Source organism: Arthrobacter sp. StoSoilB5 (assembly GCF_019977235.1).
GTDB lineage: Bacteria > Actinomycetota > Actinomycetes > Actinomycetales > Micrococcaceae > Arthrobacter.
This window is the reverse complement of sequence record NZ_AP024646.1, coordinates 112,436-170,106: the sequence shown is the minus strand read 5'-3', so window position 1 is coordinate 170,106 and position 57,671 is coordinate 112,436. Positions and strand designations below refer to the sequence as shown.

At 60.7% G+C, this 57,671-nt stretch carries 38 protein-coding genes and 9 rRNA genes (1 of these 47 cut by a window edge); 12 read left to right on the top strand and 35 right to left on the bottom strand.

Annotation, left to right across the window (positions count from 1 at the left end; genetic code table 11):
- The 10 genes from dhaM to lysS form a co-directional block, all read right to left on the bottom strand.
- Window positions 1–46 carry the 5' end (the start) of a dihydroxyacetone kinase phosphoryl donor subunit DhaM gene (gene dhaM, locus LDN75_RS00800; protein WP_223935308.1) on the bottom strand. It extends 644 nt beyond the left edge of the window, so only the first 46 of its 690 coding nucleotides appear in the window; its start codon is at window positions 44–46; its stop codon lies beyond the left edge, outside the window.
- Complete coding sequence (gene dhaL / locus LDN75_RS00795; protein WP_223935307.1) at window positions 43–702, bottom strand: dihydroxyacetone kinase subunit DhaL; 660 nt, start codon at window positions 700–702, stop codon at window positions 43–45. Before dhaL ends, dhaM begins: the two co-directional genes overlap by 4 nt.
- A 2-nt stretch (window positions 703–704) precedes the next feature.
- Window positions 705–1,706, bottom strand: coding sequence for a dihydroxyacetone kinase subunit DhaK (gene dhaK / locus LDN75_RS00790; protein WP_223935306.1), 1,002 nt, complete (start codon window positions 1,704–1,706; stop codon window positions 705–707).
- A 370-nt stretch (window positions 1,707–2,076) separates the two neighbouring features.
- Complete coding sequence (locus tag LDN75_RS00785; protein WP_223935305.1) at window positions 2,077–3,552, bottom strand: FAD-binding oxidoreductase; 1,476 nt, start codon at window positions 3,550–3,552, stop codon at window positions 2,077–2,079.
- A gap of 150 nt (window positions 3,553–3,702) precedes the next feature.
- On the bottom strand, window positions 3,703–4,212 hold the full coding sequence (locus LDN75_RS00780) for an amino-acid N-acetyltransferase (protein WP_223935304.1): 510 nt from the start codon (window positions 4,210–4,212) through the stop codon (window positions 3,703–3,705).
- 143 nt (window positions 4,213–4,355) lie between these two features.
- Window positions 4,356–6,464, bottom strand: a complete 2,109-nt coding sequence (locus tag LDN75_RS00775; RefSeq protein WP_223935303.1) for an alpha/beta fold hydrolase — start codon at window positions 6,462–6,464, stop codon at window positions 4,356–4,358.
- 154 nt (window positions 6,465–6,618) lie between these two features.
- Window positions 6,619–9,111: an ATP-dependent Clp protease ATP-binding subunit gene (locus LDN75_RS00770; protein WP_216922749.1), complete on the bottom strand. Its 2,493-nt coding sequence runs from the start codon at window positions 9,109–9,111 to the stop codon at window positions 6,619–6,621.
- A gap of 409 nt (window positions 9,112–9,520) precedes the next feature.
- Window positions 9,521–9,847, bottom strand: coding sequence for an Lsr2 family protein (locus LDN75_RS00765; RefSeq protein ID WP_223935302.1), 327 nt, complete (start codon window positions 9,845–9,847; stop codon window positions 9,521–9,523).
- 128 nt (window positions 9,848–9,975) lie between these two features.
- Window positions 9,976–10,149 (bottom strand): hypothetical protein, encoded by a 174-nt coding sequence (locus tag LDN75_RS00760; RefSeq protein WP_223935301.1) that lies wholly within the window; start codon window positions 10,147–10,149, stop codon window positions 9,976–9,978.
- 2 nt (window positions 10,150–10,151) lie between these two features.
- A complete protein-coding gene (lysS, locus tag LDN75_RS00755; protein ID WP_223935300.1) occupies window positions 10,152–11,681 on the bottom strand; it encodes a lysine--tRNA ligase in 1,530 nt (509 codons plus the stop codon).
- A 56-nt stretch (window positions 11,682–11,737) separates the two neighbouring features.
- Here lysS and LDN75_RS00750 point away from each other — a divergent pair, with 56 nt between their 5' ends.
- The 3 genes from LDN75_RS00750 to LDN75_RS00740 all read left to right on the top strand — a co-directional run bounded on the left by LDN75_RS00750 (window position 11,738) and on the right by LDN75_RS00740 (window position 14,400).
- Window positions 11,738–12,628, top strand: a complete 891-nt coding sequence (locus tag LDN75_RS00750) for an alpha/beta hydrolase (protein ID WP_223935299.1) — start codon at window positions 11,738–11,740, stop codon at window positions 12,626–12,628.
- Window positions 12,629–12,637: 9 nt separating this feature from the next.
- Window positions 12,638–13,492: an alpha/beta hydrolase gene (locus tag LDN75_RS00745; protein WP_223935298.1), complete on the top strand. Its 855-nt coding sequence runs from the start codon at window positions 12,638–12,640 to the stop codon at window positions 13,490–13,492.
- Window positions 13,493–13,566: 74 nt separating this feature from the next.
- Window positions 13,567–14,400 carry an alpha/beta hydrolase gene (locus LDN75_RS00740; protein WP_223935297.1) on the top strand — a complete coding sequence of 278 codons (834 nt, stop codon included), beginning with the start codon at window positions 13,567–13,569 and terminating at the stop codon, window positions 14,398–14,400.
- A gap of 113 nt (window positions 14,401–14,513) precedes the next feature.
- Here LDN75_RS00740 and rrf (LDN75_RS00735) read toward each other — a convergent pair.
- From rrf (LDN75_RS00735) to LDN75_RS00725, 3 genes are all read right to left on the bottom strand, one after another.
- Window positions 14,514–14,630: ribosomal RNA gene (rrf, locus tag LDN75_RS00735) — 5S ribosomal RNA — on the bottom strand.
- Window positions 14,631–14,793: 163 nt separating this feature from the next.
- Window positions 14,794–17,939 (bottom strand): 23S ribosomal RNA (locus LDN75_RS00730).
- 543 nt (window positions 17,940–18,482) lie between these two features.
- A 16S ribosomal RNA gene (locus tag LDN75_RS00725) occupies window positions 18,483–20,003 on the bottom strand.
- The 16S, 23S and 5S rRNA genes sit together here, the layout of an rRNA operon.
- Before the next feature lie 494 nt (window positions 20,004–20,497).
- Between LDN75_RS00725 and LDN75_RS00720 the strand changes: the two genes are divergently transcribed.
- Together LDN75_RS00720 and LDN75_RS00715 are read left to right on the top strand one after the other, a co-directional pair.
- Window positions 20,498–21,091, top strand: coding sequence for an HhH-GPD-type base excision DNA repair protein (locus LDN75_RS00720; RefSeq protein ID WP_223935296.1), 594 nt, complete (start codon window positions 20,498–20,500; stop codon window positions 21,089–21,091).
- A gap of 180 nt (window positions 21,092–21,271) precedes the next feature.
- Window positions 21,272–22,726: an HNH endonuclease signature motif containing protein gene (locus LDN75_RS00715; protein WP_223937447.1), complete on the top strand. Its 1,455-nt coding sequence runs from the start codon at window positions 21,272–21,274 to the stop codon at window positions 22,724–22,726.
- A gap of 214 nt (window positions 22,727–22,940) precedes the next feature.
- Here LDN75_RS00715 and rrf (LDN75_RS00710) read toward each other — a convergent pair.
- The 3 genes from rrf (LDN75_RS00710) to LDN75_RS00700 all read right to left on the bottom strand — a co-directional run bounded on the left by rrf (LDN75_RS00710) (window position 22,941) and on the right by LDN75_RS00700 (window position 28,431).
- Window positions 22,941–23,057, bottom strand: a 5S ribosomal RNA gene (gene rrf / locus LDN75_RS00710).
- A gap of 163 nt (window positions 23,058–23,220) precedes the next feature.
- Window positions 23,221–26,367 (bottom strand): 23S ribosomal RNA (locus LDN75_RS00705).
- 543 nt (window positions 26,368–26,910) lie between these two features.
- Window positions 26,911–28,431 (bottom strand): 16S ribosomal RNA (locus LDN75_RS00700).
- A 494-nt stretch (window positions 28,432–28,925) separates the two neighbouring features.
- On the opposite strand from LDN75_RS00700, the gene LDN75_RS00695 reads away from it, so the two are divergent.
- Together LDN75_RS00695 and LDN75_RS00690 are read left to right on the top strand one after the other, a co-directional pair.
- Window positions 28,926–29,519, top strand: coding sequence for an HhH-GPD-type base excision DNA repair protein (locus LDN75_RS00695; protein WP_223935296.1), 594 nt, complete (start codon window positions 28,926–28,928; stop codon window positions 29,517–29,519).
- 180 nt (window positions 29,520–29,699) lie between these two features.
- Entirely contained in the window at window positions 29,700–31,154 is a 1,455-nt protein-coding gene (locus tag LDN75_RS00690; protein ID WP_223937447.1) for an HNH endonuclease signature motif containing protein, read from the top strand.
- Window positions 31,155–31,368: 214 nt separating this feature from the next.
- On the opposite strand, the gene rrf (LDN75_RS00685) is transcribed toward LDN75_RS00690, so the two are convergent.
- The 19 genes from rrf (LDN75_RS00685) to dacB form a co-directional block, all read right to left on the bottom strand.
- Window positions 31,369–31,485: ribosomal RNA gene (gene rrf, locus LDN75_RS00685) — 5S ribosomal RNA — on the bottom strand.
- Window positions 31,486–31,648: 163 nt separating this feature from the next.
- Window positions 31,649–34,794, bottom strand: a 23S ribosomal RNA gene (locus LDN75_RS00680).
- Window positions 34,795–35,336: 542 nt separating this feature from the next.
- Window positions 35,337–36,857, bottom strand: a 16S ribosomal RNA gene (locus tag LDN75_RS00675).
- A 699-nt stretch (window positions 36,858–37,556) separates the two neighbouring features.
- Entirely contained in the window at window positions 37,557–39,041 is a 1,485-nt protein-coding gene (locus tag LDN75_RS00670; protein WP_223935295.1) for a DHA2 family efflux MFS transporter permease subunit, read from the bottom strand.
- Window positions 39,042–39,157: 116 nt separating this feature from the next.
- A complete protein-coding gene (gene panC / locus LDN75_RS00665; protein ID WP_223935294.1) occupies window positions 39,158–40,060 on the bottom strand; it encodes a pantoate--beta-alanine ligase in 903 nt (300 codons plus the stop codon).
- A 5-nt stretch (window positions 40,061–40,065) separates the two neighbouring features.
- Complete coding sequence (locus LDN75_RS00660; RefSeq protein ID WP_223935293.1) at window positions 40,066–40,974, bottom strand: DUF2520 domain-containing protein; 909 nt, start codon at window positions 40,972–40,974, stop codon at window positions 40,066–40,068.
- Complete coding sequence (locus LDN75_RS00655) at window positions 40,967–42,514, bottom strand: PH domain-containing protein (protein ID WP_223935292.1); 1,548 nt, start codon at window positions 42,512–42,514, stop codon at window positions 40,967–40,969. The genes LDN75_RS00660 and LDN75_RS00655 overlap by 8 nt, the downstream gene beginning before the upstream one ends.
- Entirely contained in the window at window positions 42,511–43,023 is a 513-nt protein-coding gene (locus LDN75_RS00650; RefSeq protein WP_223935291.1) for a PH domain-containing protein, read from the bottom strand. The genes LDN75_RS00655 and LDN75_RS00650 overlap by 4 nt, the downstream gene beginning before the upstream one ends.
- Complete coding sequence (locus LDN75_RS00645) at window positions 43,004–43,525, bottom strand: DUF3180 domain-containing protein (protein ID WP_223935290.1); 522 nt, start codon at window positions 43,523–43,525, stop codon at window positions 43,004–43,006. The genes LDN75_RS00650 and LDN75_RS00645 overlap by 20 nt, the downstream gene beginning before the upstream one ends.
- Window positions 43,522–44,067: a 2-amino-4-hydroxy-6-hydroxymethyldihydropteridine diphosphokinase gene (folK, locus tag LDN75_RS00640; protein WP_223935289.1), complete on the bottom strand. Its 546-nt coding sequence runs from the start codon at window positions 44,065–44,067 to the stop codon at window positions 43,522–43,524. The genes LDN75_RS00645 and folK overlap by 4 nt, the downstream gene beginning before the upstream one ends.
- Complete coding sequence (gene folB, locus LDN75_RS00635) at window positions 44,064–44,423, bottom strand: dihydroneopterin aldolase (protein WP_223935288.1); 360 nt, start codon at window positions 44,421–44,423, stop codon at window positions 44,064–44,066. The genes folK and folB overlap by 4 nt, the downstream gene beginning before the upstream one ends.
- Before the next feature lie 12 nt (window positions 44,424–44,435).
- On the bottom strand, window positions 44,436–45,341 hold the full coding sequence (gene folP / locus LDN75_RS00630; RefSeq protein WP_223935287.1) for a dihydropteroate synthase: 906 nt from the start codon (window positions 45,339–45,341) through the stop codon (window positions 44,436–44,438).
- Between the two features lie 7 nt (window positions 45,342–45,348).
- The gene (gene folE, locus LDN75_RS00625; RefSeq protein ID WP_223935286.1) at window positions 45,349–45,981 is read right to left on the bottom strand and encodes a GTP cyclohydrolase I FolE; all 633 of its coding nucleotides are present in this window, start codon (window positions 45,979–45,981) and stop codon (window positions 45,349–45,351) included.
- A 10-nt stretch (window positions 45,982–45,991) separates the two neighbouring features.
- Window positions 45,992–48,061 carry an ATP-dependent zinc metalloprotease FtsH gene (gene ftsH, locus LDN75_RS00620; RefSeq protein WP_223935285.1) on the bottom strand — a complete coding sequence of 690 codons (2,070 nt, stop codon included), beginning with the start codon at window positions 48,059–48,061 and terminating at the stop codon, window positions 45,992–45,994.
- 166 nt (window positions 48,062–48,227) lie between these two features.
- A complete protein-coding gene (locus LDN75_RS00615) occupies window positions 48,228–49,280 on the bottom strand; it encodes a LacI family DNA-binding transcriptional regulator (protein ID WP_223935284.1) in 1,053 nt (350 codons plus the stop codon).
- A gap of 51 nt (window positions 49,281–49,331) precedes the next feature.
- Window positions 49,332–49,883 carry a hypoxanthine phosphoribosyltransferase gene (gene hpt, locus LDN75_RS00610; RefSeq protein ID WP_216924216.1) on the bottom strand — a complete coding sequence of 184 codons (552 nt, stop codon included), beginning with the start codon at window positions 49,881–49,883 and terminating at the stop codon, window positions 49,332–49,334.
- A 31-nt stretch (window positions 49,884–49,914) separates the two neighbouring features.
- Window positions 49,915–50,985, bottom strand: a complete 1,071-nt coding sequence (gene tilS, locus LDN75_RS00605) for a tRNA lysidine(34) synthetase TilS (RefSeq protein ID WP_346347181.1) — start codon at window positions 50,983–50,985, stop codon at window positions 49,915–49,917.
- Window positions 50,986–51,110: 125 nt separating this feature from the next.
- On the bottom strand, window positions 51,111–52,232 hold the full coding sequence (locus tag LDN75_RS00600; RefSeq protein ID WP_223935283.1) for a zinc-dependent metalloprotease: 1,122 nt from the start codon (window positions 52,230–52,232) through the stop codon (window positions 51,111–51,113).
- A gap of 74 nt (window positions 52,233–52,306) precedes the next feature.
- Window positions 52,307–53,752: a D-alanyl-D-alanine carboxypeptidase/D-alanyl-D-alanine-endopeptidase gene (gene dacB / locus LDN75_RS00595; RefSeq protein ID WP_223935282.1), complete on the bottom strand. Its 1,446-nt coding sequence runs from the start codon at window positions 53,750–53,752 to the stop codon at window positions 52,307–52,309.
- Window positions 53,753–53,895: 143 nt separating this feature from the next.
- Here dacB and LDN75_RS00590 point away from each other — a divergent pair, with 143 nt between their 5' ends.
- The 5 genes from LDN75_RS00590 (at window position 53,896) to LDN75_RS00570 (ending at window position 57,599) form a co-directional block, all read left to right on the top strand.
- A complete protein-coding gene (locus LDN75_RS00590; protein ID WP_144663396.1) occupies window positions 53,896–54,384 on the top strand; it encodes an inorganic diphosphatase in 489 nt (162 codons plus the stop codon).
- A gap of 199 nt (window positions 54,385–54,583) precedes the next feature.
- Entirely contained in the window at window positions 54,584–55,564 is a 981-nt protein-coding gene (locus LDN75_RS00585; RefSeq protein ID WP_223935281.1) for a hypothetical protein, read from the top strand.
- Window positions 55,561–56,337, top strand: coding sequence for a hypothetical protein (locus tag LDN75_RS00580; protein ID WP_223935280.1), 777 nt, complete (start codon window positions 55,561–55,563; stop codon window positions 56,335–56,337). Before LDN75_RS00585 ends, LDN75_RS00580 begins: the two co-directional genes overlap by 4 nt.
- 4 nt (window positions 56,338–56,341) lie before the next feature.
- The gene (locus LDN75_RS00575; RefSeq protein ID WP_223935279.1) at window positions 56,342–56,977 is read left to right on the top strand and encodes an RDD family protein; all 636 of its coding nucleotides are present in this window, start codon (window positions 56,342–56,344) and stop codon (window positions 56,975–56,977) included.
- Window positions 56,922–57,599, top strand: coding sequence for a hypothetical protein (locus tag LDN75_RS00570; protein ID WP_223935278.1), 678 nt, complete (start codon window positions 56,922–56,924; stop codon window positions 57,597–57,599). Before LDN75_RS00575 ends, LDN75_RS00570 begins: the two co-directional genes overlap by 56 nt.
- Window positions 57,600–57,671 lie beyond the last annotated feature (72 nt).

The following is a 57,671-nucleotide window of genomic DNA, read 5'->3' as shown; positions in this document are numbered from 1 at the left end:
CAGCGATTTTGCTGCTGTGCGAGACAACCACAATCCCAACCGTCATGCGGCGTCGGTTCCCGTGTTTCCTGCGGAGCCGGCTGCAGCTGCTGCGGCGCGCATGAGCAAAGCCGTGGAAGCCGCACCTGGATCGCGATGCCCCGCGCTTCGCTCCCCCAGGTAGCTGGCGCGGCCTTTGCGGGCCACCAGCGGGTCAGTGGCCACGGCCCCCACTTCGGCCGCTTCGGCAGCAGCTTCCAGGACGGCGAGCACATCGCTGCCATTGGACGCGGCGTTCTGCGCCGCCTCCACTGCCGGCGTCCACGCGTCAATCATGGTCTTGTCGCCTGTCTCGGCTTTGCCGCGGGCCACCACGCCATCCCGGGCAGCCGCGAGCGCGGAAGCCAACGCATCGCCTTCGATGTCAGTCGAGTCGCCCAATGAAGTGGCGGCACGCAGATATGCCGTTCCATACAGCGGCCCGGCAGCTCCACCCACCTTGGACATCAGCGCCATCGCAGCAGCCTTCAGCGCAGCTCCCGGCGTCTCCGGTGGCGTCTCATCCAGCTTCTGCAGCACGGCTTGGAATCCACGGTCCATGTTCTCGCCGTGGTCCGAATCGCCGATTGCCCGGTCCAGCTCAATCAGCTCCGTTCGGTGTTCGGCCATGGCTTTCGCCGAGAGCTTCAGCCAGTCCACCGCCCAATCAACGCCCAGGCCCATGCTCACGCTCCCCAACGCAGGGCAGCCGTGTGGACTGGAGCATCCCACAACCGCACCATTTCGTCGTCGAGGCGCAGAACGGACACCGAGCAACCCTGCATTTCAAGGGACGTTACGTAGTTTCCCACCAGTGAGCGCTCCACAGATGCCCCACGCTCCGCGAGTACCTGGGCAGCCCTTCGGTAGACGATGTAGAGCTCGCTCTGCGGCGTGCCGCCCATGCCGTTGACGAACAGCAGCACCCTGTCTCCGGACGAGATGGCGAGATCTTCGAGCACTGGTTCCAGCAGACGGTCGGTAATCGCGTCAGCGCCTTCCATGGCCATCCTGTGGCGTCCGGGCTCGCCATGGATACCGATGCCGATCTCGATCTCGTCATCCGCCAGCTCGAAGCTCGGTGTACCCGCGTGCGGAACCGTGCAGCCAGAAAGCGCGACTCCCATGGTGCGCACGTTGGCCACCACCCGCTCGGCGATGGCGGCAACAGCCTCAAGACCGTCACCCCGCTCGGCGGCAGCACCCGCAATCTTCTCCACGAGGACAGTCCCAGCTACTCCACGGCGGCCCGCCGTGTACAACGAGTCCTCCACGGCGACATCGTCGTTTACCAGCACCGAACGTACGTGGACGCCTTCGGCCTGCGCCATCTCCGCCGCAGTCTCAAAGTTTAGGACGTCGCCTGTGTAGTTCTTGACGATATGCACGACGCCGGCCCCTGAGTCGACAGCGACCGTCGCCGGTATGATCTGGTCTGGCGTGGGCGAAGTAAAGACGGCACCGGGCACAGCGGCGTCGAGCATGCCGAGGCCGACGAAACCCGCGTGGAGTGGCTCGTGGCCGCTGCCGCCGCCGGATACCAAGGCAACCTTGCCCGCTATAGGTGCGCCTTTCCGGATAACGTATTTTGGCTCGGGATGGACGACCACGATGTCGGCATGGGCCATGCCGAAACCTTCAACGGACTCGTCCACAACGGCGCGTGGATCATTGATGAGCTTTTTCATGACGTGCTCCTGGGCGTGCGCTGGCTGGTGCTCTGACCCTACTACCGGGGCCCGGGCACACGGTAGGGGCCAGAGGGACAGGCCCAGGCGCCAAGGCCGTTAAAGGCCGGCAGGGACGGTCCCAAAGACCTGTCCCCGCCGGAATGACAACGCTATTTGTCGGGAAGCCCGGGCTCCGCGGCGGTGGCTGCAGGACTGATCTCCGCCTCGCTCCGGGCGTGGAAATCGAGCCAAAATGCTGAGTACAGGTCCGGGTTTGAGTGGGCTGTCCCCGGCCAGAAAGATTCGTTCGGCCAGGATCCGTGTGGGATGTCTATCTGGAAAGCTGAAAAGTCCGGAAACGTGACACGATCTTGCACGGTCCGCCCCCTCAACTGTTCAGCACTGCGTCGCCGCCGGAGGTGACGACGCCTTCGAGCAGCACGGTCTGATCCATAACCACCGGCTGTTCCGTGACGGGGAGCCCGACTACATGCCCAAAGCTGAACATGTTCTTCGGATCCAGCTCCGCCTTCGCCTTCTTGAGCCGCTCCCGCGCGCTGGGACCCCATGGCCGCTCTCTGTCTTCGGCATCCACAAAGTGCCCGTGAAGGTTTACAAATGTGCCTGCATTGGCAGCCGGCCGAAGGTCTGTGTGCACGGCCTCGAAGACTTTCGGCAGCATCTCAACAACAGGGGGCACAGCCATGGCACCCATGAAGAAGCTGAACGCCGCGTCACGGCCACCCACAATGTCCTCGCCCTCCGCGCTCTTGGCGAGGGCGCCGCCCAGCAGCCGAAGTTCGGCCAACAACACCGGGCTCTCGACGCCCGGACCAAAATGCCGCAGGATTGCCTCGGCGGCCTCCTCATCCAAGCGGTCGAGCAGGAAGCCATGCTCACGGACCGGGACCGGCTGGTCCGGATCCTGGTGGATGGTGTCGAACTGGCTTGCCTCCAGGGGCCCGGTGGCATCCATCATGAACGGTGCGCTCCGGCGCATGGGCTCAAGGAGATCCGCCGCAGTTGCCAGGTCGCCTTGGTAGGCGTAGCGGAGGTGGATTACAAACTTTCCCCGAAGCGGCTCCGGAATCATGTCCATCTCAGGAAGGCGCAAAAACGCCAACGACGCCGATGCCTCAACGGGGAGGGACGGCACCCATTCCCTGAACGCCCCCAAAACTTCCGGGGCGTGTTCGCCGTCGAAGTAAACGCCCCCGGCATAGAGATCGGCGGCGGGGAAGAGATGGAATTCCATGGCGGTCACAATGCCCAGGTTGCCCTTGCCGCCTCGAAGGAGGAAGAACAGCTCGGGGTTCTCGTCCTTGGTCACCCTTTGCTGGGTGCCGTCGGCTGTGACCAGCTCGAAAGCGATGGCATGATCCGAGGCGAAGCCATACTTACGGCCAAGGATCGGCAGGCCACCGCCCAGCGTGTAACCCACCACGCCTACGTCGGTGGTTGAACCACAGAGGCCCATCAAACCGAAGGTCGAAGCAAGTTCAACCACGGCCTTCCAGCGGACACCTGCCCCGACGCGGGCAGTCTTCTCAAGGGGGTCGATGCTGAGCTCAAGCATGCGGCGGGTACTGATGAGCAGCCCGCCTTCTATCGCGTTTGTTGCACCATGCCCCGTGGACTGGACGGCTACGGGCATTCCCCGTTCCGCCGCCCATCTGACCGCCGCCGAAACGTCCTCTGCATCGAGGGCCCCGAAGGCAAGGTCCGGCTGGTGTTGAGTAGAGAGGTTGAAGGCCGCTACCTCGGTTGCGAAGCCGGGATCGGCAGGCGTGAACACGGGACCGCGCACGCTGAGTTGGAGTTCTGAAACGCTTGAATTACCTGAAAACGACGCGTGGGACTGCATGATCTTCTCTCGATTGACCGATTGGCGGAAGCTCCCCAGCAAGCCTCCATCAGTTTATCCATCAACTTTAGATAAGAGAAGAGCGTTTAAATCACGCATAATCCGGGCAGGGTTAGTCTCCGTATCCGTCAGCTCTTGTTGCGGGTCTTCCTAGAGGTGCCGGATCATGCGGGTATTGCCCAGGGTATTCGGCTTTACCCGCGCCAGATCCAGGAACTCCGCCACGCCTTCATCATGCGAGCGCAGCAACTCCGAGTACACCTGCGGGTCCACGGCTGACTGATCCTCCATGACCTCGAAGCCGTGACGTTTGAAGAAGTCCACCTCAAACGTCAAGCAGAAGACGCGGCTGACACCGAGCTCCTTGGCTTTTTCCAAGAGATCCTCCACCAGCACGTGTCCCACGCCCCGGCCACGCCACGCGTCCGCTGCCGCCAAGGTGCGGATCTCTGCAAGGTCTTCCCACATGACGTGCAGGGCGCCGCAGCCAATCACGTCGCCGTCAAGGGATTCGGCAATCCGGAATTCCTGGAGGCTCTCGTAGTACGCCACAGTTTCCTTGGCCATCAGAATCCGCTGCTCCGCCAGTGGCGCCACCAACCTCTTAATCGCCGCCACATCGCTAGTGCGGGCAGGACGAAGGCTAAAGGTCGAATTCACTCCCCCATACTACGAGGCAAAGAGGTGCTGGGCGGCGCATGACGGACGCCACTGTCACGAGCGAAATGTCTGGGACATTTACGTAGCGTGCGTCTAAGCGAGGAACGAGCGAGCACGCGGTAAATGTCCCAGACATTTCGCGCTTAGAGCCCCAGCTCCTCCGGCAGGCCCACCTCCTCGCCCAGCACCTGCTTTGCCAGGAAGTGCTCCACCACTCCGTACCAAACCTTGGCGTGCTGCGGCTGCAGTACCCAGTGATTCTCGTCGGGGAAGTACAGGAACCGGTGCGGGCTCTGGCCGTTTTCATCCGCTGGCAGCTGCGACGAGGACAATAGTTCGTACCAAAGCCGCAGGCCTTCACCTATCGGGACGCGGTAGTCCTTGTCGCCATGGATCACCAGCATGGGCGTCTTGATGTTGCGTACATTCAGGTGCGGCGAGTTCTCCATCGCCATTTCCACGGTCATTTCCTTCAGCCAGTACTGTGCGGCATCCGTCGTGGGACCGAACTGGTCCAGCGCCCACAAACTGGCGTGGGTCACGATCGCCTTGAAGCGGTCAGTCTGGCCGGCCACCCAGTTGGCCATGTAGCCGCCGAAGGATCCGCCCATTGCCGCTGTACGCGACTCGTCGATATCCGCCCGCTCAACTACGGCATCGGTGATAGCCATGAGGTCCGAGAAGGGCTTCTTGCCCCATTCACCCCACCCACGCTGGATAAACTCCTGCCCGTAACCTGTGGAGAGCGCAGGGTCAGGCAGCAGCACGGCATAGCCTTTGGCAACCAGCAGCCACGGGTTCCAACGCCAGGTCCACGCGTTCCATGAGCCCAGCGGTCCACCGTGGATCCAGAGCAGGAGTGGAGCAGGGTTGTCACCGGATGCAGCTTCCGGGAGTGCCAGGTATGCCGGCACTCGAGAGCCGTCCTCCGCGGTCGTTTCCACGCGTTCGAGGTGCCCCTTGAATACAGGCCGTTCCGCCGGCGCGTTCAATCTGACCACATCCCCGGTGGAGAGCTCGATCCGCACAGCCTCAGCGGGAAACTCGTATGAGCTCCGGAGTGCGTACGCTGTGGTTCCGTCCGGCGAAACTACGACGTCGGAATATGCGGCGGCATCTTTCGTCACCCGCGTCATGCCACCGTCGGCGACGTCGATCCGGAAAACCGGCGACGCGCCGTCGTCGTCCGCTTTCACCAGGATGGCACTGCCATCCGGGAGCCAGGCCAAGGCAGTAGCCCAGCGGTCCCACTGGTGGGCGAGCGGCTCCAGGTCCGTTGTTTCGCTTCCTGATACGTCGAGCAGGTGCAACTTGACCTGCGGAGCCTGGGTTGGCGTGGTGTCACTCTCGCTCTCCACCACCAGAGTGCGGTTGTCCGGGCTGACAGGGCCCGGGAAATAGCTCATGCCTTCGCGGTCCAGAAGCACCTTGAGGGTCCCAGTGGCGACGTCGACGGCGGCAAGTACCTCACGGCTATCGGCTTTGGCGAGTGCTTTGGTGAGGCTCGTGTAAATGGTCTTCCCATCGGGGCTCACGACAGATTTGGCTTCCCGCAGGGATCCTCCGACGCCGGACGTCAGGTTCCGCAGCTTAAGACGGGCCGGGGCGTCAACGGTGGTTGGCTTGCCGGCTTCTTCCTCCTCGCCCGGCTCCACTACGAACAGGCGCGGCTCTGAAGGACCCAGGTCCGCATCCCAATAGCGGACAGGATAGCCACTATGCAGGATGGCGGATACTTTGATGTCTTTGCGGGCCTTGCGGCGTTTTTCGTCGTCCTCCTCATTGCTGGAGCCTGCCAAAACCTCGGCGTTGACGAAGATGGCGTCCGCATTCCTAGCGGCCATGACGGACCCGATACCTCCGGCGCGCGAGTGCACAACACGGGCCTCTCCCCCATCGGCGGGGAGCTGCCACAGCGCATTCACGGGATCGGCGTCAGGATCTGAATTGTCGGGATCGGGGCGGGAAGACGTGAAGTACAGATCGCCGTTGGCCGCAAAGGCGGCGCCAGCCTCTCCTTTGGAGCTCCGCGTAATCCGTCGGGCATGGCTTTGGCCGGTGGGATCGATTTCCCACAGCGCGTTGACGAACTCAGTGCCCTTGCCGTTCAGGGTTGAAACGGTTGTGACCAGGCGTTTGCCGTCGGGGCTCAGCGCCAGACCACTGACCCTGGGAATGCAGAGGTAGTGGTCGATGTCGTGAAAAGGGGTTTCAGGTCGCGTGCCCGGGGTTGGGGTCTCAGTCGAATCCATGCTCCGATTCAACACGTATTGTGCGCTTGATCACAGAGTAGTTCACTCACAGTGAAACACTACTTTCAGATATTCGCATTCGATTCGCTGGGCTTGGAAACGCCGAGGCCCCGCTCATTCCTTGCGGAATGGCGGGGCCTCAATGCTTGACACCTTACGCGGTAGGAGCAATCTCCGGGATTCGCGGCTTGGCGTTGCCTGCAAACGTGAACTTCGCGTCGTCGCCTTCGCCATCCACATCCACCACAACGATGTCACCGGAGTGCAACTCGCCGAAGAGGATCTTCTCGGAGAGTTGGTCCTCGATCTCCCGCTGGATGGTGCGGCGGAGGGGCCGGGCACCCATTGCTGGATCGTAACCACGAGTGGCCAGGAGAACCTTGGCTGCCGTGGTGAGCTCGATGCCCATGTCCTTGTCCTTGAGGCGGCGCTCCAGGCGGGTAACGAACATGTCCACGATCTCGATGATTTCGTCCTGGGTGAGCTGCGGGAACACCACGACGTCGTCAACACGGTTGAGGAACTCGGGGCGGAAGTGCTGCTTGAGCTCCTCCGTGACCCGGGCACGCATCCGGTTGTAACCGGTCTGGGTGTCCGTGCCGGACTGGAAGCCGGTTGCGACGCTCTTGGAGATATCGCGGGTACCCAGGTTGGTGGTCATGATGATCACGGTGTTCTTGAAGTCCACCACGCGGCCCTGGGAGTCGGTCAAGCGGCCATCTTCCAGGATCTGCAGGAGCGAGTTGAAGAGGTCCGCGTGGGCCTTCTCAACTTCGTCGAACAGGACCACGGAGAACGGACGGCGACGAACCTTCTCGGTCAGCTGGCCGCCTTCTTCGTAGCCGACATACCCCGGAGGTGCACCGAAGAGTCGCGAAACCGTGTGCTTCTCGGAGTACTCGGACATGTCCAGCGTGATGAGGGCGTCCTCTTCACCGAACAGGAACTCGGCAAGGGCCTTGGCGAGCTCGGTCTTGCCGACACCCGTAGGCCCGGCGAAGATGAACGAGCCACCCGGACGCTTGGGGTCCTTCAGGCCTGCACGTGTGCGGCGGATAGCCTGGGACAGGGCCTTGATGGCCTCGTCCTGGCCGACGACGCGCTTGTGCAGTTCGTCTTCCATCTTGAGGAGCCGCGAAGACTCTTCTTCGGTGAGCTTGAAGACGGGGATACCGGTGGAGTTCGCGAGAACCTCAGCGATCAGGTCTTCATCAACCTCGGAGATGTCATCCATGCCGCCGGACTTCCAGTTGCGTTCCTTCTCAGCGCGTTCGGCAATGAGCTTCTGCTCTTTGTCGCGCAGCGAAGCGGCACCCTCAAAGTCCTGGGCGTCGATGGCGGATTCCTTCTCCATCTTGACGTCGGCAATGCGCTCGTCCATGGCCTTGAGCTCCGGCGGAGCGGTCATGCGGCGGATACGCAGGCGCGCACCGGCTTCATCGATGAGGTCAATCGCCTTGTCCGGCAGGAAGCGGTCCGAAATGTAGCGTTCGGCCAGCTGCGCGGCTGAGGCGAGGGCGCCGTCGGTAATCGTTACGCGGTGGTGTGCCTCGTAGCGGTCCCGGAGGCCCTTTAGGATCTCGATCGCGTGGGCAACGGAAGGCTCCTTGACCTGGATCGGCTGGAACCGGCGTTCGAGCGCGGCATCCTTCTCAATGTGCTTGCGGTACTCATCCAGCGTGGTGGCACCAATAGTCTGGAGTTCACCACGGGCAAGCATCGGCTTCAGGATGGATGCAGCATCGATGGCGCCTTCAGCAGCACCTGCACCAACGAGGGTGTGGATCTCGTCGATGAAGAGGATGATGTCACCGCGCGTGCGGATCTCCTTGAGGACCTTCTTCAGGCGCTCCTCGAAGTCACCACGGTAACGCGAGCCGGCAACCAGCGAACCAAGGTCAAGCGTGTACAGCTGCTTGTCCTTGATGGTCTCCGGGACGTCGCCGCGGACAATCGCCTGGGCAAGGCCTTCGACGACGGCCGTCTTACCGACGCCGGGCTCACCGATCAGCACGGGGTTGTTCTTGGTGCGGCGGGAGAGGACCTGCATGACGCGTTCCATCTCCTGCTCGCGGCCGATCACGGGATCGAGCTTGTTCTCGCGTGCAGCCTGGGTGAGGTTGCGTCCGAACTGGTCCAGCACCACCGAACCTGCCGGGGTTCCCTCCGGCTGGCCCTGGCTGGAACCCGAACCGGCGGCTTCCTTGCCCTGGTAGCCGGAAAGCAGCTGGATGACCTGCTGGCGGACACGGTTAAGGTCCGCACCGAGCTTGACCAGCACCTGGGCAGCAACGCCTTCGCCCTCACGGATGAGGCCGAGCAGGATGTGCTCAGTTCCGATGTAATTGTGGCCGAGCTGCAGTGCTTCGCGGAGCGAAAGCTCAAGCACCTTCTTGGCGCGCGGCGTGAAGGGGATGTGCCCGGACGGAGCCTGCTGGCCCTGGCCGATGATCTCCTGCACCTGTTCGCGGACGCCATCGAGCGAAATGCTCAGGGACTCAAGCGCCTTTGCGGCAACGCCTTCACCCTCGTGGATCAGACCCAAGAGGATGTGCTCGGTACCAATGTAATTGTGATTGAGCATCCGTGCCTCTTCTTGGGCAAGGACAACCACGCGACGGGCACGGTCCGTAAATCTCTCAAACATTTCGCCACACTCCTAGCTACGACGTACTTTGATGCTACGTGCCGAAGCCCGACTTTTGGAGCGTGTTCGCCACAGGGGAAACATGACGCCCAGCGGAATAAACCTGGCACCCCCCTCGCTGCGAGGATGGCCGCCCGGGGAACGCCGTCCCGCCTGGACGCGGCGGCGCGCCAACGAGGTATTCAGCTTGTTCAGGGCACCGGCTGGTCGAGCAAACGCGGGCAAGTGGCCGACCCTCGCTTTGGGCTGTCCCAAAAGTCCCGGATAAACCCGGCTGTGGGTGCCGGAACGATTCACGGAATATTCCCAGGGGTGGTCCGGGCATGCCTCCGGAAGGCCAGCCAACAAACTATGGGCTTAAAAACCTAATGCCCCGGCAGTACCTGCCGGGGCATTGAAGGCGGGTGAATCAGGAATTGGCCTTCTGGTACGCTTCCTGAATTTCAGCCTGAATGCGTCCGCGACTGTTTACGGTGTAACCGTTGTCACGGGCCCATTGACGGATCTGCGCCGAATCCTGGTTTCTGGTGGCAGTTGCACGGCCACGTGTTGCACGGCCCGAGGAGGTCTTCCTGGCTTTGGCTACATAGGGCTCCAGTGCTTTGCGCAAGGAGTCTGCGTTAGCCGTGGACAAGTCCATCTCGTAGCTCACGCCGTCCAGCCCGAAGCGGACAGTTTCGTCCGCTGACCCTTCATCCAGGTCATCAACGAGGATGATTTTTACTTTCTGTGCCATGAGTAGCCTCTCTTTTGGAGGGTTGGATAATCAGAAATATGAGGGTTCCTATTCCTGATTATCGTTCACGCCGAGCATGCACGTCAAAGGCACATTTGGATTCCTGCTAAGGGCACCCAATTTGCAGGCTATTTAGCCGCCGGGCCCTCACCCTCGGGGCCGGAATTCCGCAAATTTGCCTCCGCCTGGGCACGGGCTTCTGCCTGCCGCTCGGATTTGTCCGCATTGAAGATGGACTTCATGGCAAACCAGAAGATCAATCCAACAACGACCGATGGCGCCAGGACTGCGATGTATTCCATGGTCAGTGTCCTTCGGGCTTCAGCAGGGGGAACAAAATGGTCTCGCGGATACCCGCGCCGGTGAACAACATGACCAGGCGATCAATGCCGAGCCCGATGCCACCCATGGGCGGGGCACCGTATTCAAGGGCGCGAAGGAAGTCTTCGTCCAGTTGCATGGCCTCCACGTCGCCTGCGGCAGAACGGCGTGACTGCTCAGTGAGCCGTTCGCGCTGGATAACGGGGTCGATGAGTTCGGAGAATGCCGTCCCGCGCTCCATGCCCCCAATGATCAGGTCCCATGCCTCGATGAGCCGGCCGTCTTCGCGATGCGGACGGGCGAGCGGTTGGGCGGACGGCGGGTAGTCGTACACGAACGTCGGGTTCAGCAGCGTGGGCTCCACGATCTCGCCAAAGAGCTCCACCACGATCTTCTCGGCTTCCCACTTGGGGTCAACCTTGACCTCGTGCTTGGCGGCGAGCGCCAGCAGCTCCTCCACCGTAGTGTCCGGAGTGACCTCCACGCCAACGGCTTCGGAAAGACCCGGGTACACCGATACCCAAGCCCATTCGCCGTCGAGGTTGATCTCGCCGGCGTCCGTCTGGATGGTACGGGTACCAACAACGTCCGCCACGTTCAGGATGATTTCCTTCATGCGCTCAGCCATGACGAACTGGTCCGCCCAGGCTTCGTAGCATTCCAGGGTGGTGAATTCGGGGCTGTGCGTGGAGTCCACGCCTTCGTTGCGGAAAACACGGCCCATGTCGTAAACGCGGTCGATGCCACCAACAACTGCGCGCTTAAGGAAGAGCTCGGTAGCGATGCGCAGGGTCATCTTCTGGTCGAACGCATTCATGTGCGTCTCGAACGGACGGGCCGTAGCACCACCATGGACCAGCTGCAGGATGGGAGTCTCCACCTCCACGTAACCGTGGCGGTCCAGGGTGTCGCGGACGGACCTCGTGATGGCGGCGCGCTTATAGACCATCTCCCGGGCTTCGTCACGGACCATGAGGTCCACGTAGCGCTGACGAACACGGGTTTCCTCGTTCAGCTCTGCGTGCAGGACCGGGAGCGGGCGCAGGGCCTTGGAGGCCATGGACCACGAATCTGCCATGACGGAGAGCTCACCACGACGGGAGGAAATGACCTCACCCTTGATGAACACGTGGTCGCCAAGGTCAACCAGGGCCTTCCAATCGGCCAACGCTTCCTCGCCCACATTGGCCAGGCTCAGCATTGCCTGGAGGCGGACGCCCTTGCCGTCAACGCCACCTTCCTGGAGGGTGGCGAAGCAGAGCTTGCCCGTGTTGCGAACGAACACGACCCGGCCCGTGACGCCCACGATGTCACCGGTGGTCTCGTCGGCTTCCAGGTGTGCATACTTTTCGCGGATCTCACTCAAGGAATGCGTCCGCTCAACGCCCACAGGATAGGCCTCCGTGCCGCGTTCGATCAGCTTGGCGCGCTTGTCCATGCGGATACGCATTTGCTCGCTGGCGTCGACGGGCTCTGCGGAGGTGTTCAGGGCTGGGGTGTTTGCGGAAGTCACAGTCCTTAAGTTTACCGTTGATTACGGGCCTCTACGTCCGGACATAGACTCGGGCTGTGGAGACGTGGACAGTTGAAACGGACGACGGCGGCGGGCAGCTTGAGGTGCACTCCTTCCGGCCCGTTTCCGGTGCATCAATTCCGGGGTCCAAGGCACCTGCTGAACCGTCCGGCGTCGTCGTGATCCATGGCACTTTGGTGACCGATTCCCTTTACTGGCCCTTCGCGCGGACGTTGAGCCTCATGCTGGGACGACCGGTTCATTGCTACAACCGTCGCGGACGCGGCCATTCGGCGCCGCAACCGCCCGGATACTCCGCCGACACCGAGATTGCCGACCTTCAGTCAGTGATGCGCAGGACAGGTTCAACGGACGTCGTGGCGCACAGCTATGGGGGTTTCGTGGCGCTTCAGGCAGCGCGCAGCACGAAGATCCACCGCTTGGTCACCTATGATGCCGCTGTCTCGTTATCCGGAAATCTGCATGGCCGGTGGCGTCCGGAACTGGAAGCGGCGGTCACCGCCGGCCAACTGGATCACGCGTGGGCCCATCTGGTGCAGGGTTTGGGAACCGCCGGTCCCATCTCGTACCTGCCCATGGGGGCCTTGCGGATGTTGAGCATCCTCTCAGCACAGACGCGGCTGGGCCTGGAAATGCGCTCCCTGTTGCCCACCGCCGTCGCCGAGATGCGCGCGGTCCTCGACGCCGACACACACCTTCAAGACTTCACTTCGCTCGTGACTCCGACACTTATGCTTAGTGGTGGTTGGAGTCCGTCCTACTTCGCCGAAACCGGCCGCATCCTCGCTGGAGCCGTTCCGGCCATCGACTTCGCCATTGTTCCCCTGCAGTTCCATGAGGGTCCTTTGCGACCCGGCAGGCGGCTTGCAGCCCGAATCGCCCGCTTCCTTTCAGGAGGGCCCGTACCCACAGCCAGCGCGTCCTAGGATGAACCGGTGAGGGAACGCGACATCAAAACGCACGACGGCGGCAACCTGGCCCTGTACAGCTACGGCACGGAAGACGCACCCGGGGAGCGCCGCGTGGTCCTGATCGGCGGCGCGTTCCTCACCGCCCTCATCTACCGGCCCTTTTCCATCGCCCTCGCCAAGGGCCTCGGTGACGGGTGGGCAGTGGACGTCTACGATCGCAGGGGCCGCGGCAAGTCCAGTGACCAACCACATAACTACTCCATGGCCACGGAAATTGCGGACGTGCGCACCATCATGGATGCCACCAATGCGAGGAACATCCTCGGCCACAGCTTGGGTGGATCGGTGGCCCTCAACGCTGCTCAGGCGTTCGCCGGTACACCCCACCAACCGGATAGGCTCGCCGTTTACGATGCCGCCGTGAATATCGACGGAAGCATGGATACCAACTGGATGGCCGGTTTCGAGGACTCCGTGAACAAAGGCAATATCAACGTTGCAATGGCCAGGATGAAGCGGGGAATGCATCCCGGAAGTGCCCTGGCCCGGATCCCTGAACCAGTACTGGTGGGCCTCATGGCGGTGGTTTCGCGGACCAAGGTCAACACGATGTTCCGTGAGCTCATGCCATCGGGGGTCGGAGAACTCAAGGCCGCATTTGACGCGTCGGAAACTCCGCGCGATTTCTCCGTCCTACCTCGCAACACCCACTTCATGGTGGGCAAGAAGAGCCCGCAGTACTACAAGGTGACCGCAGCACGTTTGCACGCGGCTGTTCCCGGAAGCACCCTCGAGATATCGCCAAAGGGCTTCCATGGTTCGGTTCCCGCGGCTGTCTCGGAACTCGTCACGGACATTTCTGACTACTTCAAGACCTGACAGGTATGGGCCCGTTGTCCACATAAAGGGTGGGCGTGCTGCAAGCTTTCAGGTGGCTCGGTTAGGCTCAAGACATGACGCGCGAGATCATCACCACAGCGGACGGCGGACACCTCGAAGTACTGACCACTGGCGGTGACCTGGCAGCGGCGGGGTCCGGCGTTGTGGTTGTGCCTGCCTCAATGGTGACAGCCTCTGATTACACACGTTTCGCGCAGAAACTAAGCGAGTCCCTTGGCCGGCCTGTCCACACTTTCAACCGCCGCGGACGCGGTCAATCGTCTCCCCAGGCCGAGGACTATACCCTCGAAGCCGACATCCGGGACCTCGATTCGGTCATGAAACACACCTCCAGCACGGACGTGTTCGGGCACAGCTTTGGCGGCGCAGTGGCGCTGCATGCAGCACGGACGTTGCCCGTGGAGCGACTCGCTGTTTACGATCCCGCTGTCTCGGTCAACCACAGCGTCAAGGCTGACTGGACGCCGGACTATGAACGCGCGACGGCGGCAGGAGACTACGATCGTGGCCTCGCCGTACTCATCAAGGGAGTAGAGACAGGTGGCGCCTTTGCGCGCATGCCCCTGTCCATGTTGACGCTGGCTACGAAGCTGACCGCCGGAACACCCATGGGCAAGCAGATGCGGGAGCTCATGACCTGTGGTGTCCGCGAAATCAAAGCCGTGATTGCTGCCGACATGCCCGCCGAGCCGTTCCTTGAACTGCCCCTTGAAACGCTGATCGTTGTGGGGGAGAAAAGCCCCGCATACTTCGGCGTCGCATGCGGCCAAATCCACGACGTCCTGTCCGGTTCGAGCTACACAATCCTCCCCGGATTTGGGCACGACGGTCCTAACAAGGCGCCGGACAAGCTCATCGCGGAGTTGTCTGGGTTCTTCTCAGGCTAGGGATTTCCCACAACTGCCTCGGCCTCTCAAGGGGAGGCTGACGCGGTTTGGTGGGTTTGAATGTGGGAGACCCCCCGACCTGGTGTGGGTTGGGGGGTCTCGACCTAATGTGTGTCCGGCGGTGTCCTACTCTCCCACACCCTCCCGGGTGCAGTACCATCGGCGCTGTGGGTCTTAGCTTCCGGGTTCGGAATGGGACCGGGCGTTTCCCCCACGCTATGACCGCCGTAACCTTGTTACCCGTCCCCCGCCTTTTTTGCCGGTTGGTGCCGGTTGGGGGGTGGGAAGTTTTGTGGTTACAACATTGTGGTGTTGTTATTTAGTTGTGTTTGTTCCTGGAGCAACGGTGTTGTTGTTCGGGAACCACATAGTGGACGCGTGCAGTGTTTGTGTGTGGTGTAAGTTGTTGGCCTATTAGTACCGGTCAGCTTCACGAGTCTTTGGTCCTCGCTTCCACATCCGGCCTATCAACCCAGTGGTCTGGCTGGGGGCCTCTCACACAAATTGTGTATGGAAATCTCATCTTGAAGCGAGCTTCCCGCTTAGATGCTTTCAGCGGTTATCCCATCCGAACGTAGCTAATCAGCGGTGCACTTGGCAGTACAACTGACACACCAGAGGTTCGTCCGTCCCGGTCCTCTCGTACTAAGGACAGCCCTTCTCAAATTTCCTGCGCGCGCAGCGGATAGGGACCGAACTGTCTCACGACGTTCTAAACCCAGCTCGCGTACCGCTTTAATGGGCGAACAGCCCAACCCTTGGGACCTACTCCAGCCCCAGGATGCGACGAGCCGACATCGAGGTGCCAAACCATGCCGTCGATATGGACTCTTGGGCAAGATCAGCCTGTTATCCCCGAGGTACCTTTTATCCGTTGAGCGACGGCCATTCCACAATGTACCGCCGGATCACTAGTCCCGACTTTCGTCCCTGCTTGAGATGTCTCTCTCACAGTCAAGCTCCCTTGTGCACTTACACTCGACACCTGATTGCCAACCAGGCTGAGGGAACCTTTGGGCGCCTCCGTTACTTTTTAGGAGGCAACCGCCCCAGTTAAACTACCCATCAGGCACTGTCCCTGACCCGGATCACGGGCCGAAGTTAGATGTCCAAAGTGACCAGAGTGGTATTTCAACGATGACTCCACCCGAACTGGCGTCCGGGTTTCAACGTCTCCCACCTATCCTACACAAGCCACTCCGAACACCAATACCAAACTATAGTAAAGGTCTCGGGGTCTTTCCGTCCTGCTGCGCGTAACGAGCATCTTTACTCGTACTGCAATTTCGCCGAGTTTATGGTTGAGACAGCGGGGAAGTCGTTACTCCATTCGTGCAGGTCGGAACTTACCCGACAAGGAATTTCGCTACCTTAGGATGGTTATAGTTACCACCGCCGTTTACTGGGGCTTAAATTCTCAGCTTCGCCACACAAGGTGGCTAACCGGTCCTCTTAACCTTCCAGCACCGGGCAGGAGTCAGTCCGTATACATCGTCTTGCGACTTCGCACGGACCTGTGTTTTTAGTAAACAGTCGCTTCCCCCTGGTCTCTGCGGCCCACACCCGCTCCACAGAGCAAGTCTGTATCACGGGGCAGGCCCCCCTTCTCCCGAAGTTACGGGGGCATTTTGCCGAGTTCCTTAACCATAATTCTCTCGATCGCCTTGGTATTCTCTACCTGATCACCTGTGTCGGTTTGGGGTACGGGCGGCTAAAACCTCGCGTCGATGCTTTTCTTGGCAGCATAGGATCACCGGATCCCCCCTTACGGGAGTCCCATCAGATCTCAGGATCGTGCTCGAAACACACAGGAACGGATTTGCCTATCCCTGACCCTACATCCTTGGACCGGGGCAACCATCGCCCGGCCCGGCTACCTTCCTGCGTCACACCTGTTAATACGCTTACCTCCCGGGATCAGGTCCCGCGCTCGGCCAAAACCCACACACCACAAGGGTGATAGGGCAGGCTCCGGGCGGTTAGTATCCCCCGCTTGGCATGGGCGGTTTTTCGCCGGTACGGGAATATCAACCCGTTGTCCATCGACTACGCCTGTCGGCCTCGCCTTAGGTCCCGACTTACCCAGGGCAGATTAGCTTGACCCTGGAACCCTTGATCATTCGGCGGACGGGTTTCTCACCCGTCTTTCGCTACTCATGCCTGCATTCTCACTCGTGTAGGCTCCACCGCTGGTTTCCACCGCGACTTCACTGCCCACACGACGCTCCCCTACCACTCCACACCCCTGAACCACGAAGGCTAGGGCAATGTGTGAAATCCACAACTTCGGCGGTGTACTTGAGCCCCGCTACATTGTCGGCGCGGAATCACTTGACCAGTGAGCTATTACGCACTCTTTCAAGGATGGCTGCTTCTAAGCCAACCTCCTGGTTGTCTTCGCAACTCCACATCCTTTCCCACTTAGCACACGCTTAGGGGCCTTAGTTGGTGGTCTGGGCTGTTTCCCTCTCGACTATGAAGCTTATCCCCCACAGTCTCACTGCTGCGCTCTCACTTACCGGCATTCGGAGTTTGGCTGACGTCAGTAACCTTGTAGGGCCCATCGGCCATCCAGTAGCTCTACCTCCGGCAAGAAACACGCAACGCTGCACCTAAATGCATTTCGGGGAGAACCAGCTATCACGGAGTTTGATTGGCCTTTCACCCCTACCCACAGCTCATCCCCTCCATTTTCAACTGAAGTGGGTTCGGTCCTCCACGACGTCTTACCGTCGCTTCAACCTGGCCATGGGTAGATCACTCCGCTTCGGGTCTAGATCACGCCACTACACTCGCCCTGTTCAGACTCGCTTTCGCTACGGCTACCCCACACGGGTTAACCTCGCGACGTAACACTAACTCGCAGGCTCATTCTTCAAAAGGCACGCCGTCACCAGAATCAGACTGGCTCCGACGGATTGTAAGCACACGGTTTCAGGTACTGTTTCACTCCCCTCCCGGGGTACTTTTCACCTTTCCCTCACGGTACTGGTCCGCTATCGGTCATTAGGAAGTATTTAGGCTTATCAGGTGGTCCTGACAGATTCGCACGGGATTTCTCGGGCCCCGTGCTACTTGGGATCCTCTCCAGGCGGTACACAACATTACGGTTACGGGGCTCACACCCTCTCTGGCCGGCCTTTCAAGACCGTTCACCTATGCCTGCACTACACACCCCACCAGTCCGGCAGAACCAGTACGGAAAGTCCCACAACCCCGCCCATGCAACGCCCGCCGGCTATCACACATGGAAACGGTTTAGCCTGATCCGCGTTCGCTCGCCACTACTAACGGAATCACTCTTGTTTTCTCTTCCTGCGGGTACTGAGATGTTTCACTTCCCCGCGTTCCCCCCACGCACCCTATGTGTTCAGATGCGGGTCACACAATCACCTTGCAGCGTTGTGCGGGGTTTCCCCATTCGGACATCCTGGGATCAACGCTCGGTTATCAACTCCCCCAGGCTTATCGCAGATTCCTACGTCCTTCTTCGGCTCCTAATGCCAAGGCATCCACCGTGTGCCCTTAAAAACTTGACCACACAAGATCAATAAACTTACTCGAGAGAACCATGCGCCACTTGGGCCCAAGGTTCATTCATAAGAAATTGCTGTAAGAACACACACACACGTGTGTGTGTCCTAGATGCTCGCGTCCACTATGTAGTTCTCAAACAACAACCCCATCAACCAGACCCCCGGACACCACAACCCACAACACGGGGCTGATAACAGTGACCGGCAATACCGGAAGCAGGAACAAGAAGAAACACCAGAACTGTGCCCCCCTGCATTGCTGCAAAAAGGTCCTGTTGCCTCAGGACCCAACAGTGCGCCAAACACAACCCACACAATCCACGCCCCGGCACGTTCCTGACAACACCCCACCACCACAAAAGCAGAAAAGGCGTTGCCGTACTGGCACCAGGACACAACCGGTAAAGGCCATGCCAAAAAACTTTGATTCGTTGATATTCCACCCATGAGCACCCACCGCAGAACAGACGCCTGCGCAATGGGCAACACTGACAACCACCACGCACCCGCATACACGGACACCAGCAGTTGTTAGCAGCTCCTTAGAAAGGAGGTGATCCAGCCGCACCTTCCGGTACGGCTACCTTGTTACGACTTAGTCCCAATCGCCGGTCCCACCTTCGACGGCTCCCCCCACAAGGGTTAGGCCACCGGCTTCGGGTGTTACCAACTTTCGTGACTTGACGGGCGGTGTGTACAAGGCCCGGGAACGTATTCACCGCAGCGTTGCTGATCTGCGATTACTAGCGACTCCGACTTCATGGGGTCGAGTTGCAGACCCCAATCCGAACTGAGACCGGCTTTTTGGGATTAGCTCCACCTCACAGTATCGCAACCCTTTGTACCGGCCATTGTAGCATGCGTGAAGCCCAAGACATAAGGGGCATGATGATTTGACGTCGTCCCCACCTTCCTCCGAGTTGACCCCGGCAGTCTCCTATGAGTCCCCGGCCGAACCGCTGGCAACATAGAACGAGGGTTGCGCTCGTTGCGGGACTTAACCCAACATCTCACGACACGAGCTGACGACAACCATGCACCACCTGTAAACCGACCGCAAGCGGGGCACCTGTTTCCAGGTCTTTCCGGTTCATGTCAAGCCTTGGTAAGGTTCTTCGCGTTGCATCGAATTAATCCGCATGCTCCGCCGCTTGTGCGGGCCCCCGTCAATTCCTTTGAGTTTTAGCCTTGCGGCCGTACTCCCCAGGCGGGGCACTTAATGCGTTAGCTACGGCGCGGAAAACGTGGAATGTCCCCCACACCTAGTGCCCAACGTTTACGGCATGGACTACCAGGGTATCTAATCCTGTTCGCTCCCCATGCTTTCGCTCCTCAGCGTCAGTTACAGCCCAGAGACCTGCCTTCGCCATCGGTGTTCCTCCTGATATCTGCGCATTTCACCGCTACACCAGGAATTCCAGTCTCCCCTACTGCACTCTAGTCTGCCCGTACCCACTGCAGAACCGGAGTTGAGCCCCGGTCTTTCACAGCAGACGCGACAAACCGCCTACGAGCTCTTTACGCCCAATAATTCCGGATAACGCTTGCGCCCTACGTATTACCGCGGCTGCTGGCACGTAGTTAGCCGGCGCTTCTTCTGCAGGTACCGTCACTTTCGCTTCTTCCCTACTGAAAGAGGTTTACAACCCGAAGGCCGTCATCCCTCACGCGGCGTCGCTGCATCAGGCTTTCGCCCATTGTGCAATATTCCCCACTGCTGCCTCCCGTAGGAGTCTGGGCCGTGTCTCAGTCCCAGTGTGGCCGGTCACCCTCTCAGGCCGGCTACCCGTCGTCGCCTTGGTAGGCCATTACCCCACCAACAAGCTGATAGGCCGCGAGTCCATCCAAAACCACAAAAGCTTTCCACCCCCCACCATGCGATGAGGAGTCATATCCGGTATTAGACCCAGTTTCCCAGGCTTATCCCAGAGTCAAGGGCAGGTTACTCACGTGTTACTCACCCGTTCGCCACTAATCCCCCCAGCAAGCTGGAGATCATCGTTCGACTTGCATGTGTTAAGCACGCCGCCAGCGTTCATCCTGAGCCAGGATCAAACTCTCCGTTGAAAACAAAAAAAATCAAACAGACACAACCACACCCACCGGAAATAACGACGGACCATGGCTGCACAAAATTCGAAACCAGCTGAAAACCAGACCACCACACACGGGGGTGCGCAGCAATCCGGCCATAATTTCAACCAATCAATAAAACAATCGGCATCAACAAACTTGGCACACTATTGAGTTCTCAAACAACAGACCCCCCAAAACATCACCCCGCACAGCGCACCACAAAAGCAGCGCACCCAACAAGGCCATTGGAAAAGAAGAGTTATTTTTGGCCGCCTACCGAACCGTACACACCTTCCGGCTTTCCGTTTCGCACCCGGCGACTCAGAAAACAATACACGCCCCACAACCCCAACGCAAATCCACCCCAACAACCACCAAACACACCCCCCAAACCCCGCCAGCCGGCCGTCGTCGACCACTTCTTTCACCCCAGTAGTGTGGCCACGCAGCTGCCTCCGATGACGGCCGTGCGCACTGGTGGGAGGATGGAACGCATGGAACTTCACATCACAGGAGATGCCGCCGCCGATCAGCTGTTGAGTGACGATGCTTTCGCCTTGCTGACAGGCATGTTGCTCGACCAACAGGTAACCATGGAGTCCGCATTTGCCGGTCCTGAGAAAATCCGTGCGCGGCTTGGATCACTGGATCCCGGCACGATCGCAGGCTACGATCCCGAGGGCTTCGTGGAAGTTTTCAAAGAACGCCCCGCCGTCCACCGATTCCCAGGGTCCATGGCCGGCAGAGTCCAAGCCCTCGCCGAAACGGTACACCGGGATTGGAATGGAGACGCCGCGGCAATCTGGACCAGCGGCAATCCCGACGGCTCTGAGGTACTGCGTCGGCTCAAGGCCTTGCCTGGCTTCGGAGAGCAGAAGGCAAAGATCTTCCTGGCCCTCCTTGGCAAGCAATGCGGCCTTCAAGCCAACGGTTGGCGGGAAGCATCCGGCCACTATGGCGAAGAGGGCGCATACCTCTCTGTGGCCGACATCGTCGATCCTGACTCCCTAGTGAAGGTCCGGGCCAGCAAGCAAGCGGCCAAAGCAGCCGCGAAGGCTTCGAAGACATCGAACGCCTGACTTCGTCAGAGCCGATCGGCACCTAACGCGCTGTCCTTCATGGCATTCCGCACTTTCCAGCTTTATCCACATAGATGGACTTAGGCCTGCTGTGGGGCTGTGCGGGCTGGAAGAGTGTTTTCCATGGACGGCATTCTGGAGCGGAATGAGGCTACTGAGGTTTCGGGCGCGCATGTTCTTATGCCTGGTGGCTCGGAGGTTGGGGCGTTGCTCGCCGTGTTGGGCTCTTTTCGCGTCAGCGCGGACAGCGCCGGTCTAATCGACCAGATAAGAGGCCTGGAAAACGCGAAATCCGCCATCGCAGCCTTGCAGGCGAAAGCGTCGGTGGCGTTTGACCTGGCCCACCGCCGCGAACAAGCGGCCGCCGGGGTGCCCGTATCGGAGCAGGGCCAGGGTGTCGCTGCGCAGCTCGCGTTGGCCCGGCGCGAATCGCCCAACCGCGGATCGCGTCTCCTCGGATTGGCGAAGGCCCTCGTCACGGAGATGCCCCGCACCATGGCCGCCCTGGAAACCGGGCAGCTCAACGAATGGCGGGCCACCCTGCTCGTGAAGGAAACAGCCTGCCTGTCCGCCGAAGACCGCTGCGCGGTGGACGAAGAACTCGCCCCCGATACCGGAACCTTCGACGGCGCCGGAGATCGGGCGATCATCGCCGCCGCACGGGCCGCGGCCTACCGCCGGGATCCCCGCTCCGTCGCCCAGCGCGCGGCCCGCGCCGCCACCGAACGGCACGTCAGTCTCCGCCCGGCGCCGGACACCATGACCATCCTCACCGCCCTGCTGCCCGTCGCCCAAGGCGTCGCTGCCTACACCGCGCTCACCCGGGCGGCTGATTCGGCCCGATCCGGCGGTGACACCCGCTCCCGGGGCCAGCTCATGGCCGACACCCTCGTCGAACGCCTCACCGGCACACCCGGCGGCATCACCGGCGTTGACGTCCAGCTGGTGATGACGGACCGCACGCTTTTCCAAGGCGACAGCGAACCCGCACGGCTCCAAGGCTACGGAATCGTCCCCGCAGAATGGGCAAGAACGTTGCTCGCTGGCGGACCCGCTGAAGCCGAGCGCGGTGAGGACCGTCCTACGGAACCCGCGCACACTGGGTCTGGCCCCACGGAGCCCGGACCCGCGAGGCGCAGCCCCACTGACCCAGGCACAGGGCATGACTTCAAGGTGTTTCTCCGCCGGCTCTACACCTCCCCCGCCAGCGGCGAACTGCTGGCCATGGACTCCAAAGCACGACTCTTCCCGCCGCGGCTCAGACGATTCATCGAAACCCGCGACGACACCTGCCGCACCCCCTACTGCGACGCACCCATCCGCCACATCGACCACGTCATTCCCTGGCACGACGGCGGACCCACCACCCTGGAAAACGGCGCCGGGCTCTGCGAAGCCTGCAACCACACCAAAGAAAAAAGTGGCTGGAACGTAAGAACGATTCCCAGATCCGGGACCCTACGCGGGAACGTGCCTCACGACGTGCACACACTTCGAATCGGGACCCCGACAGGACACGCCTATCTATCGACGGCGCCCCCGTTGCCTGGGCACGTCCGTGTTGCGGGTTCAGCCAGAAGCGATGTGGATTCGGCGCCGCGGCATCTGCGTGCCCGCCCTGTTATGGGGTCGTGAACCTCGGGAGCTAGCGGCGGGCCAGGTGTGGGTGGTCGATCATTTGGGTACTGGCCAGCGCGCGCCGGACTACAAGGGAAGTTAACGACAAAAGGGCCTCCACGATGGTGGCGGCCCTTTATTGGGTTCACAGATAGGCTGACGCGGTTTGGTGGGTTTAAATGTGGGAGACCCCCCGACCTGGTGTGGGTTGGGGGGTCTCTACCTAATGTGTGTCCGGCGGTGTCCTACTCTCCCACACCCTCCCGGGTGCAGTACCATCGGCGCTGTGGGTCTTAGCTTCCGGGTTCGGAATGGGACCGGGCGTTTCCCCCACGCTATGACCGCCGTAACCTTGTTACCCGTCCCCCGCCTTTTTTGCCGGTTGGTGCCGGTTGGGGGTGGGAAGTTTTGTGGTTACAACATTGTGGTGTTGTTATTTAGTTGTGTTTGTTCCTGTGAGCAACGGTGTTGTTGTTCGGGAACCACATAGTGGACGCGTGCAGTGTTTGTGTGTGGTGTAAGTTGTTGGCCTATTAGTACCGGTCAGCTTCACGAGTCTTTGGTCCTCGCTTCCACATCCGGCCTATCAACCCAGTGGTCTGGCTGGGGGCCTCTCACACAAATTGTGTATGGAAATCTCATCTTGAAGCGAGCTTCCCGCTTAGATGCTTTCAGCGGTTATCCCATCCGAACGTAGCTAATCAGCGGTGCACTTGGCAGTACAACTGACACACCAGAGGTTCGTCCGTCCCGGTCCTCTCGTACTAAGGACAGCCCTTCTCAAATTTCCTGCGCGCGCAGCGGATAGGGACCGAACTGTCTCACGACGTTCTAAACCCAGCTCGCGTACCGCTTTAATGGGCGAACAGCCCAACCCTTGGGACCTACTCCAGCCCCAGGATGCGACGAGCCGACATCGAGGTGCCAAACCATGCCGTCGATATGGACTCTTGGGCAAGATCAGCCTGTTATCCCCGAGGTACCTTTTATCCGTTGAGCGACGGCCATTCCACAATGTACCGCCGGATCACTAGTCCCGACTTTCGTCCCTGCTTGAGATGTCTCTCTCACAGTCAAGCTCCCTTGTGCACTTACACTCGACACCTGATTGCCAACCAGGCTGAGGGAACCTTTGGGCGCCTCCGTTACTTTTTAGGAGGCAACCGCCCCAGTTAAACTACCCATCAGGCACTGTCCCTGACCCGGATCACGGGCCGAAGTTAGATGTCCAAAGTGACCAGAGTGGTATTTCAACGATGACTCCACCCGAACTGGCGTCCGGGTTTCAACGTCTCCCACCTATCCTACACAAGCCACTCCGAACACCAATACCAAACTATAGTAAAGGTCTCGGGGTCTTTCCGTCCTGCTGCGCGTAACGAGCATCTTTACTCGTACTGCAATTTCGCCGAGTTTATGGTTGAGACAGCGGGGAAGTCGTTACTCCATTCGTGCAGGTCGGAACTTACCCGACAAGGAATTTCGCTACCTTAGGATGGTTATAGTTACCACCGCCGTTTACTGGGGCTTAAATTCTCAGCTTCGCCACACAAGGTGGCTAACCGGTCCTCTTAACCTTCCAGCACCGGGCAGGAGTCAGTCCGTATACATCGTCTTGCGACTTCGCACGGACCTGTGTTTTTAGTAAACAGTCGCTTCCCCCTGGTCTCTGCGGCCCACACCCGCTCCACAGAGCAAGTCTGTATCACGGGGCAGGCCCCCCTTCTCCCGAAGTTACGGGGGCATTTTGCCGAGTTCCTTAACCATAATTCTCTCGATCGCCTTGGTATTCTCTACCTGATCACCTGTGTCGGTTTGGGGTACGGGCGGCTAAAACCTCGCGTCGATGCTTTTCTTGGCAGCATAGGATCACCGGATCCCCCCTTACGGGAGTCCCATCAGATCTCAGGATCGTGCTCGAAACACACAGGAACGGATTTGCCTATCCCTGACCCTACATCCTTGGACCGGGGCAACCATCGCCCGGCCCGGCTACCTTCCTGCGTCACACCTGTTAATACGCTTACCTCCCGGGATCAGGTCCCGCGCTCGGCCAAAACCCACACACCACAAGGGTGATAGGGCAGGCTCCGGGCGGTTAGTATCCCCCGCTTGGCATGGGCGGTTTTTCGCCGGTACGGGAATATCAACCCGTTGTCCATCGACTACGCCTGTCGGCCTCGCCTTAGGTCCCGACTTACCCAGGGCAGATTAGCTTGACCCTGGAACCCTTGATCATTCGGCGGACGGGTTTCTCACCCGTCTTTCGCTACTCATGCCTGCATTCTCACTCGTGTAGGCTCCACCGCTGGTTTCCACCGCGACTTCACTGCCCACACGACGCTCCCCTACCACTCCACACCCCTGAACCACGAAGGCTAGGGCAATGTGTGAAATCCACAACTTCGGCGGTGTACTTGAGCCCCGCTACATTGTCGGCGCGGAATCACTTGACCAGTGAGCTATTACGCACTCTTTCAAGGATGGCTGCTTCTAAGCCAACCTCCTGGTTGTCTTCGCAACTCCACATCCTTTCCCACTTAGCACACGCTTAGGGGCCTTAGTTGGTGGTCTGGGCTGTTTCCCTCTCGACTATGAAGCTTATCCCCCACAGTCTCACTGCTGCGCTCTCACTTACCGGCATTCGGAGTTTGGCTGACGTCAGTAACCTTGTAGGGCCCATCGGCCATCCAGTAGCTCTACCTCCGGCAAGAAACACGCAACGCTGCACCTAAATGCATTTCGGGGAGAACCAGCTATCACGGAGTTTGATTGGCCTTTCACCCCTACCCACAGCTCATCCCCTCCATTTTCAACTGAAGTGGGTTCGGTCCTCCACGACGTCTTACCGTCGCTTCAACCTGGCCATGGGTAGATCACTCCGCTTCGGGTCTAGATCACGCCACTACACTCGCCCTGTTCAGACTCGCTTTCGCTACGGCTACCCCACACGGGTTAACCTCGCGACGTAACACTAACTCGCAGGCTCATTCTTCAAAAGGCACGCCGTCACCAGAATCAGACTGGCTCCGACGGATTGTAAGCACACGGTTTCAGGTACTGTTTCACTCCCCTCCCGGGGTACTTTTCACCTTTCCCTCACGGTACTGGTCCGCTATCGGTCATTAGGAAGTATTTAGGCTTATCAGGTGGTCCTGACAGATTCGCACGGGATTTCTCGGGCCCCGTGCTACTTGGGATCCTCTCCAGGCGGTACACAACATTACGGTTACGGGGCTCACACCCTCTCTGGCCGGCCTTTCAAGACCGTTCACCTATGCCTGCACCTACACACCCCACCAGTCCGGCAGAACCAGTACGGAAAGTCCCACAACCCCGCCCATGCAACGCCCGCCGGCTATCACACATGGAAACGGTTTAGCCTGATCCGCGTTCGCTCGCCACTACTAACGGAATCACTCTTGTTTTCTCTTCCTGCGGGTACTGAGATGTTTCACTTCCCCGCGTTCCCCCCACGCACCCTATGTGTTCAGATGCGGGTCACACAATCACCTTGCAGCGTTGTGCGGGGTTTCCCCATTCGGACATCCTGGGATCAACGCTCGGTTATCAACTCCCCCAGGCTTATCGCAGATTCCTACGTCCTTCTTCGGCTCCTAATGCCAAGGCATCCACCGTGTGCCCTTAAAAACTTGACCACACAAGATCAATAAACATACTCGAGAGAACCATGCGCCACTTGGGCCCAAGGTTCATTCATAAGAAATTGCTGTAAGAACACACACACACGTGTGTGTGTCCTAGATGCTCGCGTCCACTATGTAGTTCTCAAACAACAACCCCATCAACCAGACCCCCGGACACCACAACCCACAACACGGGGCTGATAACAGTGACCGGCAATACCGGAAGCAGGAACAAGAAGAAACACCAGAACTGTGCCCCCCTGCATTGCTGCAAAAAGGTCCTGTTGCCTCAGGACCCAACAGTGCGCCAAACACAACCCACACAATCCACGCCCCGGCACGTTCCTGACAACACCCCACCACCACAAAAGCAGAAAAGGCGTTGCCGTACTGGCACCAGGACACAACCGGTAAAGGCCATGCCAAAAAACTTTGATTCGTTGATATTCCACCCATGAGCACCCACCGCAGAACAGACGCCTGCGCAATGGGCAACACTGACAACCACCACGCACCCGCATACACGGACACCAGCAGTTGTTAGCAGCTCCTTAGAAAGGAGGTGATCCAGCCGCACCTTCCGGTACGGCTACCTTGTTACGACTTAGTCCCAATCGCCGGTCCCACCTTCGACGGCTCCCCCCACAAGGGTTAGGCCACCGGCTTCGGGTGTTACCAACTTTCGTGACTTGACGGGCGGTGTGTACAAGGCCCGGGAACGTATTCACCGCAGCGTTGCTGATCTGCGATTACTAGCGACTCCGACTTCATGGGGTCGAGTTGCAGACCCCAATCCGAACTGAGACCGGCTTTTTGGGATTAGCTCCACCTCACAGTATCGCAACCCTTTGTACCGGCCATTGTAGCATGCGTGAAGCCCAAGACATAAGGGGCATGATGATTTGACGTCGTCCCCACCTTCCTCCGAGTTGACCCCGGCAGTCTCCTATGAGTCCCCGGCCGAACCGCTGGCAACATAGAACGAGGGTTGCGCTCGTTGCGGGACTTAACCCAACATCTCACGACACGAGCTGACGACAACCATGCACCACCTGTAAACCGACCGCAAGCGGGGCACCTGTTTCCAGGTCTTTCCGGTTCATGTCAAGCCTTGGTAAGGTTCTTCGCGTTGCATCGAATTAATCCGCATGCTCCGCCGCTTGTGCGGGCCCCCGTCAATTCCTTTGAGTTTTAGCCTTGCGGCCGTACTCCCCAGGCGGGGCACTTAATGCGTTAGCTACGGCGCGGAAAACGTGGAATGTCCCCCACACCTAGTGCCCAACGTTTACGGCATGGACTACCAGGGTATCTAATCCTGTTCGCTCCCCATGCTTTCGCTCCTCAGCGTCAGTTACAGCCCAGAGACCTGCCTTCGCCATCGGTGTTCCTCCTGATATCTGCGCATTTCACCGCTACACCAGGAATTCCAGTCTCCCCTACTGCACTCTAGTCTGCCCGTACCCACTGCAGAACCGGAGTTGAGCCCCGGTCTTTCACAGCAGACGCGACAAACCGCCTACGAGCTCTTTACGCCCAATAATTCCGGATAACGCTTGCGCCCTACGTATTACCGCGGCTGCTGGCACGTAGTTAGCCGGCGCTTCTTCTGCAGGTACCGTCACTTTCGCTTCTTCCCTACTGAAAGAGGTTTACAACCCGAAGGCCGTCATCCCTCACGCGGCGTCGCTGCATCAGGCTTTCGCCCATTGTGCAATATTCCCCACTGCTGCCTCCCGTAGGAGTCTGGGCCGTGTCTCAGTCCCAGTGTGGCCGGTCACCCTCTCAGGCCGGCTACCCGTCGTCGCCTTGGTAGGCCATTACCCCACCAACAAGCTGATAGGCCGCGAGTCCATCCAAAACCACAAAAGCTTTCCACCCCCCACCATGCGATGAGGAGTCATATCCGGTATTAGACCCAGTTTCCCAGGCTTATCCCAGAGTCAAGGGCAGGTTACTCACGTGTTACTCACCCGTTCGCCACTAATCCCCCCAGCAAGCTGGAGATCATCGTTCGACTTGCATGTGTTAAGCACGCCGCCAGCGTTCATCCTGAGCCAGGATCAAACTCTCCGTTGAAAACAAAAAAAATCAAACAGACACAACCACACCCACCGGAAATAACGACGGACCATGGCTGCACAAAATTCGAAACCAGCTGAAAACCAGACCACCACACACGGGGGTGCGCAGCAATCCGGCCATAATTTCAACCAATCAATAAAACAATCGGCATCAACAAACTTGGCACACTATTGAGTTCTCAAACAACAGACCCCCCAAAACATCACCCCGCACAGCGCACCACAAAAGCAGCGCACCCAACAAGGCCATTGGAAAAGAAGAGTTATTTTTGGCCGCCTACCGAACCGTACACACCTTCCGGCTTTCCGTTTCGCACCCGGCGACTCAGAAAACAATACACGCCCCACAACCCCAACGCAAATCCACCCCAACAACCACCAAACACACCCCCCAAACCCCGCCAGCCGGCCGTCGTCGACCACTTCTTTCACCCCAGTAGTGTGGCCACGCAGCTGCCTCCGATGACGGCCGTGCGCACTGGTGGGAGGATGGAACGCATGGAACTTCACATCACAGGAGATGCCGCCGCCGATCAGCTGTTGAGTGACGATGCTTTCGCCTTGCTGACAGGCATGTTGCTCGACCAACAGGTAACCATGGAGTCCGCATTTGCCGGTCCTGAGAAAATCCGTGCGCGGCTTGGATCACTGGATCCCGGCACGATCGCAGGCTACGATCCCGAGGGCTTCGTGGAAGTTTTCAAAGAACGCCCCGCCGTCCACCGATTCCCAGGGTCCATGGCCGGCAGAGTCCAAGCCCTCGCCGAAACGGTACACCGGGATTGGAATGGAGACGCCGCGGCAATCTGGACCAGCGGCAATCCCGACGGCTCTGAGGTACTGCGTCGGCTCAAGGCCTTGCCTGGCTTCGGAGAGCAGAAGGCAAAGATCTTCCTGGCCCTCCTTGGCAAGCAATGCGGCCTTCAAGCCAACGGTTGGCGGGAAGCATCCGGCCACTATGGCGAAGAGGGCGCATACCTCTCTGTGGCCGACATCGTCGATCCTGACTCCCTAGTGAAGGTCCGGGCCAGCAAGCAAGCGGCCAAAGCAGCCGCGAAGGCTTCGAAGACATCGAACGCCTGACTTCGTCAGAGCCGATCGGCACCTAACGCGCTGTCCTTCATGGCATTCCGCACTTTCCAGCTTTATCCACATAGATGGACTTAGGCCTGCTGTGGGGCTGTGCGGGCTGGAAGAGTGTTTTCCATGGACGGCATTCTGGAGCGGAATGAGGCTACTGAGGTTTCGGGCGCGCATGTTCTTATGCCTGGTGGCTCGGAGGTTGGGGCGTTGCTCGCCGTGTTGGGCTCTTTTCGCGTCAGCGCGGACAGCGCCGGTCTAATCGACCAGATAAGAGGCCTGGAAAACGCGAAATCCGCCATCGCAGCCTTGCAGGCGAAAGCGTCGGTGGCGTTTGACCTGGCCCACCGCCGCGAACAAGCGGCCGCCGGGGTGCCCGTATCGGAGCAGGGCCAGGGTGTCGCTGCGCAGCTCGCGTTGGCCCGGCGCGAATCGCCCAACCGCGGATCGCGTCTCCTCGGATTGGCGAAGGCCCTCGTCACGGAGATGCCCCGCACCATGGCCGCCCTGGAAACCGGGCAGCTCAACGAATGGCGGGCCACCCTGCTCGTGAAGGAAACAGCCTGCCTGTCCGCCGAAGACCGCTGCGCGGTGGACGAAGAACTCGCCCCCGATACCGGAACCTTCGACGGCGCCGGAGATCGGGCGATCATCGCCGCCGCACGGGCCGCGGCCTACCGCCGGGATCCCCGCTCCGTCGCCCAGCGCGCGGCCCGCGCCGCCACCGAACGGCACGTCAGTCTCCGCCCGGCGCCGGACACCATGACCATCCTCACCGCCCTGCTGCCCGTCGCCCAAGGCGTCGCTGCCTACACCGCGCTCACCCGGGCGGCTGATTCGGCCCGATCCGGCGGTGACACCCGCTCCCGGGGCCAGCTCATGGCCGACACCCTCGTCGAACGCCTCACCGGCACACCCGGCGGCATCACCGGCGTTGACGTCCAGCTGGTGATGACGGACCGCACGCTTTTCCAAGGCGACAGCGAACCCGCACGGCTCCAAGGCTACGGAATCGTCCCCGCAGAATGGGCAAGAACGTTGCTCGCTGGCGGACCCGCTGAAGCCGAGCGCGGTGAGGACCGTCCTACGGAACCCGCGCACACTGGGTCTGGCCCCACGGAGCCCGGACCCGCGAGGCGCAGCCCCACTGACCCAGGCACAGGGCATGACTTCAAGGTGTTTCTCCGCCGGCTCTACACCTCCCCCGCCAGCGGCGAACTGCTGGCCATGGACTCCAAAGCACGACTCTTCCCGCCGCGGCTCAGACGATTCATCGAAACCCGCGACGACACCTGCCGCACCCCCTACTGCGACGCACCCATCCGCCACATCGACCACGTCATTCCCTGGCACGACGGCGGACCCACCACCCTGGAAAACGGCGCCGGGCTCTGCGAAGCCTGCAACCACACCAAAGAAAAAAGTGGCTGGAACGTAAGAACGATTCCCAGATCCGGGACCCTACGCGGGAACGTGCCTCACGACGTGCACACACTTCGAATCGGGACCCCGACAGGACACGCCTATCTATCGACGGCGCCCCCGTTGCCTGGGCACGTCCGTGTTGCGGGTTCAGCCAGAAGCGATGTGGATTCGGCGCCGCGGCATCTGCGTGCCCGCCCTGTTATGGGGTCGTGAACCTCGGGAGCTAGCGGCGGGCCAGGTGTGGGTGGTCGATCATTTGGGTACTGGCCAGCGCGCGCCGGACTACAAGGGAAGTTAACGACAAAAGGGCCTCCACGATGGTGGCGGCCCTTTATTGGGTTCACAGATAGGCTGACGCGGTTTGGTGGGTTTAAATGTGGGAGACCCCCCGACCTGGTGTGGGTTGGGGGGTCTCTACCTAATGTGTGTCCGGCGGTGTCCTACTCTCCCACACCCTCCCGGGTGCAGTACCATCGGCGCTGTGGGTCTTAGCTTCCGGGTTCGGAATGGGACCGGGCGTTTCCCCCACGCTATGACCGCCGTAACCTTGTTACCCGTCCCCCGCCTTTTTTGCCGGTTGGTGCCGGTTGGGGGTGGGAAGTTTTGTGGTTACAACATTGTGGTGTTGTTATTTAGTTGTGTTTGTTCCTGTGAGCAACGGTGTTGTTGTTCGGGAACCACATAGTGGACGCGTGCAGTGTTTGTGTGTGGTGTAAGTTGTTGGCCTATTAGTACCGGTCAGCTTCACGAGTCTTTGGTCCTCGCTTCCACATCCGGCCTATCAACCCAGTGGTCTGGCTGGGGGCCTCTCACACAAATTGTGTATGGAAATCTCATCTTGAAGCGAGCTTCCCGCTTAGATGCTTTCAGCGGTTATCCCATCCGAACGTAGCTAATCAGCGGTGCACTTGGCAGTACAACTGACACACCAGAGGTTCGTCCGTCCCGGTCCTCTCGTACTAAGGACAGCCCTTCTCAAATTTCCTGCGCGCGCAGCGGATAGGGACCGAACTGTCTCACGACGTTCTAAACCCAGCTCGCGTACCGCTTTAATGGGCGAACAGCCCAACCCTTGGGACCTACTCCAGCCCCAGGATGCGACGAGCCGACATCGAGGTGCCAAACCATGCCGTCGATATGGACTCTTGGGCAAGATCAGCCTGTTATCCCCGAGGTACCTTTTATCCGTTGAGCGACGGCCATTCCACAATGTACCGCCGGATCACTAGTCCCGACTTTCGTCCCTGCTTGAGATGTCTCTCTCACAGTCAAGCTCCCTTGTGCACTTACACTCGACACCTGATTGCCAACCAGGCTGAGGGAACCTTTGGGCGCCTCCGTTACTTTTTAGGAGGCAACCGCCCCAGTTAAACTACCCATCAGGCACTGTCCCTGACCCGGATCACGGGCCGAAGTTAGATGTCCAAAGTGACCAGAGTGGTATTTCAACGATGACTCCACCCGAACTGGCGTCCGGGTTTCAACGTCTCCCACCTATCCTACACAAGCCACTCCGAACACCAATACCAAACTATAGTAAAGGTCTCGGGGTCTTTCCGTCCTGCTGCGCGTAACGAGCATCTTTACTCGTACTGCAATTTCGCCGAGTTTATGGTTGAGACAGCGGGGAAGTCGTTACTCCATTCGTGCAGGTCGGAACTTACCCGACAAGGAATTTCGCTACCTTAGGATGGTTATAGTTACCACCGCCGTTTACTGGGGCTTAAATTCTCAGCTTCGCCACACAAGGTGGCTAACCGGTCCTCTTAACCTTCCAGCACCGGGCAGGAGTCAGTCCGTATACATCGTCTTGCGACTTCGCACGGACCTGTGTTTTTAGTAAACAGTCGCTTCCCCCTGGTCTCTGCGGCCCACACCCGCTCCACAGAGCAAGTCTGTATCACGGGGCAGGCCCCCCTTCTCCCGAAGTTACGGGGGCATTTTGCCGAGTTCCTTAACCATAATTCTCTCGATCGCCTTGGTATTCTCTACCTGATCACCTGTGTCGGTTTGGGGTACGGGCGGCTAAAACCTCGCGTCGATGCTTTTCTTGGCAGCATAGGATCACCGGATCCCCCCTTACGGGAGTCCCATCAGATCTCAGGATCGTGCTCGAAACACACAGGAACGGATTTGCCTATCCCTGACCCTACATCCTTGGACCGGGGCAACCATCGCCCGGCCCGGCTACCTTCCTGCGTCACACCTGTTAATACGCTTACCTCCCGGGATCAGGTCCCGCGCTCGGCCAAAACCCACACACCACAAGGGTGATAGGGCAGGCTCCGGGCGGTTAGTATCCCCCGCTTGGCATGGGCGGTTTTTCGCCGGTACGGGAATATCAACCCGTTGTCCATCGACTACGCCTGTCGGCCTCGCCTTAGGTCCCGACTTACCCAGGGCAGATTAGCTTGACCCTGGAACCCTTGATCATTCGGCGGACGGGTTTCTCACCCGTCTTTCGCTACTCATGCCTGCATTCTCACTCGTGTAGGCTCCACCGCTGGTTTCCACCGCGACTTCACTGCCCACACGACGCTCCCCTACCACTCCACACCCCTGAACCACGAAGGCTAGGGCAATGTGTGAAATCCACAACTTCGGCGGTGTACTTGAGCCCCGCTACATTGTCGGCGCGGAATCACTTGACCAGTGAGCTATTACGCACTCTTTCAAGGATGGCTGCTTCTAAGCCAACCTCCTGGTTGTCTTCGCAACTCCACATCCTTTCCCACTTAGCACACGCTTAGGGGCCTTAGTTGGTGGTCTGGGCTGTTTCCCTCTCGACTATGAAGCTTATCCCCCACAGTCTCACTGCTGCGCTCTCACTTACCGGCATTCGGAGTTTGGCTGACGTCAGTAACCTTGTAGGGCCCATCGGCCATCCAGTAGCTCTACCTCCGGCAAGAAACACGCAACGCTGCACCTAAATGCATTTCGGGGAGAACCAGCTATCACGGAGTTTGATTGGCCTTTCACCCCTACCCACAGCTCATCCCCTCCATTTTCAACTGAAGTGGGTTCGGTCCTCCACGACGTCTTACCGTCGCTTCAACCTGGCCATGGGTAGATCACTCCGCTTCGGGTCTAGATCACGCCACTACACTCGCCCTGTTCAGACTCGCTTTCGCTACGGCTACCCCACACGGGTTAACCTCGCGACGTAACACTAACTCGCAGGCTCATTCTTCAAAAGGCACGCCGTCACCAGAATCAGACTGGCTCCGACGGATTGTAAGCACACGGTTTCAGGTACTGTTTCACTCCCCTCCCGGGGTACTTTTCACCTTTCCCTCACGGTACTGGTCCGCTATCGGTCATTAGGAAGTATTTAGGCTTATCAGGTGGTCCTGACAGATTCGCACGGGATTTCTCGGGCCCCGTGCTACTTGGGATCCTCTCCAGGCGGTACACAACATTACGGTTACGGGGCTCACACCCTCTCTGGCCGGCCTTTCAAGACCGTTCACCTATGCCTGCACCTCACACCCCACCAGTCCGGCAGAACCAGTACGGAAAGTCCCACAACCCCGCCCATGCAACGCCCGCCGGCTATCACACATGGAAACGGTTTAGCCTGATCCGCGTTCGCTCGCCACTACTAACGGAATCACTCTTGTTTTCTCTTCCTGCGGGTACTGAGATGTTTCACTTCCCCGCGTTCCCCCCACGCACCCTATGTGTTCAGATGCGGGTCACACAATCACCTTGCAGCGTTGTGCGGGGTTTCCCCATTCGGACATCCTGGGATCAACGCTCGGTTATCAACTCCCCCAGGCTTATCGCAGATTCCTACGTCCTTCTTCGGCTCCTAATGCCAAGGCATCCACCGTGTGCCCTTAAAAACTTGACCACACAAGATCAATAAACATACTCGAGAGAACCATGCGCCACTTGGGCCCAAGGTTCATTCATAAGAAATTGCTGTAAGAACACACACACGTGTGTGTGTCCTAGATGCTCGCGTCCACTATGTAGTTCTCAAACAACAACCCCATCAACCAGACCCCCGGACACCACAACCCACAACACGGGGCTGATAACAGTGACCGGCAATACCGGAAGCAGGAACAAGAAGAAACACCAGAACTGTGCCCCCCTGCATTGCTGCAAAAAGGTCCTGTTGCCTCAGGACCCAACAGTGCGCCAAACACAACCCACACAATCCACGCCCCGGCACGTTCCTGACAACACCCCACCACCACAAAAGCAGAAAAAGGCGTTGCCGTACTGGCACCAGGACACAACCGGTAAAGGCCATGCCAAAAAACTTTGATTCGTTGATATTCCACCCATGAGCACCCACCGCAGAACAGACGCCTGCGCAATGGGCAACACTGACAACCACCACGCACCCGCATACACGGACACCAGCAGTTGTTAGCAGCTCCTTAGAAAGGAGGTGATCCAGCCGCACCTTCCGGTACGGCTACCTTGTTACGACTTAGTCCCAATCGCCGGTCCCACCTTCGACGGCTCCCCCCACAAGGGTTAGGCCACCGGCTTCGGGTGTTACCAACTTTCGTGACTTGACGGGCGGTGTGTACAAGGCCCGGGAACGTATTCACCGCAGCGTTGCTGATCTGCGATTACTAGCGACTCCGACTTCATGGGGTCGAGTTGCAGACCCCAATCCGAACTGAGACCGGCTTTTTGGGATTAGCTCCACCTCACAGTATCGCAACCCTTTGTACCGGCCATTGTAGCATGCGTGAAGCCCAAGACATAAGGGGCATGATGATTTGACGTCGTCCCCACCTTCCTCCGAGTTGACCCCGGCAGTCTCCTATGAGTCCCCGGCCGAACCGCTGGCAACATAGAACGAGGGTTGCGCTCGTTGCGGGACTTAACCCAACATCTCACGACACGAGCTGACGACAACCATGCACCACCTGTAAACCGACCGCAAGCGGGGCACCTGTTTCCAGGTCTTTCCGGTTCATGTCAAGCCTTGGTAAGGTTCTTCGCGTTGCATCGAATTAATCCGCATGCTCCGCCGCTTGTGCGGGCCCCCGTCAATTCCTTTGAGTTTTAGCCTTGCGGCCGTACTCCCCAGGCGGGGCACTTAATGCGTTAGCTACGGCGCGGAAAACGTGGAATGTCCCCCACACCTAGTGCCCAACGTTTACGGCATGGACTACCAGGGTATCTAATCCTGTTCGCTCCCCATGCTTTCGCTCCTCAGCGTCAGTTACAGCCCAGAGACCTGCCTTCGCCATCGGTGTTCCTCCTGATATCTGCGCATTTCACCGCTACACCAGGAATTCCAGTCTCCCCTACTGCACTCTAGTCTGCCCGTACCCACTGCAGAACCGGAGTTGAGCCCCGGTCTTTCACAGCAGACGCGACAAACCGCCTACGAGCTCTTTACGCCCAATAATTCCGGATAACGCTTGCGCCCTACGTATTACCGCGGCTGCTGGCACGTAGTTAGCCGGCGCTTCTTCTGCAGGTACCGTCACTTTCGCTTCTTCCCTACTGAAAGAGGTTTACAACCCGAAGGCCGTCATCCCTCACGCGGCGTCGCTGCATCAGGCTTTCGCCCATTGTGCAATATTCCCCACTGCTGCCTCCCGTAGGAGTCTGGGCCGTGTCTCAGTCCCAGTGTGGCCGGTCACCCTCTCAGGCCGGCTACCCGTCGTCGCCTTGGTAGGCCATTACCCCACCAACAAGCTGATAGGCCGCGAGTCCATCCAAAACCACAAAAGCTTTCCACCCCCCACCATGCGATGAGGAGTCATATCCGGTATTAGACCCAGTTTCCCAGGCTTATCCCAGAGTCAAGGGCAGGTTACTCACGTGTTACTCACCCGTTCGCCACTAATCCCCCCAGCAAGCTGGAGATCATCGTTCGACTTGCATGTGTTAAGCACGCCGCCAGCGTTCATCCTGAGCCAGGATCAAACTCTCCGTTGAAAACAAAAAAATCAAACAGACACAACCACACCCACCGGAAATAACGACGGACCATGGCTGCACAAAATTCGAAACCAGCTGAAAACCAGACCACCACACACGGGGGTGCGCAGCAATCCGGCCATAATTTCAACCAATCAATAAAACAATCGGCATCAACAAACTTGGCACACTATTGAGTTCTCAAACAACAGACACTACCGGCACCACCACCAACCCAAACGGGCCACTGGATCGCTCCGGAGCAACTTTTCAAACTTACCCGAACCGGTCGCATAAAGCAAGCCGCCCTCGGGCCTCCCCAACCAGGTCAGAGGCGCAGAAAGCACCACCGAAAACCGGTAATTTGAAGGGGAATTCGTCACCATCATTTCCGCATCAGCGGCGGCGACTCAGATAACTTTACACGTGCCGCACCGTCCGAACAAATCCACCCCACCACCACCCAAAACCCCTGCAAACACTGGGGAAACAGCCCTGAAACATCTCAATTCCAGCAGGACGGTTTTCCGTGAAGCCCGTCACACACAGAAGATCCGACGTAAGGTGCGCCTTGAATCGGCACCCAAGCACCGCCGTCGGACCGGCCAAACACCTCAGGATCTGAGAGAGCAACCGGCCAAACACCTCAGGATGTGAGAGAGGATCGGGGGAAGGGTGACGCGCACAGAGGATGCCCGCCAAATAGCCCGGCCGGGCTCAGTGGCCCCCGTGGCCCGCACCCTCGGTCTTGCGCATCATCGCACCGAGCACCACGGCAGCTCCGGCAATGATGGTTGCCGCCAGGAACGCGGCCTGCATGCCCGCTACCAGGCCGGAGGATGCGGACACCACCGCGAAGATGGACACGAGCAGCGCAGTGCCAGCGGCACCGGCTACTTGCTGGGCGGTGCTCATGATCGCCGATCCGTGGGAGTACAGGTGCGGCGGCAGGGGGTTCAGGCCTGTGGTGAAGGCTGGCGTAAAGAGCAGGGCCAGGCCGAGGCTCAACGTCACGTGCAGCGCAATCACCCACCCCAGGGCGCTGGCCTGATCGAGCCGCGAGAACTGCCAGAGGGTCAGGACCATGAGGACTGAACCGGATACGGTCAAGGGCAGGGGACCAACTTTGTCGAAGATCCGCCCAATCACCGGACCCAACAGACCCATGGCCAATCCGCCCGGCAAAAGCGCCAGGCCGGTTTCCATGGGCTGCAGGTGCAGCGTGTTCTGCAGGTAGAGCGGGAGCAGGATGACGCCACCGAACAGGGCCATCATTGCTACGACCATGAGCAGCGTGGACACCGTGAACATCCGGAAGTTGAAGGCCCGGAGATCCAGCAGCGGAGCGTCGGACTTCTGCAATTTGAGCTGGCGGAAGACGAACAGCGCCAGGCACACGAGTCCCACAACGAGTGCGATGATCGGGACTACCCCTGCGTTGGCGCCACCGATCTGGCTCAGGCCATAGACCAGCCCACCGAAGGCAGGCACCGTGAGAACCACCGAAGTGAAGTCCAAACCAGTCTTGCCGCGCTCCCCTACGTTGGTGAGGTACTTGGCGCCAATCGCCAAGGCAGCAAGAGCCACGGGCAGCACGAACACAAACATGAAGCGCCAGGAGAAGTGGTCCAGGATGATGCCTGAAACGGTGGGGCCCATTGCGGGAGCGACCGAGATGGCGATGCTGACGTTACCCATGACAGCTCCGCGCCGGGACATCGGCACAAGGGTGAGGATTGTGGTCATCAGCAATGGCAGCATGATGGCCGTGCCGCCGGCCTGGACGATTCGCGCCAGGAGCAGCACGGGAAACCCGGGCGCCAGCGCGGCGAGCAGCGTTCCGCCGCTGAAGAGTCCCATCGCGAGCATGAACGAGCCGCGGGTGGTCAATCGCTGCAGGATGAACCCGGTGGTCGGGATGACGACCGCCATGGTCAGCATGAAGCCGGTGGCGAGCCACTGGACCGTGGGCGCATCCACCTTGAGGTCGGTCATCAGCCGCTGGAGCGCGACGTTCATGATGGTCTCGTTGAGGATCACCACAAAGGTGGCAACCAGCAAGGTGACAATGACCGTGACGGACTCACGGGACATCTTTCCTGAGACAGGAGCCTGCGTGAGCGCTTCCTCTGTGGAGGCAGCGCCTGCGGACGCGCCAGGACCGGGCTCGCTGTTGGCGTCGGACGTGACGTCGGTAGACATGAGGATTCCTCAGGTTTGGGCTTGGATTCCGGCGATCAATACCGGTGAAGACAGAAACAGTCTAGACGCCCAGGAGATTCCCGTCAGCAGAAAATCCAAACGTTGGGTATTCAACCTCAGGAGTTAAGCGGAGCGTTGTCTATCAACCGAACGGGACCTACCTTGGCGGCAATAATTGCAAGCCCTTCGCCGCGGAACGGGGTCTCTTTGCAGTTCTCGGCCAGCGGCTCGAGCGTGGTGGGATCCACGACGTCGAAGTAGTCCAGTTCCACCAGGGGCTGGGATTCAACGAGTTCGACGGCGGAGTCCAAGTCGAGCGGTTCGTGCGCGTTTGCGCGGGACTCGATAAGGCGCAGAGCCCGCGACAGCACCAGCGCCGCCTCGCGCTCTTCGTCCGAGAGGAAGCGGTTACGGCTGGAAAGCGCCAGGCCGTCCTCACTGCGGACGATTGGCACGGGCACGATCTCCACCGGGAAGTTCAGATCGGCGACCATCCGCTTCACGAGGGCAAGTTGCTGGGCGTCCTTCTGGCCAAAGTAGGCGCGGTAGGCCGGCGTCGAACCGTCCGCAGCTGCGCCGCCCGGAAGTCCATAGTGCAGCAACTTGGCTACCACAGTCAGGGCGCCATCGAAGTGGCCGGGGCGCGAGGCGCCCTCCCATTTCCCACCGAGCGGGCCGGCGGATACACGGACCAGCGGCTGGCCACCCGGGTACACCTCGTCAACGGAAGGTGCGAAGACAAGGTCAACTCCTTCGGCATTGAGGAGAGCCATATCCGCCTCGAGCGTGCGGGGATAGCGGTCGAGGTCCACGGCGTCGCCGAACTGGAGGGGATTCACGAAAATGGTGGCTACCACGACGTCGTTCTCAGCCACTGCGGTCCTCGCCAAGGCTGCGTGGCCGGAGTGCAGGGCGCCCATGGTGGGCACCAGGCCTTGGGAACTTCCCCGCTTGGAAGCCAGGAGACGGGCGCTCTCGGCACGCAGTTCGGCTGCGGTGGTCACGAGTTTGATGGCCATGCTGTTCAGATTCCTTCCGGCGCGGTGGGTTCAGTTCCCAGTGCCTCGCCAATGTCACTCAGTTGTTCGGGGCGCAGCAGTCCGCGGTTACCGGCACGCCGGGCCGTTGCCTGTGCCATGGCCTGATAGGCCGCCAGCACGTCGCCGCCAGCACCGCCGTCGTATTCCTTCAGAGCCTGGACGTGTGCAGCAACGGTGCCTACATCCCCGCGCGCCACGGGACCGGTCAGTGCCGATTCGCCGGACGCAAGGGCGTTCTCCAATGTCGCGCGCAGCAGCGGACCCAGCATTGACTCCGGGGATTCGACGCCGATCTCCCGCAGCAGCTGCGACGCCTGCGCCACCAGCGTGACCATGTGGTTGGAACTGTGCGCGAGAGCAGCGTGGTAGAGGGTGCGGTCGGCCTCGGCAATCGCTACCGGTTCGGCGCCCATCTCCACAACCAGGGCCTGGGCAATCGGCAACATAGCAGCGTCCGCGGTGACTCCGAACGTGCAATCCATCAGGCGGGTCAGGTCCAGGCTCATGCCGGTGAAGGTCATGGCAGGATGCATCGCCAGAGGGATGGCACCCGCCGTGCGGATCGGTTGCAGGATCCCCACACCGAAACGGCCCGAGGTATGAGCCACCAGTTGGCCCGGTTGCCACGCACCAAGCTTCGCCAGTCCGGCGACCAGCTCGCCGAGGGCATCGTCCGGAACGGCAAGCAGCACTAATTCCGACCGCTCTACGATCTCCTGGATCCCAAGGATCGGGACACCAGGCAGCAACGTCTCCGCCCGCTCCCGGCTCGCCTCGGATACGGCAGAAACCCCGACGACGGCGTGCTCGGCCGCGCGCAGAGCGGCACCCAGGACGGCACCCACTTTGCCGGCGCCGATGATGCCGACTCCGAGTCTTCCTGGCCTAACCATGCTGTGGATCCTCCTGCGTTGACGATTGTGTTGGTGCTTGTGGCGGTGATTGGGGTGGGGCTTGCCCCGTTACCTGTGCAAGCCATTGCTCGCTGGTCTGCCGCCTTCTGGCTTCGCGGGCACGGGCAGCCTGTTGGTCAAAGAGCTGGACAGCCTGCTCCACGCCGGCTTGATAGAGGCGGGGCGCGACGGGTCCGGCCGTGGTGTGGAGGATAAGATCAGCCACCCCGAAACGCCGCGCCAGCGGACCTTGCTGCAAGGCCATGGACTGCGTGCGCTGATGCGGAACCAGGACCAGGGCACGCCACCATCGGCCCGAGCGAATCAACAACGCCGTTCGCGTGGCCAGGAAACCATTGCGCCGCCATCCCAGCGGGGCAAGGAGCCGGGCCCGGCGCGGAGTGGTGACGAAACCATCCGTGGACGTAAGCCCGCCTGATCCGGAGCCCGCCGGCGCCAAACCCTCCAGCCCGGAAATAAACACCCGTTCCGGATCCTCAACACCGGGGTCTGGCAGCACGAGGGAGAGCATGCGCATGACGTCAGGCTTCATGCCCACAGGCAGCAGGGTGGTGCGGGCTGCGTTCTCATTGCCAGCGGCGCCACCGTAGCCGGCCACGTTAACGTGCATGCGGTACCAGCCAAAGATTCTCCAGATGGGCGGCTGCGTGACCTTCAGTGCCTGGATTCGACCCGGCGGCAAGGTCTGGGCTTGCGTGTCCAGGAGCCCGTAGCGTAGCCGGATCCCATCGGGCGAAATTGCGGCCGTGAAGTTGTAACCCTTGTTAAATGAGCTCCAATAGGCAGCACCGATACCCAGGACAGCCGGGATCAGTGCCAGGAAGATTGCGCTGTTTTCTGTGTACACGGAGATAGCTATGGATGCCGCGGCGCCGAGCAGGATTCCGACGGTCTGCTCGCTCAGCAGGAGCGAGCCAATCAGCCGGGAAGGTGGCACGGACAATACAACGTGCTCCGGAGCTTCGGGGATTTCTTCCGCGGTCTCCGGCCCGCTGACCACTCCCGCGGCCCGGGCAAGGATAGTGGCACGCAACTGTTTGGCTTGGGCCAGTGGAAGGTAAGCGAGCCGCACTGCCGACTCGCCGGCGTCGGCGACTTCAAACTTGAGTTCAGCGAGGCCAAAGATCCTCGCCAAAAGGGGCTGCACGATGTCGATCGCCTGGACACGGTCCAACCGCGCCTGCCGCTGCTGCTTGAAGAGGAATCCGGTATTGACCCGGACATACCCTTCCGCGACCTGGTAGCGCGTGAAGTACCAACTCAGGATGAATCCACCCACGGTCAGGAGCAGCAGGATGCCACCGCCAGCCAAAAGCCAGGGCACACGTCCATTGAGGTTGGGATCCAGGATGTCGCGGCCCTGCAGAATGCGTTCAAAGGCGTCACGACCGAAAAAATACCCGACGGCGGCCAGCGCGACCCAGCCGCGCACGAACGGTGACGCTGGGTGCACTCGCCGCCAATCGGCGTCGACGGCTTTACCTGGGAGGCTCACGGCTGCGCTACCTTCCGGGCTCACAGCCCGGCCAGCCTGGCTTCTCCGCGTGCCGAGAGCTGTTCACGCAGCCGTGCGCCTTCCTCTGCAGGGAGCCCGGGCAGGTAAGCACTGGTGCCGGCAGATGCCGTGTGGAGCTTCAAAGTACAGAGTCCCAGTCCACGTTCCACCGGTCCAACAGAAACGTCCACATACTGCATGCGCCCATAAGGGACCACCATGGTGCGCTGGAAAAAGATGCCACGGCGGATCAGGAGATCGTCATCGCGCTCTGCGTAACCGATGGCCCGGACCTGGCGCGGAATCAGGACGAGCCGCCATAACGCCAGCACGAGCATCACCGCGGGTACCGTGATGGCGAGCCATAGTGGCGGCCAACGCCACCAACCCAGCTGTACAAACACGAGCGGGAGGCTGAGGATCGCCACCATCACAAGGTTTCCGATGGCCCATTCCACCAAGCGGACGGTGACGTACTTCGGGGAGACCCGCAGCCATTGGACGCCGGGAGGGTCAATCGCCTCGGTACGCATACTCGCCTTCGCCCTTGGCTTCACCGCGGCGGGTTTCCGGTCCGGGGGCGCCGCCTTCGAGGTCCTCCGGTGGGATGCGGCAGAACCGTTCGACTACCAGGCCGACGATCACCATCACCACGCCACCGCCGCCCATCAGCACGGCGTTCCACAGGATGCCCTCGCCACTGCGCAAGCTCCCGATCCGAAGAAGATCAAAGGAGATGCCGGCGTGCCAGCCCAGCAGGAGCGTCCCGGCATACGCGCAAGCCTGGGCAAGGATCAGCGTCCTGGCAGCCAGGATCGGGTTGAGCATGTTCTTCTTCTTGCCGTTGCGCCACCGCAGGACCCGGATCCCCATGACCAGGGTGAGTACAGCGATGACGCCCATGGTGACCAGCGCGGAGACTGGCAGCACGGGAGTGGGCATGCTGAGGCGGTTGGTTGCCGTCGTGGCCAGCCAGCCTATGGCGGCAGCGATGATGGCGATGATCACCAGGACCGCGGGGCGCATGGCTTTCACTGCTGCTCCACCGCTCCCGTCGCAGGAACACCGGCGACATCGCCGTAACCGTCGAACCGACGGATGCCGGGCATATCTTCAGCTGCGGCGGCCAGTTCGGCCACGCTCCGCCCGTTCAGTTGGGCATTTGGCTCCAGCAGGGACCATGGGTACAGGACGAAGGCGCGTTCAGCAGCCCGGGGATGCGGCAGGGTCAGGACAGGATCGTCGCTGACCACGTCACCGAAAACGATGATGTCTACATCCAGTGTCCGCGGACCCCAACGGACCTCGCGGGTGCGGTGGTGCTTCTGCTCGACCTCGTGGCAGTGCTGCAGCAGCTCAAGGGGACTCAGCGTCGTCTCGACTGCCATGACCATGTTCAGAAAATCGGGTTGCCCTTCCGGCCCGCCCACTGCCTTGGTCTGGACCACCGGAGACACTCCAAGGAGCCTCACGTCCGGCGGGTCTACGAGATCGGCGACGGCGGTGGAAAGGGTGTCGTTCCGCTCGCCAAGGTTGCTGCCGAGAGCCAGGATCGCTTTGGTGTATCCCGAGTTCATGACCGCTCCCTGTGGACACTCACGGTGACGTCGCCGAACGGAACCTCAATGGGGGCCTTCGGTTTGTGGACAGTGACATCGACGGCGGCCACTTCATAGTTGGCAAGGATGCCGTCGGCGATCCTCACGGCCAGGCCCTCAATCAGGTTCAACGGCTCGCCCTCGATGTGGGAGGTAATAAGCTCGGCAACCTCGCCGTAGTGCGCTGTGTACTGGAGGTCATCGGTCTCCGCGGCCTTGGTGAAGTCCGTATGGAGGACGGCGTCAACGACGAATGGCTGGCCGTCGCGGCGCTCGAAATCGAACACTCCATGATGGCCGACGGCGGTAACACCGGTCAGCGTGATCCTGTCCACAAAGTCCTCCGGTCAGCGGGCGATTCGAGCGGCAACCTTGACGGCGTCAAGGCTGGGACCGACGTCGTGGACGCGGACAGCCCAAGCGCCCTTCGCGGCGCTCAAAGCAGTAATGGCTGCGGTGGCGGCGTCCCGTTCCAGTGGTGCGGCGGACTTGCCGGCAACGGTCAGGAGCGAACCAAGGAACCGCTTCCGTGAGGCTGCCACCATGACCTTATGGCCGAGCGCGAAAAGCTTGTCCAGGTTCCCGAGGATTTCCCAGTTCTGGTCCTCGTTCTTGGAGAAGCCAATACCCGGATCAATGATGATCTGCTCCGGAGCAACGCCCGCTGCATACAGTTTGTCGCGGATACCGCTGAGCTCCGCCACGACGTCCTCAGTCACGTTGTTGTATTCAGTGAGGCTGTCCATGGTGCGGGCATCGCCACGACGATGCGTGAGGATATACGGAACCTTGGTGCGTGCCACGAGTTCGGGCATGTCCGGCTCGATGGTCAGGCCGGAAACGTCGTTAATAATCGCAGCGCCGGCTTCCACGGCAGCTGCCGCCGTTGACGTGTGCATGGTATCGATACTCACCAGCGCGCCGGCCTTGACCAGCGCCTGGATCACCGGGAGCACCCGGCGTTGTTCTTCTTCAGGGGAGACGGGTTCGGCCCCGGAGCGCGTGGACTCGCCACCGACGTCGATGATGTCCGCACCGGCATAGAACATGCGCAAGCCGAGGGCGATGGCGGTGTCCGGCGTGCGGTGGTTGCCGCCATCGCTAAAGGAATCCGGGGTGACATTGAGAATTCCCATGACGAGCGTGCGGTCCGTTGGCAGGTCCTCAAACCTGGCCGCCGGCCGCGGCTTGCGGAGAATCGGCAGTGGGCTTGTGGCCGGGCCGGTTCCGGGTGCTGCAGCGAGGGAATCCATATATTGCTTACCTTCCGATGATGAGGCTCATGGCCTCGGCGCGCGTGGCCGGGTCATGGAGCTGACCGCGCACCGCACTGGTGACGGTCTTGGCGCCGGGCTTGCGGATGCCGCGCATGGACATGCACATGTGTTCGCATTCGACGACGACAATCGCCCCGCGGGGGTTGAGGTGCTTTACGAGTGCCTCGACGATCTGCGTGGTGAGCCGTTCCTGCACCTGCGGCCGGCGTGCATAAATATCCACCAAACGGGCCAGCTTGCTCAGTCCCGTCACCTTGCCGTCATGTGACGGAATATAACCAACATGAGCTACCCCATGGAACGGAACCAGGTGGTGTTCGCACGTCGAATAGAAGGGAATGTCCTTCACGAGGACAAGCTCTTCATGGTCGAGGTCAAACGTGGTGGAAAGGACATCCGCCGGGTGCTGGTGAAGGCCCGCAAAGACCTCCGCATAGGCCTTGGCAACCCGCTTGGGTGTGTCCTTCAGGCCTCCGCGGTCGGGGTCTTCACCAATAGCGAGCAGGATTTCACGTACTGCTGCTTCAATGCGCGGGCGGTCCACTTTATTGCCCCGCTTGCCGTCCGTGGCTGAGCCGTGGGCGGCGGCGAGGTCGTCGTCGTCGAAATGAGTCACAGCAGAAAGCTTAGCCGTGAAGCGGAGAGTCGGTGCCGCCGTCGGGTCCCGGTGACTGGAATGACTCCTGGCTGCTGACGCCCTGGGAGTGCGGGGCCACAGCGTCCAGCGGCTCGTCCAAGCGGGCCTTTTTGGCCTGTTCCTGGGCCTCGCGCTCAGCTTTCTCCGCGCGGGACTCAACCGGCGGAATCGACTGGACAGGACGGGACTCTTTAGACAGCCAGATCTCGCGGAAATCACGCTTGCGGATGTCGTGGAAGATCTTGGCGATCTCGGCCTGGTTGAGGGTCTCCCGCTCAAGCAGTTCCAGTGCCAGACGGTCCAGGACATCGCGGTTTTCGGTGAGGATGGCGTAAGCCTCGTCGTGCGCCTGGTCGATCAGGCGACGTACTTCCTCGTCCACGACGTAGGCGATCTGGTCGGAGAAGTTGCGCTCCTGCGCGGCGTCGCGGCCGAGGAACGGCTCGCCGCCACCCTGGCCAAGCTTCACTGCACCAACACGTTCGCTCATGCCGTACTGCGTGACCATCTTCCGGGCCGTTGACGTGGCCTTCTCGATGTCGTTGGACGCGCCGGTGGAGGGGTCATGGAACACGATTTCCTCAGCAACACGGCCACCCATGGCGTAGGCCATCTGGTCCAGCAGTTCGTTGCGGGTAACCGAGTACTTGTCGTCCTCGGGAATCACCATGGTGTAGCCGAGTGCACGGCCACGCGGAAGGATGGTGATCTTGGTGACCGGAGCTGAGTTCCGCAAGGCAGCTGCAACCAGTGCGTGGCCACCTTCGTGGTAGGCGGTGATCTTGCGCTCGAGTTCCTTCATGACGCGGCTGCGCTTCTGCGGGCCCGCCATGACGCGGTCGATTGCCTCGTCCAAAGCGCGATCATCGATCAGGTTGGCGTTTGAACGAGCCGTCAGCAGGGCTGCCTCGTTGAGGACGTTGGCCAGGTCAGCACCCGTGTAACCGGGGGTCTTCTTGGCAACAGCCCGGAGGTCGATGCCCTGGGCCATCGGCTTGCCCTTGGCGTGGACGTTCAGAATCTGCTCGCGGCCCACCATGTCAGGGGCTTCAACGGTGATCTGGCGGTCAAAGCGGCCTGGGCGGAGCAGCGCGGGGTCCAGGACGTCCGGACGGTTGGTGGCTGCGATGAGAATAACGTTGGTCTTGACGTCGAAGCCGTCCATTTCCACAAGGAGCTGGTTCAAGGTCTGTTCGCGTTCATCGTTACCGCCACCGATTCCGGCGCCACGGTGACGGCCAACGGCGTCGATTTCATCCACAAAGATGATGGCCGGCGAGCTGGCCTTCGCCTGTTCAAAAAGGTCGCGGACACGCGAAGCGCCAACGCCGACGAACATTTCCACGAAGTCCGAGCCGGAGATGGAGAAGAAGGGAACGCCGGCTTCACCCGCAACAGCGCGGGCCAGCAGCGTTTTACCGGTACCTGGAGGGCCGTAGAGCAGCACGCCCTTGGGGATCTTGGCGCCCACAGCCTGGAACTTTGCCGGTTCCTGGAGGAACTCCTTGATTTCCTGGAGCTCTTCCACTGCTTCGTCAGCACCGGCGACGTCGGAGAAGGTCACCTGCGGCATGTCCTTGTTGACCAGCTTGGCCTTGGACTTGCCGAACTGCATCACCTTGGAGCCGCCACCCTGCATGCGGGAGAGCAGGAACCAGAACAGCACACCGAGCAGCAGCACGGGGATGAGCAAAGAGAACAGTCCGGAGAACCAGTTGTTCTCGATCGGCTGGTCCGTGAAGCCCTTGTCCGGGTTGGCGCTGGTAACGGCCTTGACGACGTCCGGACCACGGTCCGTGACGTAGAAGAACTGGACGTTCTTCCCTTTGTCCTGGCCATCGATGTTCAGGCTGTCTTTGAGCACCAGGTCAACGCGGTTCTCGGCGTCGAAAATCTTGGCCTGCTCAACCTTGCCGCTTTGCGCGAGGAGCTCCAGGCCGTCCTTGGTGTCAATGCGTGTGGAACCGCCCGGAGCCAGCGTTGCGAATGCCACCAGGAGCAAGCCGACGACGACAACAATCCAGATGCCCGGGCCCTTGAAGAAACTCTTAGCTTTCATCTGATCGGGGTTTCGCCCCGTCCCTCCTGGTAGTGCTGCGAGGCGCAACTTCTGCGCGCGAATGGTGCTGCTTCAGTTTCTAGCTATACACCGTTCCCAGTTATTCACGCACTGGAATGCTCAAAAGTTCCCTCTGGGCGTACACAGGATACTCGCCTATGACGGGCTAGGACAGACCTGCATGGGGATCAGTGATGGAATCACGGGTCACCAGGGGACATTCCAGAATCGTCGGTTTGGAAGCAAGGACAGCGAGGTCTGTTTTGCCTTCGATGGCATCAATCAGGCGCTCGGTGGCCCAGGCACCCATCTCGTAGTGGGGCAAGGCCACTGTGGTCAGGCCTGGGTGGAGGTTGGCCGCGATGAGCTCCTGGTCATCGAAACCCACCACGGAAAGTTCGTTGGGAATGCTGATTCCCAACTCTGCCGCTGCGCGGTAGGCGCCCATGGCCATGCGGTCGTTGTAGCAAAACAGGCCCGTGGGCCGGTCCTCGCGCTTGAACATCCGCAAGGCGGCAACATAGCCGCCCTGCACTTCGGAAAGTTCGGACTCCACAGGTGCGGCACCGCCGTCGAGCCCTGCTTCGTTCAAGGCGTTCCGGAAACCACGCAGGCGGTCCCGGGTTGCCGGGACGTCGTCGGTGTTGTTCAGGAAACCGATCCGTCGGTGGCCGGCGTCCAGAAGGCTCTGCACGGCTACCCTTGCGCCGCCCTCTTCATCGGGGACTACCGAAGCGACGCTGCCCGCCAGGCTTTCAGCGTCCACAAGCACCGCGGGAACCGAACTCAGGTTCTCCGGCAAAGTGACCTCGCGGTGGTACATGGTGGCATACAGGATGCCATCAACGCGGCGCTCCAGAAGGGCCTCGACGTCGGCCTGCCGGGACTCGTCGCTTGCCGCACCAGAGGTGTTGATGATCATCAGGTTGTAGCCCCGCGCCCTGGCGGCCTCATCCGCACCAAGGATGATCCGCCCTGCGTGTGGTGTGGTGGCAATTTCCTCGCTGATGAGCCCCAGCATCCCGGTACGCTGCGTGCGCAGGGCCTGGGCCAGGCGGTTTGGGCCGTAGCCGAGGCGTTCCGCCGTGGCTTTGACCTTCTCCCGTGTTTCCGCGCTGATGCGGGCGTAGGCCACGTCGTTCAGAACGTGGGAAACAGTGGTGACAGACACGCCGGCGGCAACGGCTACATCCTTGATGCCAATGCTTTTGTTCGTCAACGGCTTCCCACGTCCTTATGTTTGCCTGAAAAGGCGCAAGTAAAGGGCAGGTTACTCGTAAACGTGTGGGGCCAGCGTGCCCACGAAGTCCAGGTTGCGGTACTTCTCCGCGTAATCCAGGCCATAGCCAACAACGAACTCGTTGGGGATGTCGTAGCCGACGTATTTGACGTCGATCTCAACCTTTGCCGCGGTGGGCTTACGGAAGGCCGTGCAGATCTCGACGCTGGCCGTACCGCGCGATTCCAGGTTGGACTTGAGCCATGAAAGCGTCAGGCCGGAGTCGATGATGTCCTCGACGATCAGCACGTCCTTGCCCATGAGGTCCGTATCGAGGTCCTTCAGGATCCGGACAACGCCCGAGGATTGCGTGCCGGAGCCGTAGGAAGAAACCGCCATCCAGTCCATGCTGACGTGGCTGTGCAAAGCACGCGCCAGGTCCGCCATGACCATCACGGCACCCTTCAGGACACCAACGATCAGCAGTTCGCGGCCTTCGTAGTCCTTGTCGATCTGCGCAGCCAGTTCAGCGATGCGCGTTTGGATCTGCTCTTTGGTGTAAAGAACGTGCTTGAGATCTGCCTGGACGTCGTTTGAATCCACCAATGGCTCCTGTTTTGATGCTCGGGTGCGGCTACTGTTGGGGCGATTTCTGATGCCGGAATACTAGCTTCCCACAGCGCGCGGCCTCGCGGGGACCGCCAGTGGCCGAATCACCCGTCCCGGCAGCAGCCGAAGCAACGGAAGATCCCGCCCGTTCCTGCTCCAAATCGCTGAGGGACAGGCGATATACGCTAACGTGGCCGGGAAGTTCAACGGGTCCCGCCGAACCCTGGCGACGAAGCAGCGCTTCCGCGGCCTGGAGCCGCCCGTACCCGGGTTGCTGGCCCCCGACGTCGGCCGCCGCCTTCGCGATGACGCGGAACCTCAACGCTGCCGGAAGCCCGCGGACGGCGTCCTCCGGCATCCACGAGCCGTCTTCAGTTCGGTGTACCAGGGAGAGATACGTCTCGTTTGCGAGATCCTCAAGGAAATCGGCGTCCTGCTGCAGAATCGCGGCAGTCCTGGCCAAAGATTCGGCAACACCCGGCCCCAGCTTTTCTTCCAGCACAGGCATGACCTCGGCGCGTGTCCGCGAGCGCGCGAACGCAGGGTCATTGTTGCTCGGATCATGCCACGGCTCCAGGTCCTCAACCTCGCAGATTTCCAGGGTTTCTTCCCGCCGGAGGCCCAGGAAGGGACGGAGCAGGCGTCCCCGGACCGGCCTCATGCCAGCCAAGGAACGTGTACCTGAGCCGCGGGCAAGGCCCAGGAGCACCTGTTCGGCCTGGTCATCCAAGGTGTGCCCGAGCAGGATGTGATCGCAACCGAGGTCATCTGCGGCGGCTTCGAGTGCTGCGTGCCGGGCATCGCGGGCTGCAGCTTCAGGCCCGAACCCAGTGGATGCGACCTCCACCGTGCGCACTTCTACAGGTGCAAGCCCCAGATCCCGCAATACAGCTGCCGTCCGGGAAGCTACCTCTGCCGAGCCAGCCTGAAGTTGATGGTCAACCACGACGCCAGCCACGGAGATCGGGTGCCCGTCCACATGGCCGCGCCGGGCGAAGTATCCAGCCACAGCTGCGAGCGCAAGTGAATCCGGCCCTCCGCTGCAAGCTACGAGCACACGCTCCGGGTAACCCGCAGCGGCCAGGGCGTTCTGCAGCTGCTTCCGCGCCTTGCCGACGACTGGCGCCAAACGGCCCGGCCGGCGTCGGCCCTTGCCTGTCATTCCACTGCCGGAACCACTATCAGAACCACTATCGATGCCGCCATCAAAGACAGGTACGCTCAAAGCCCCATCCGCTCAAGCCACTGCCTGGAATTGTGGATCTCTTCCTCGGTGGGAAGGTTTTCTGCTGAGTTCCACACCTTGTTGAAGCCTTCCATTCCGCCGACTTCAACAACCTCGCGCACGAACTTTGCGCCGTCCGTGTACTGGCGCATCTTGGCGTCGAGACCGAGGAGGTTACGGATGAACTTCTCAATGATGCCGCGGTCCTTGCCGCGGTCATTGAAGCGTTGGCGGATCGTCTTCACCGACGGGACGATGCTGGAATCCACGGCATCCATCACCACATTGGCATGACCTTCGAGGAGGCTCATGACGGCAGTGATGTGGGACAGGGAAGCCTTCTCCTCGGGATCCTGCAGGAGGTCCAGAATTGCACCCCGGCCCGGAACGTTGCCCGATGCGGCGCGGTCCTTCAGGGACTTGGCTACGGCAGCCGCCCGTTCAACCAGGGAATCCATGTTGCCGAGGAGATGGCTGCTGAGCTTCTCGATTTCGCCCAGCATATGGTCGCGCAACCAAGGGGCGGCGGCAAACTGAACGCGGTGGGTTTGCTCGTGAAGGCATACCCAAAGCCTGAAGTCGTCCGGGTGCACATTGAGTTCGCGTTCCACGGAGATGATGTTCGGTGCAACGAGGAGAAGGCGCCCGCCCTGGGGGACGTGGGCTTCCGGGGCCAACGCCGCGAAGGGGTCGTATTGCCCCAGGACTTTGCTGGACAGGAAAGCAAGGATCGCACCGAGCTGGCTGCCCGTGATGGCACCGCTGGCGGCAGCGGCAGCCGGTGTCATGGACAAACTGCTGCGGGACTCCAGCATTTTCTCCAGGGCCGGCTGGAGCATGACGGAGAAGCTCTGGGTGTTGGCTTTGGACCATGAAGCGCGGTCTACGACGAGGACGTGCGAATCCCGCAGATCCCGCGCCGCTTCAAGCCCGGTGATGTCGTGGACGTGCGGGACAGAGATATCCGCGTTGAAACGCAGGTTGTCCACCGCCTTGCCGATTTCCCCAGCGCTCAGCGCGGGACCGGGAGGGGTAAGCCGGGCAGCCGTGGAGGCGGCCAGGTCCCAATTGATCAGGGACGGGGCCCCTGCTGACGAATCTCGGGCAGATGACACCATACGGTCCATCACACCACATGACACTGACAATGGGCCCTTAAGTTCGCTCCGCGCGGAGCGGGGGGAGTTTGCTTCTAGCGGCACCCGCAAGAGGCCAGCACAGACGCCGAGCGGTCCATCGCCACCTTGTTTCCAGCAGCACCCGGTTCCAGGCCATTGCCGATGAACGAGAACACCAGTAGTCGCCCATCAGCGTCAACGACGTACCCGCTCAAAGCAATGACGGTGTTGAGCGTCCCGGTTTTGGCACGGACAAGGCCTGCACCCTCGGCAGTGCTTGGGTCCACATACCTGTCGTCCAGGGTGCCGGTAAGTCCCGCCACCGGGAATCCGTCCAGGGCGGTCCGCAGGCTGAGGTCCGGTCCGCTGGTGATGGCACGGACTACTTCCGCAAACTGGCGGGCACTGACCTGGTTCTCCAAGGCAAGGCCCGAAACATCGGCCAACTGCATCGGACCGGCGGCGATTCCCAACTCCCCCAGCCGTTGCCGCACGGCTGCAGTGGCGCCGTCGTACGTGGCTTCCTGTCCGGAAGCAATGGCGGTCATGCGCCCGAGCGCCTCGGCCAGGAAGTTGTCCGAGGTTTCCAACATGAGGTCCACTTGCTCGCTCACGGTTGCGGACTCAGCGGCGGCCAGCACCTTCGCCGGGACGCCCTTGCCGCGTTCGACGCCGGGACGCACCTCGACGCCGGCAGCCACTAACTGTTCGGCGAAAGCCTGGGCGGTGGTGAATGCCGAATCCTGGGGACGCGCCCCGGTGGTAATCGTGGATGAATAGCGCCCGGAGTTCAGGGCGAGGGAAAACAAGGGGGCAGTCTCACCGGCGGCGACGTCGTCAAGGCTCCACGCAGGATTCAGTGGCGCGCCCGTGAACAGCGAGTCATCCACCTGCACGGTCACGGGCCCTTTGACCCCATCGGTAGCCAAAGAAGCGGCAGTATCGGCGGCCAGGGTTGCAAGCCCGGCCCGGCCCATCACAGCCGCGGGATCGGAAGCACCTCCGCCGAGCAGCACGTCCCCTCCCCCGGTCAGCACCACTGTTGACGCGTCAGCACCGGCTAACACACGGGTGGTAAAGCGCGATTCGGGACGGAGCGCCTTCAAAGCGGCCGCTGCGGTCAACAGCTTCATGTTCGACGCCGGGATGCGGTTCGCGTTGGCATCGCGGTCGAACAGGACCGTGCCTGTGGAGGCGTCCATGACCACGCCAGTGATGCTGCCGGCACCGGACGGTTTCAGGGCCGCATTCAAAAGGCGTGACAGTTCAGCTGGTACCGGTGTTGGCGCATCAGGGTCCAGGGGAAGCACGCCGTTGGCCTGGGACAGGCGGCCGGGCTCCTGCTGCCATGGCGGCGCGGAAGGTGACGGCTTGGGTGCGCTGAAGAGTCCTGGCACCATGCCGACCACCACGATCGCCCCCACGCACAGTAGAACCAACGTCAACAGCATCGGCCACTTCAAGCGCCCCCACGCCGTGGACACCCACTTCCGGGCACCCCCGTTTTTAACGCCCTTCATGCAGTTGCTTGGTCCTGTCAGTCCTGAAAATGTCCCGCCGGTTCAAGAAACCCGGGCCTCTCGCTATATCCTCAATAGTAGTCGGCGGCGCCGGCTGCACTTTCGCCTGCCGCGCCCCACCCCCACCCGTCAAGGAGCACGCCATGAAGCACGACGTGACCATCGAGATCCCCAAGGGATCGCGCGTCAAGTACGAAGTTGACCACGAAACCGGCCGCGTCCGCCTGGACCGCGTCCTCTTCACCTCCATGCAGTACCCGACGCACTACGGATTCTTTGAGAACACCCTGGGCGAAGACGGCGACCCCCTGGACGCACTGGTGCTCCTGCAGGACTTCGACCTGCACCCGGGCGTCATCGTTGAGTCCCGCCCCATCGGCGTATTCAACATGACCGACGACGGCGGCGGAGACGCCAAGGTCCTCTGCGTTCCGGTTGACGCACGCTTCGACCACATCCAGGAAGTCAGCGACGTCAGCGAATTCCTGATCAAGGAAATCGAGCACTTCTTCACACGTTACAAGGACCTGGAGCCCGGCAAGTGGGTTAAGGCCGAGGGCTGGGGCGACCGCGCCGCTGCCGAAGCCGAGCTGGAAGCTTCCATCAAGCGCTTCTCGGCCGAAGGCCACTAACGGCCCTGCCTTTGGCACGCAGGCGCCCTGCGCTTGACTTGCCCGACGGCGGCTGGTGCGGTTCCATGTGAACCGCACCAGCCGCCGTCGCACTTTAAGTCGGAGTTATGCACATGGGGATGTCTCCCCATCGCTGCCGCTTCCAGGTCCGCCTAGGCTGGGACGAGACTTTACGACGCATGTACACAGGGGGTTTCACATGGCTGGGTTCTACGGCGCGGACATTGCGCAGCTACGCAGTCTGGCCGGCGTCATGGGCAAAGCTGCCGACGCCATCAATTTGCAGAGCGCGCAGCTGTCCAACGCCATCAACTCGGCAACGGCGTGGCAAGGACGCGATGCCACAGTCTTCAAGAGCGATTGGAACAGCCAGCACAGGCAGAGCCTGGTGAAGGCCGCCAACATGCTGCGGGACAACGCGAGCCAGCTCAAGAAGCACGCCAACCAGCAGGAATTTGCAAGCCACAATGACGGCTCCGGCACATCGGTGGGCGTCCTGAAAGATGTTTATGACACAGCAACAGGTGTCAAGGAACTGGGTGCGCAGCTCTGGACTGCCTACAAGTACGGCAAGCTTGGTCACGCCGAATGGGTCAAGACCCGCGAGGTACTCACCAATTGGCGGGCCGGCGGTACAGTGCTGCGGGATGCCCTAAGTGCCCTGCGCAGCGGCGAGAAGGTCACTGACGTCATCACGGACCTCAAGGCGAACATTCCTTACAGCCAGGCTTTTCAGGACGCCACGAAGTTCTCCAAGGGCCTCCGGATCGCTGGGGCGTTGGCGGCGCCGCTAAATATCGTGGGCGGCATCAGCGACATGATCAGTCCCGAGCACGACGGTTGGCGCGGTACGGGAGACCGGGTTGCCGGCGGCCTGTCCGTAGTGGGCGGCGTGGGAAGCATCATGCTCATGACAGCTGGCGGCGCAGCCCTGCTGGGGCCCATCGGCGCCCCGATCGTGATCGGTGCGGGCATCGTTGCCGGCGCCTGGGCCCTGGGCAACCTGGTGGCTGACAACTGGGATTCCATTAGTAACTTCGCGCGGAACCCTGGCAGTTATGTCGCCGATGGCGCCCGGGAAGTGGGCAATTTTGCCAAGGATGTAGGCAGTAAGGTGGCAGACGGGGTCGGTAATGCCGCCAAGTCAGTCGGAAACTTTGTCGGAGGGATATTCGGATGACCACCAGCACCATGAAATGGACCGAACGGGACGTACAGGCTGCAGCCAAGGTCCTGGCGTCGGCCAGCGCGGTCGGCAAGTCCTTGCCGACGTTGACTGATGAAGAGGTTGTTGCACTGGACGGCGTCCAGCACGAACAAATCGTCGCCCTTCCGTGGCTCACAGCGCAGGATGCCAGTAAGGAGCTTATGTGCGCGGTGGCCCTGCGCGGACTGCTCGCCAAGGAACTCGTCTACCCTGTCATCTTTGAAGGCGAGACCGAACCCACCCGCTTGCACGCCACCGAGGAAATCACCGGTGCCCTGACGCTTCGCCGCAGCGGCAGCAGCGTTGTGTCCGTGGAACGGACCGTTTCCACCGGCAAGCGCTGGCTCTACGGCTACATCCACGATGACGGCGTGCTGCTGGAGGAAGTGGACGAAGGCGGGCTGCACGGCTTCACCGTTGTCACCCGCGATCAACTGGCTCCGCGCCTTGCTGAATTTGTTGATCCGAACACGGTGGCCCACCGCGACACTGATCCGAATGTTTACACGGAGGCCGAGTTCGAAGAGTACGCGGCGACCGCTCTGGCCGACACCCAAGCGGCCAGCAACGTAGTGGTTTTCAACGCCGACACAAACGACTTTCCTACTGTCACCGTGTACACCGGCCCCAGCAGCGTGCACGTCCTGACTCCGCGGGTAGAGGGCGAATCTGTCTCACTTGAATTGAAGGAAACTTCTTCAGCTACGTTGGCCGACGTCCTCGGCGGGCTGGCTGGGCTGGCCTGACCTCATGAGCACTCCGAAGTCCCAAACCGCCACTGGCTTAGTTGATGCCGTCAACGGCCGCCCTGTACGCCGTCATCCCGGGACTGGCGCGTACTTCGTGAAAGCATCCGGAGGAGCCCACTTCTGGGGCCGCGTCCTTGACGCAGTCGTGTTCCTTGCGGGCTACGGCGTCCTGGCCACGATCACGGCGGTTGCACGCAATGCCATGATGAACAGCGGCTCACTCCTGGCCTTCAATGACGGCTTCTGGCTGACTCTCTACGTCGTTCTCTGGTTCGTTGGCTTGTTCGTATACGGCATGATCTGGGGCACTGCCGGAAGCGTCGGCGATGCCGCTGCGGGCATGCGATCCGTGCGGATCAAGGACGGCACGACGGCGGGCGCCTGGTTGGGCGGATGGCGTGCCATCTGCTGGTCCTTCTTCCCGTTCTTCGTGGTCATGCTGATTCTGGCGGCGTTCAGCGGGAGCTCGGGCGATACGTGGGACCCGAAATTTGCCGCGCTTGATCGGCGATCCGGCGTGGCAAATGGGCAGCAGCCCGTTCCGGATCCGAAGGTCCTTGCGGCTGCCCAAGCCGCCGATATTGAGCGGCAGAACCTGCCAAATCTCTACGGCCAGCGTCCTGATGCGCGGCCGTAACTGGCTGGTAAGGCGCACTGAGCGCAGGCTCGGCCCCGAGCTGGGACAGCTACGTCATATCGCGTCCTCGCGGCACGTCTTCTGGAAGCTCCTCATTCCCTGTTTGGCAGTGGGATTCCTTTTCGGCGCAATCGGTGAGTTCATCACGCCAACAACCTCCACGCGGGAGCCTGGCCACTTCGCCGATCCGGGCCTTTTCATCGTGGCCAGCACACTTACAGGCTTGGTTCTCTGGTCCATGACACTGCTGGGCAGCTTCCGCAAGCTCCTGGTGTTCGATCGCGGGATCGTGGCCCGCTATTCCCAGACGCACAGCACGCTGGTGTTCCCGTGGGCAGAGATCGCTCCCGCTTACATCAAGGCGGTGACCACCGCGGATGGCACTGATCCCGACCGCCGCCTGGTGGCGCGGGAAAAGACGTCGCTGGGTGTTGCCGGAAGGAACGCTCTGGTCTTCCGTGCACGTAACAAGTTCTGGGTATTTTCCAGCGATGAGGATCCTGCCGCCGTAGTGGGTGCCATCCAGAATGCGATGCATAACGCCGGGATATCCGAGGCCCGCCGGGTGTCGGCAGGTGCGCTGCCCGCCGTCGTCGTCACCGGACGCACCGCCCTGGCCTGACGCACCCCTGAACCAGGGGTGCTAAAGAAATAAGGAAAACAAGCCCTTGCAGAGCGGCTACCAGCCGGTAGC

What these genes read in the sequence shown, in the direction of transcription:
- LDN75_RS00775 (WP_223935303.1), bottom strand. Translation starts at nt 6,464, where the DNA reads ATGGATTCGACTGAGACCCCAACCCCGGGCACGCGACCTGAAACCCCT.
- LDN75_RS00650 (WP_223935291.1), bottom strand. Translation starts at nt 43,023, where the DNA reads ATGCGTACCGAGGCGATTGACCCTCCCGGCGTCCAATGGCTGCGGGTC.
- panC (WP_223935294.1), bottom strand. Translation starts at nt 40,060, where the DNA reads ATGGCCATCAAACTCGTGACCACCGCAGCCGAACTGCGTGCCGAGAGC.
- LDN75_RS00580 (WP_223935280.1), top strand. Translation starts at nt 55,561, where the DNA reads ATGACCACCAGCACCATGAAATGGACCGAACGGGACGTACAGGCTGCA.
- dacB (WP_223935282.1), bottom strand. Translation starts at nt 53,752, where the DNA reads ATGAAGGGCGTTAAAAACGGGGGTGCCCGGAAGTGGGTGTCCACGGCG.
- LDN75_RS00690 (WP_223937447.1), top strand. Translation starts at nt 29,700, where the DNA reads ATGCCTGGTGGCTCGGAGGTTGGGGCGTTGCTCGCCGTGTTGGGCTCT.
- LDN75_RS00590 (WP_144663396.1), top strand. Translation starts at nt 53,896, where the DNA reads ATGAAGCACGACGTGACCATCGAGATCCCCAAGGGATCGCGCGTCAAG.
- LDN75_RS00740 (WP_223935297.1), top strand. Translation starts at nt 13,567, where the DNA reads ATGACGCGCGAGATCATCACCACAGCGGACGGCGGACACCTCGAAGTA.
- LDN75_RS00715 (WP_223937447.1), top strand. Translation starts at nt 21,272, where the DNA reads ATGCCTGGTGGCTCGGAGGTTGGGGCGTTGCTCGCCGTGTTGGGCTCT.
- folK (WP_223935289.1), bottom strand. Translation starts at nt 44,067, where the DNA reads ATGAACTCGGGATACACCAAAGCGATCCTGGCTCTCGGCAGCAACCTT.
- LDN75_RS00760 (WP_223935301.1), bottom strand. Translation starts at nt 10,149, where the DNA reads ATGGAATACATCGCAGTCCTGGCGCCATCGGTCGTTGTTGGATTGATC.
- LDN75_RS00695 (WP_223935296.1), top strand. Translation starts at nt 28,926, where the DNA reads ATGGAACGCATGGAACTTCACATCACAGGAGATGCCGCCGCCGATCAG.
- LDN75_RS00575 (WP_223935279.1), top strand. Translation starts at nt 56,342, where the DNA reads ATGAGCACTCCGAAGTCCCAAACCGCCACTGGCTTAGTTGATGCCGTC.
- LDN75_RS00770 (WP_216922749.1), bottom strand. Translation starts at nt 9,111, where the DNA reads ATGTTTGAGAGATTTACGGACCGTGCCCGTCGCGTGGTTGTCCTTGCC.
- LDN75_RS00600 (WP_223935283.1), bottom strand. Translation starts at nt 52,232, where the DNA reads ATGGTGTCATCTGCCCGAGATTCGTCAGCAGGGGCCCCGTCCCTGATC.
- LDN75_RS00765 (WP_223935302.1), bottom strand. Translation starts at nt 9,847, where the DNA reads ATGGCACAGAAAGTAAAAATCATCCTCGTTGATGACCTGGATGAAGGG.
- LDN75_RS00785 (WP_223935305.1), bottom strand. Translation starts at nt 3,552, where the DNA reads ATGCAGTCCCACGCGTCGTTTTCAGGTAATTCAAGCGTTTCAGAACTC.
- dhaL (WP_223935307.1), bottom strand. Translation starts at nt 702, where the DNA reads ATGGGCCTGGGCGTTGATTGGGCGGTGGACTGGCTGAAGCTCTCGGCG.
- LDN75_RS00585 (WP_223935281.1), top strand. Translation starts at nt 54,584, where the DNA reads ATGGCTGGGTTCTACGGCGCGGACATTGCGCAGCTACGCAGTCTGGCC.
- LDN75_RS00670 (WP_223935295.1), bottom strand. Translation starts at nt 39,041, where the DNA reads ATGTCTACCGACGTCACGTCCGACGCCAACAGCGAGCCCGGTCCTGGC.
- ftsH (WP_223935285.1), bottom strand. Translation starts at nt 48,061, where the DNA reads ATGAAAGCTAAGAGTTTCTTCAAGGGCCCGGGCATCTGGATTGTTGTC.
- LDN75_RS00720 (WP_223935296.1), top strand. Translation starts at nt 20,498, where the DNA reads ATGGAACGCATGGAACTTCACATCACAGGAGATGCCGCCGCCGATCAG.
- LDN75_RS00660 (WP_223935293.1), bottom strand. Translation starts at nt 40,974, where the DNA reads ATGGTTAGGCCAGGAAGACTCGGAGTCGGCATCATCGGCGCCGGCAAA.
- dhaK (WP_223935306.1), bottom strand. Translation starts at nt 1,706, where the DNA reads ATGAAAAAGCTCATCAATGATCCACGCGCCGTTGTGGACGAGTCCGTT.
- folP (WP_223935287.1), bottom strand. Translation starts at nt 45,341, where the DNA reads ATGGATTCCCTCGCTGCAGCACCCGGAACCGGCCCGGCCACAAGCCCA.